Source organism: Actinomadura sp. NPDC048955, from assembly GCF_040649435.1.
Taxonomy (GTDB): Bacteria; Actinomycetota; Actinomycetes; order Streptosporangiales; family Streptosporangiaceae; genus Spirillospora; species Spirillospora luteofluorescens.
In genome coordinates, this window is sequence record NZ_JBEZJI010000028.1 from 1 (window position 1) to 55,238 (window position 55,238).

Genomic DNA, 55,238 nt, shown 5'->3' on the forward strand with positions numbered 1-55,238 from the left:
ATCTGGCACAACTGGCTCATCGACGCACCCGTCAAACGCTCCCTGATCGCCTACGACCACTGACCAACACCGATATTTCCCATCAACGATCTAGCTGACCGCGCCCGCGATCAGCAGGGCGACGATCACCACCAGTGGGACGGCCAGTGAGGCCACGGCCGGAACGGACCAGCGGACCGTCCCCCTGGCGGGCCCCTCCTCCTCCGCCTCGGCCTTGGCCGCCTTGTCCGGCGCGCCCGACCGGGCCTTGGGGCGCTGCCGCTCCCTCATCTCGTTCAGCTGCTGCGCCGCGTACGCGGTCGGCGTCCGCCCCCGCAGGTCGAAGCCCTGGGCCTGGCCCTTGCCCTTGCGGGCCTCCTTCTCGGCGCGGGCCTCCGCCTTGGCCTGCGCCCGGGGCGAGGTCTGGAGCACCCACGCCCGGGTCTCCAGCTCCGTCCCGTCCGGGCCGGCGAACGCCACCGTCAGCGCGTTCCTGCCCTCGATCCGGCGGATCGCGCCCCACGGCGCCCGGACGTCCCGCAGCGGGTTGCGGATCGTCACCCCGGCCTCGTCGCCGACGATCACCGGCCGCAGCCCGACCGTGTAGGCGATCCCGCAGCCGAGCAGCAGCAGGAACGCGATCGTCACCGTCGTCAGCGAGTAGTCGGGGTCGCCGGTGATGCCGACGAACAGGTCGACGAGGTTGAGGGCGGCGAACACCAGCCACGCGTACGCGGCGACGCGCCCGCCGGTGGAGCGAATGGTCATGGCTCGATCATGCCAGGGGCCGGGCGCCGCTCCACTTGAGCTGCGCGAAACCGGGCTTGATCACGCCGTTGATCAGTTCGAGCCGCTCGTTGAACGGCGCGAACGCCGACTTCATCGCGTTCACCGTGAACCACTGCAGGTCGTCCCATCCGTAGCCGAACGCGTCGGCGAGCTTGGCGAACTCCTCCGACAGCGTCGTGCCGCTCATCAGCCGGTTGTCGGTGTTGACCGTGACGCGAAAGCTCAGCCGCCGCAGCAGCCCGATCGGGTGCTCGGCGATCGACTTGGCCGCGCCCGTCTGGATGTTGGAGGTCGGGCACATCTCCAGCGGGATCCGCTTGTCGCGCACGTAGTCGGCGAGCCGGCCGAGTCGCGCCTCGCCGTCCTCCACCTCGATGTCGTCGATGATCCGCACGCCGTGCCCGAGCCGGTCGGCGCCGCACCACTGGATCGCCTGCCAGATCGACGGCAGCCCGAACCCCTCGCCCGCGTGGATCGTGAAGTGGGCGTTCTCGCGCTGCAGGTACTCGAACGCGTCCAGGTGGCGGGTCGGCGGGTACCCGGCCTCGGCGCCCGCGATGTCGAACCCGACGACGCCCGCGTCCCGGTACCGGACGGCCAGCTCCGCGATCTCCATGCTGCGCGCCTGGTGCCGCATCGCGGTGACGAGCGTCCCGACGCGGATCCCGAAGTCCTCGCGGCCGCGCGCGAATCCGTCCAGGACGGCCTCGACGACCTGCTCCAGCGACAGCCCGTTCCGCAGGTGCTGCTCGGGCGCGTACCGGACCTCCGCGTAGACGATCCCGTCGCGGGCGAGGTCCTCGGCGCACTCGTAGGCCACCCGGGTGAGCGACTCGACGGTCTGCATCACGCCGACCGTGTGGGAGAACGTCTCCAGGTACCGTTCGAGCGATCCGGAGTTGGACGCCTCCTCGAACCACGTCCGCAGGGCGTCCGCGTCGGTGGTGGGCAGGTCCTCGTACCCGGTCTCCCGCGCCAGGTCCACGATGGTGGCGGGCCGCAGCCCGCCGTCCAGGTGGTCGTGCAGCAGCACCTTCGGCGCGCGGCGGATGTCCTCAAGAGTCGGGCGAACGTTCATCCCCCGAACCTACCCGTACCGGCCTGCCGGGGGCGTCGTCATTTGTCGCCGACCTCGCCGCCCCCGCCCCCGCGACCTGCGGACCTTCCGGCCCGCTACGCCCCGAGACGGTCGAGGAACGCGGCGACGAGGGGCGCGATCTCGCGGAGGTGGGTTTCGAGGGCGAAGTGGCCGGTGTCGAGAAGGTGGAGTTCCGCGTCCGGGACGTCCCGCAGGTAGGCGCGGGCGCCGGACGCGGTGAAGAACGGGTCCCCGGCTCCCCAGACGATGAGGGTGGGCGGCGTGCACCGGCGCAGCCAGGCCTGCCAGCGGCCGTAGCGCTCGACGTTGGAGTGGTAGTCGAAGGCCAGCGCGACCTGGGCTTCTCTGCGTCCCGGCAGGTCGAGGAAGTGCTGGTCGAGGGTCCAGCCATCGGGTGCGAGCGCCTCGGGGTCGGCGACGCCCGTCTCGTACTGGCTCCGGGTCCCGTCCAGGGTCAGCAGGCTCCGGACGGCCTCCTGCGCCCCCGGCGCACCGGGACGCAGGGCGATGAAGTCGCGGGCGGCGTCCGACAGGCCCTCGGCGTAGGCGTTGCCGTTCTGGACGACCAGGCCCGCGATGCGCTCGGGCCGCCGCTCGGCCAGCCGGAACCCGACCGGCGCTCCGAAGTCGAACACGTACATGGCGAAACGGGTGAGCCCGAGCCGCTCGACGAAGCCTTCCATGACGTCGGCGAGCCCGTCGAAGGAGTAGGTGAAGTCGTCCGGGGCCCGCGTGTGGCCGAAGCCCGGGTAGTCCGGGGCGATCAGCCGGTGGCGGGCCCCGAGGACGTCGACGAGCCGGCGGAACTGGTGCGAGGCGGACGGAAAACCGTGCAGGAGCAGCAGGACGGGCGCGTCCTCCCTCTCCGGCAGGGACTCGCGGTAGAAGACGCGGACACCGTTCACGTCGACGTGCCGGTGGGCGGTGCGGGCGATCGAGAGCATGCCTAATGCCTATCTGTCGAGATGATGCATTAGGTATAGCGGTCGCCCACCTAACGGGTCAATCGGTCGATGTACCGTTAGGGCATGAGCGACCCGACCCCGTTGACCGGCGAGCCCCCGGCCCTGGACCTGGTCAACACGCGACCGGCGGGCGCCGACCTGCTGTCCACGCCCGACGACCTCCGGGCCTGGCTGCGCCTGGAGGCCGACCGGTCCGACGAGGCCGCGGCGTTCGCCGCCGCGGAGACGGGGGCCGCGTCGCTGGCCGCCGTCCGGGACGTCCGGGAGCACACGGCCCGGGCCCTCGACCGCGTCCGCCGCGGCGAACCGCCCTCGGCCGCCGACCTGGAGGCCCTCACCCGGGCCCAGTGCGCGGCGCCCGCGGTCACCGAGCCGGTCTGGGACGGGCGGTCCCTGCTCGCGGCCCGCCGCCGCACCGGCCCGCCGGAACTGCGCCCGGCGTCGTGGCTCGCCGAGGCCGCCGCCGAACTCCTCGCCGACCCGGCGGTCACCAGCATCCGCAAGTGCGAGGCCGACGACTGCGTGCTGCTCTTCCTGCCCGCCCACCCGCGCCGTCGCTGGTGCTCGGCGGCGCGCTGCGGCAACCGCGTCCGCGTCGCGCGGCACTACCGGCGGCACAGGCCCGCGGTACCGGGCCCGGAGTCCTCCTGACACGCGCAAGCGGGGGCATGTGACGGCGCCCCCGCTTCACGGAACCGAACGCTCAGTGACTGGCCTTGGCGTAGTCGCCTATGCCGCCGGCGAAGTCGAACATGACGCAGGCCTCGTCACCGACGACCCAGGCGTCATGGCCGGGCGTGGCGACGAACACGTCACCCGGACCGACCTCCTGCTCCGCGCCGTCGCGCATGCGGATGTGCATACGCCCCTGGACGACGTAGCCGTTGTGGTGGACCTCGCAAAGGTCGGTGCCCGCGATGTCCTTCACCGACTCCGTCCAGCGCCATCCGGGCTCGAACGTCGCCTTCCCGAAGACGAGGCCGCTGAGGTTGGCGATCTCCACGTGGCCCCTGGGGAAGTCCCGCCGGTCGTCCGGCTTCTCGATGCTCTTGATCTCAATCATGATGGGTCCCCCTTCCCCCTCATTTTTCACGCTTGCACTGGTGCCGACCTGCGTCAAGGCGTCCGGGCCCGACAGTGCGCGACGGTTGCTGAGCAGCAGCGCCGGGGTCGCCAGGGACAGGACGCCGGCGACCGCGATGGCGGTGCGGGGGCCGGTGAGGCCGGCCAGCAGCCCCCACAGTCCGGTCATGGCCGCGATCGTGAGCTTGCTCGACACCGACCACGCCGACAGGACGCGGGCGACGCGGTCGGGCGGCGTCCATTCCAGCCGGCAGGTGGCCTGCAGCGGGTTGAACACCCCCATGCAGGTGATCAGCCCGAGTTCGACGGCGATGACGAGCAGCAGCCCGGCGGCGCCCGGACGGACGAAGGCCAGCCCGAGGAGCCAGCACGCGCGCAGCGTGCCGAAGACGAGCATGGTCCTCGGGCGCCCGAACCGCGCGGCGAGCCGCCCGGACGCGCGGGAACCGGCGAGGCCTCCCACGCACGGGGCGGCGAACGCCAGCGCGTACTGCCAGGGCGCGAACCCGAGGCGGCCGAGCATCAGGACGGCCAGCACCGGCGCCGTCGCCATGATCAGCCCGCTGACCAGGATCTGGTTGAGGAACAGCGGCCGCAGCGCCCGGCCGGTGAGGATGTGGCGCCAGCCTTCGAGCAGGTCCCCGGCGCGGAGCCGGGCGCCCCCGCTCCGGGCCGGGCGCGGCTCCGTCCCGCCCATCGCGCGGATCCCGGCCGCCGACAGCAGGAAGCCGACCGCGTTGGCCGCCACGGTGACCAGCGGCCCGAACAGCCCGATCGCGGCCCCGCCGAGCGGCGGCCCGAGCATGGTGGCGGTCCAGGTCGTGGACTCCAGCCGCCCGTTCGCGGCGAGCAGGTCGCCCGGCCGGACGAGCGCCCTCAGGCAGGCGCCGCTCGCGGAGGTGAAGGCGATGTCGGCCGCCGCGACGACGACCGACACGACCAGCAGCTGGGCGAAGCCGAGCCCGCCGAGGGCGAACGCGGCGGGCAGGCTCAGCAGCGCCGCGCACCGGACCAGGTCCATCGCGATCATCACGGGCCGCTTGCGGCGGAACTCCACCCAGGGGCCGAGCGGCACCGCCACCGCCGCCCCCACCAGCAGGCCCGCGGCGGCAAGCGCCGACACCCGGGCCGGTCCGGCGTGCAGCACAGTGATCGCGATCAGGGGGAGCGCGTCGAAGGCGAGCCACGTCCCGAACGCGCTGACCGCGTAGGCCGTCCAGAGCCACCCGAACCGCCGCCCGAGCGACCTGCCCCGCCCCCTGCGCACCCTCGCCACGCCCCTTCCACCGGCCGCGCCTCCGTCGGTCAGGGAGATCAAAGCGGGCGGGGGACCAGCGGATCAAACAACCGCCGGGCCCTGGACCACAACCATTGGGTGTCATCCCGGCGTGGGCGGGCCTCAGCGGGTTGCGTACTCGCAGGGTGGACGGACGTCTCTTGTCGAGGGGACCGGCGGCGCCGGTCCCCCAGACCTCATTCGACCAAGGAGAACCATGGCCAATTCCGTCAGCCTCAGTGTGTCCGGTGCCCTCGACCAGGTCCGCGCCGTCGTGGAGGCCGCCCTGCAGCCCGAGGGCTATCGCTTCACGTGGGAGCACGCCGGCCAGGGCATCGTCGAGAAGGGGACCCGCACCAAGGCGATGCTCCTCGGGGCGTTCGCCACGCACTACAAGTACCACGTGCTCCTGAGGCCGCAGCCCGACGGGACCGTGGTCGTCGAGCTCGGGCTCGCGACGACCGGCCTGTCCGGTGGCGCCACCGGCGCCGTCAAACTGCGGAGGAAGCTCGACGAGGTCGGCCGGATCCTGACCACCGCGTTCCAGTCCTCCGGCACCCTCGTCTCGCCGGCGCAGTGACCGGACGGGCCTTCGGCGGGGCTACCGGACCGCCGTCTCGGCCGCGTACACGATGACGTTGTCGCGGTAGCCGCGCTCGGCGCGGTCGAACGCGCCGCCGCAGGTGACGAGGCGGAGCCCGGGATGGCCGAGCGGACCGTAGACGCGCCCGGTGGGGAACCGCCCCTTCGGGACGCGCTCCACGGACTCGACGGCGAACACGGCCACCCTGCCGTCCGCGCGGCTCACCTCGATGCGATGCCCCGGCCTCAGCCGGCCCAGGTCGTAGAAGACCGCGGCGCCCTTCGCGGAGTCGACATGGCCCAGGATGACCGCCGCGCCCCGCTCGCCGGGGGCGGGCCCGCCCTCGTACCAGCCGGCCTCCCCCGGCCGGTCGGCCGGGGGGACCCGCACCTCTCCGCCGCTCCCGAGCCCCAGCCGGGCCAGCGGCGCCCGCACCCCGATGGACGGGATCGACACCCGGACGGGCAGGGACCGGTCCAGCGCCGGCCCGTGCCGGTCGACGGCCCGGGTCGTCGCGGCCCATGCGGGCGGGCTCGGCGGCCCGGCCGGGCCGCGCAGCCCGAGGACCACCAGGGCGAGGCCGGCGGCCGTCAGGACCGCTGCCAGCGCCCCCGGAACCCACCGGCCGCCCTTTCCTCTCATCGCCCTTCCCACCCGTCGAAATTGTCGGTGTCAGCACTCGCCAGAAAGGCTTGCCGTCACGCTTTCGCGCCATTCCGGCGGCGGATGGTAATGGCACCCGCGCCGATCCCGCCCAGCACCAGGACCCCTCCCCCGGCAAGAAGGACGGTGTTTCCGCCGCCCGCCCCGCCGCCGACGCCCGTCGCCGGCCCGCCGGTCGGCGTGGGCCGCGCCATCGGACGCGCCTTGCCGTCCACGACGTGGACCTCGCCGGTCCCCTTGTACGCGCCGCACCGCACCAGCACCGTGTAGGTGCCGGCGAAGGTGTCCTTCTTGACGGTCGCGATCCCGGCCCGGCCGTCGACCTCCTCCGCGCCGTTCAGCGGGACGGCCCCGCCCACGAAGGCCAGCGAGCCCGCCGTCCCGTCGACCTGGCACTTCTTCCCCACGACGGTGACCGTCTCGCCGGGACGGGCCTGCGCGGGCTTCACGATGACGTCGCCGGGGTCGGCCATCGCGGGCGCGGCCATGCCGAGCGTCCCCGCGCCGACCACGAGGCCGAGAACGGCCGCCTTACCGTGTCGCATGTTCTCTCCATATCGACACGGCGGCTTACTCGACTTTCAGCCCGCGAGACCGTGCCCCCTTATGCCCTCATCTGATGAGAGCGCCACCCGTTTGGTTCGGTGATCCTTTTTCTCAATGGCCGGCGGCCGGCCCGGCCGGGAATTCGAAAAGGCCGCCCGCACCGGTCAGGGGGCGCCGAGGAGCCGCAGGAGGCTGGCGCGGAGCGCGTCGTCGGCGACCGCACCGGGCATGCGGCCGGCCTGCCGCTCCTCGCTCGCTGCATGGGCCAGCGCGATGGCGGCCGCGACCAGCCAGCCGGCCGGGAGCCGGTCGTCGAACTCGCCGCCGCGCCGCCCCCGCTCGATCACCCGCCCGATCCGGTCGGCGACGGGCTCGTGCCGCTCGTGGTCGGCCCGCGGGCTCACGGGCACCGCACTGATCCGCCGCATCAGGGCCGGGTGGCGCCCGGCCGTCCGCGCGGCGGCGTCGAGCAGCCGCACCAGCGCGTCGGCGGCCGGTCCCGCGTCGGGATCGGCGGCGTCCATGGCGGCGACCGTCTCCCCGGTGAGCCGCTCGGCCAGCGCGAGGAGCAGCTTCTCCCGTGAGGGGAAGTGGGCGTAGACGGTCTGGCGGGTCACCCCGGCGGCGTCAGCGACCGCCGCCAGACCGGCGTCGGGATCGGCGTCGAGCACCCGCGTCGCCGCGTCCAGGATCGCGTCCCTGCTGCGGCGGGCGTCGGCGCGGCGGTTGCGGGCCGGAGAGGGCATTATTTCTTACACCTTGTCAGAGTTGGTTCTCGGTGCATATCTTACAGAGCGTCAAAGATCGTACCGAGCACCACGGGGGATCCATGCGTCCGCTCAACGAGACCGAACCCGGGCGGTTCATCGCCGACTTCTACACCTCCTTCACCGGCGACCTGCTGCGCGGCGACGAGGATCCGGCGCTGATCGTCGACCGCTACCACACCCCGGACATCGTCCAGTTCGCCGACGGGATCCGGATCGACCGCGACAAGCTCATCGCGCACACCCGGCCGGTCCGCAAGAACCGGCCCACGAGCAGGGTGGAGGTGCACGAGGCCGTCGCGGACGGCGACCGCCTCGCCGCCCGCTACACCCTGCACGTCCGCCAGCGCGGCAAGGACCTCTCCATCGAGGTCTACTTCTTCGGCCGGTTCGCCCCCGACGGTCGGATGCGCCAAGCCCACATGGCCACTCGCACCGCTTCCGCCGACGCCCGCTGAGCTCACGGCGCAGCGCCGCCCGTCTCAGCCGACGCGAAAACGAGAACGATCGAACGATCGGGTTCCGACAGGTACTGGCTGTAGACGCTGACTTCGCTGAACCTCGGGGCCCCACGGTTCAGGACCGTGAAATCGCAGCCGGGGTTCTCCTCGCATCTGGTCTTGGGCCGTCGAACCGGATGGACATCACCGAGGGCTGCACCCTCAGCCACCGGAGTCGACCATCGCGTCCACATCGCACTGAGCGGCTCTGGGCGAGCGAGGCGAGCCAGGCGTGCGGCTGTTCGGCGGTCGGCCTCTGCGACGGCTCGCGCTGCATCAGCGCCCTGAGCACCGGCTCCAGAGGGCCGGCGTGCACGCACGGGCCGGGGTCCCGGGTGGCGATGGCGATGAACACCGCCCCCGTGCTCGCGCCCTCGAAAGCCGGGCGGCGGCGCGGGCCTCCCGCTCCAGCCGCGCGATCCAGGTCCGCCGCCCGGCGTCGTCCAGGTGCTCGGGCAGGCGCAGCTCCTTGACCGCCACCTCACGGTCGAGGTGCGCGTCACGGGCGCGCCAGACCGCTCCCATTCCGCCGCGGCCGAGCAGGGAGACCAGCCGGTACCGGCCCGCCAGCACCTGCTCGTCCGCGCCCGTCGCCTGCCGCGACCCCTCCCGTCCCGACGGCTCCACCGGCGGCACCCCTCACAGGAACACTCGTGTCTGACCGACCCTGGCCGGGATCATCTCAGACGCCGGGACCTCGACCGTGATCACGCCTTCCTTGCCGACCTTGTCCATCGCCTCGGCGATCATCTCGCCGATCTGCGGGTCGCCCGCGGAGATGGAGGCCGTGGAGGCGATCTGCTCCTTGGTCTCCACGTCCTTGGCGAGCTTGGACAGCTCCTCGCTCACCCGCTCGACGGCGGCCTCGATGCCGCGCTTGAGCGACATCGGGTTCGCACCGGCGGCCACGTTGCGCAGACCCTCGCGCACCAGCGCCTGGGCCAGCACGGTGGCGGTGGTGGTGCCGTCACCCGCGACGTCGTCGGTCTTCTTGGCTACTTCCTTGACGAGCTCCGCGCCGATCTTCTCCCACGGGTCCTCGAGCTCGATCTCCTTGGCGATCGACACACCGTCGTTGGTGATCGTGGGAGCGCCCCACTTCTTCTCCAGCACGACGTTGCGGCCCTTGGGACCAAGGGTCACCTTCACGGCGTCGGCGAGCTGGTTCATGCCGCGCTCGAGACCGCGACGGGCCTCCTCGTCGAACGCGATCATCTTTGCAGCCATAGGCTCCAGTCCTCCCGGAACAAGGTGGCTTAGACGGATCGAGCCGACGCCCGCGACGGACGGCCCCGCCGACGACTTCCATTCCGCCGCCGGCCTGAGGCCTCATCGCCCCGACCCATGACTGTGTGAAGTTGTCACTCTCCACAGCAGAGTGCCAATGTTTGTTTAGCACTCTACCCCGTCGAGTGCAAGCGCCACACATCCTCGCCCACGGGTGTCTCCCCCAGCCGCCCTGCCCCGCCCTGACCAGCGGCGGAACGTCCAGGAAGTCCTCTCGCGGCGGGCCGGTGGGCGCGCCTCACGTGGCACGGGCCGACCCGAAATTCGCCGGTGGCGTAGCGGGCCGGTCGCCCGTCGGGGGTGTTCACGAGGCCGTCATCCGGCCGACGCCGGGCCGGGGAAGCGGTGGGCTGACGGGGGTCAGGGGGCTACCGAGGTCTCACCACCCGGTGAGGGCCGGTGCCGGCACGCCGTCCATGTCGGCTGCCCTTGCACCGGCAACCGCCCGTCGCCGCCGCTTTCGCGGCGCATATTCGACACGGATCGTTGGTGTCGGTTCGGTCGATGCTTTGACGTTTGCGGCGGCCCGATGCACCGGGGTCACCACGGCCCGTTGGGCCGCTTCTGCGGAGTATGGCGAATGGTGAGGATGTTCTTTCGTTCCCGGGCAAAGGGCCGCCGCAAACGGGTCCGGACATTGGGCGGCCGCTCCGGCTTCGATGCGTGACCGGGCCGGAGCGGCCGTGGTGCTGCGGTGCTCTGCTATGAGCCGCGGTTCACTTCTTGGTGGACTCCTGCTCGGGGCCCGCGACCGCGTTGATCACGGTGTTGTGCTTGCCGCCGTGGAGCTTGGTGCTGATCGGGCCGGTCATCGTCGCGCTGTTGCCGGCGTAGACGTTCGAGCGGGGCGAACCGCTGAGGTTCGTGAAGATCGCGTCGCCCGAGCCGTTCTCGCTGTTGGCGACGGGGCCGTTCTGGCCGACGATCGACTTCTCGACCGCGTGGATGTGCACCGGCTTGGGGTGGTCCCCCGTGGTGGCCAGCCGCTGCCCGGCCTGCGGGGCGTTGGCGTCGGCCTGCTGCTGCTCCGGCGCGGCCTGCTGGGCCTCCTGCTGCGGGGCGGCCTGCTCGGCACCCTGCTCCGGCGCGGCCTGCTGCGCGTCCTGCTGAGGAGCGGCCTGCTCGGCACCCTGCTCCGGCGCGGCCTGCTGCGCGTCCTGCTGAGGAGCCGCCTGCTCCGCGTCCTGCTGCGGGGCGTTCGGCTGGGCCTCCTGCTGGGGAGCAGCCTGCTGCTCGCCCTGCTGAGGAGCGGCCTGCTCGGCACCCTGCTCCGGCGCGGCCTGCTGGGCGCCCTGCTCCGGGGCGGCCTGCAGAGACTCCTGCTGAGGAGCAGCAGCCTGCTGAGGAGCGGCCTGCTGCTCGGCGGCCTCGTGCTCGGCGGCCTTGGCGAGGGCGACCTTGGTGGCCTCCTGCTCGGAGCCCTCGACGCCGGTCACGGCCGTGTTGTGCTTCCCGCCGTGGAGTTTCGTGGTGATGTCACCGGTCTTCACCGGCTTGTTCCCGATCACCGGCGCCGCCTTGGGCGACTTGGTGATGTCGGTGTAGATCAGGTCGCCCGGACCCTTCTCACTGATGTACGTGGGGCCGTTGTGCCCCACGTACGCCTTCTCCACCGCGTAGAAGTTGATGTCGGCCATGGCCGAGGGAGCCGCGAGGACGGCCGCTCCCATCGTTATCCCGGTCACGGCCATCGTGCGCAAAATGCGCTTCATGCCTTTCCTCACTCTCGTATGCCGATCGGCGCTCCAGGGAACGCCACTCCGGGATCAATCTTCCAGGGCGCGGCCAGCGAGAAACCCAAGTGACGGAGTGGCGGTGATCAAGATCGAAGCCGCGAAACGGGCGCTCGCTAAAGCTTTCTCCATGCCCGTTGAGCCGGACGGGAAGAACAGTCACCCAATCCGGTATCCACCGGGCCATTGACGTTCCAGAGAATGGGGAATCGGCCAGTTCTGAAAGGAAAAGCCCCGGCACGGTGGACGTGCCGGGGCTTGCGGGACGAGACGGGCGTCAGCCGCCCGCCACCGCGGGGATGATCGAGATCTGGGCGCCTTCGGGCGTCGGGGTGTCGAGGCCCTCGGCGAACCGGACGTCCTCGTCACCGACATAGACGTTCACGAAACGGCGGATCTTGCCGGCGTCGTCCAGGATGCGGCCGGAGATGCCGGAGTAGCTGGCCTCGAGGTCGGCGACGACCGCGCGCAGGGTCGCGCCCTCGGCCTTCACCTCGGACTCGCCACCGGTGTAGGTCCGCAGGATCGTCGGGATACGGACGGACACGCTGCTCATGCTGCTCCTTCGTTCTCAGGCGAGGCCCGCGGCGCGGAACGCCTCCAGGGACGGGGCGATGTTCGCCGACGGCGCGACGACCGGGGCGACGGCGTCCAGGGTCTTCAGGCCGTCCCCGGAGTTGATGATCACGGTCTCGGCGCCCGGGTCGAGGGTGCCGGCCTCGACGAGCTTGCGGAGGGTCGCGACGGTGACGCCGCCGGCCGTCTCGCCGAAGATGCCCTCGGTGCGGGCCAGGAGCCGGATGCCCTCGACGACCTGCTCGTCGGTGACGTCCTCGACGGCGCCGCCGGTGCGGCGGGCGACGTCCAGGACGTAGGGGCCGTCGGCGGGGTTGCCGATGGCGAGGGACTTGGCGATCGTGTCGGGCTTCACCGGGCGGACGACGTCGTGGCCCGCCTTGAACGCGGCGGCGACCGGGTCGCACCCGGCGGCCTGCGCGCCGAAGACGCGGTACGGCCGGTCCTCGACCAGCCCCAGCTTGATCAGCTCCTGGAACGCCTTGTCGATCTTGGTGAGCTGGGAGCCGGACGCGACCGGCACGACGATCTGGTCCGGCAGCCGCCAGCCGAGCTGCTCGGCGATCTCGTAGCCGAGCGTCTTGGAGCCCTCGGCGTAGTAGGGGCGGACGTTGACGTTGACGAACGCCCAGTCCTCCCGCTCACCGGCGATCTCGGACGCGAGCCGGTTCACGTCGTCGTAGTTCCCGTCGACCGTCACGAACGTCCCGCCGTACACGGCCGTCGTGATGATCTTCTGGGACTCCAGGTTCGACGGGACGAACACCGCGCTGCGTATCCCGGCGCGGGCCGCCGCGGCGGCGACGGCGTTGGCGAGGTTCCCGGTGGACGGGCAGGCCAGCACCTTGAACCCCAGCTCGCGGGCGGCGGCGAGCGCGACGGCGACGACGCGGTCCTTGAACGAGTGGGTCGGATTGCCGCTGTCGTCCTTCACCCACAGGCTCTGCAGGCCGAGGCTCTCCGCGAGGTTGTCGGCGCGGACGAGGCGGGTCAGGCCCGGCTCGGTGTTCGGGGTGTCGGCGACGTTCGGCGGGACGGGCAGCAGCCCGCGGTAGCGCCAGATGTTGCGCGGCCCGGACTCGATCGCCTCCCGGGTGACGCCGTCGAAGTCGTAGGCGATCTCCAGTGGGCCGAAACACTCCTCGCAGGCGTAGTGGGGCCCGAGGTCGCGGGACGAGCCGCATTCGCGGCAGACGAGAGCGGTAGCCGGTCCGAGGTCTGTGGCAGGCGTGAGTGCCATGAGGGCGAGGCCTTTCTCCCCATCTTCCCTGCGCCACCTTGGTCGCAGGCCGGAGTTGGCACCATCTCCCGGCCGGCCTCGCAGGATCGCGACGCGCCACAGCCAGGTGGTTGCCGGGGCTTCGCAGGGCCGGTCCCTCCACCCCTCTGGATGAGCGTTATGAAGTTGTCGATCAACGAGCGCTTTGAGCTCGTATGCGTGACTTTACATCAACTGACCGGATGCCAGACAGGTGGGTCCAGCGAGTGAGACGTTACCCGGCGGTGGTCTTGATCACCCGCTGGGTCGGGTCGAGGAACACGTGGCGGACGGTCGGGACGCTCTCGCGGAGCCGCCGGTCGATCTCGCCGGCGACGTCCTCGGCCTCGTCGGCGCTGATGTCGTCGGAGAAGTGCACCTTCGCCGCGACGAGGATCTGCTCGGGGCCGAAGTGCATGGTGAGCAGCTCGTCCACGCCGGTCACGCCGGGCGCGGAGCAGATCTCGGCGCGGATCCTGCGCTGCTCGGCGGGGTCGGCCGCCTGGCCGATGAGCAGGCGCATGCTCTCCCGGCCGATCGAGAAGGCGAGCACGACCAGGAGCACTCCGATGAGGGCGGACGCGAGCCCGTCCCAGAACTCCGAGCCGGTGATCTGGCGCATCGCGAGCCCGCCGGCGGCGAGGGCGAGGCCGATCATCGCCGCGGTGTCCTCGAACAGCGCGGTCTTGAACGTCACGTCGGGCGACTTGCGGACGTGCTCGACGAGGTCGCGGTCGCTGTCGCGCGTCTCCTTCTTCGCCTGGTAGAAGGCACGGATCCAGGACGCCCCCTCCAGCACCGCGCCGAGGCCGAGGACGGCGTAGGCGAGCCACACCGTCGTCCCGCCGCCGCCGTGGCCGGTCATGGTCAGGACGCCCTCGAAGATCGAGAACCCGGCGCCGGCCACGAAGATGCCGAACGCGGCGAGCAGCGACCACACGTACCGCTCGTTGCCGTATCCGAAGGGGTGGCGCCGGTCGGGGGGCCGCTCGCTGCGCCGGATCGAGGTGTAGAGAAAGCCCTGGTTGAGGGTGTCCGCCACCGAGTGCGCGCTCTCCGCGAGCATGGCGCTGGACCCGGCCAGCAGGCCGGCGAACAGCTTCGTGATCGCGAGGATGAGGTTCGCTGCACCGGCGACGAGCACCGTTTTCGTCGTCTCGGACTTGCTCATTGCCGCCGGATACCCCCAGGGCGGATGACTAATCGGGCGGAACGGGCAGAAGCGCGGGCGATGCCGGTCACCTCGCGGGTCACTGTGATGCGCCCGCGCCGCAACTGAGACCCTTCCCCTATGAGCCAAGTGCTGGTGGCCTCGAACCGGGGGCCGGTGTCGTTCTCGCTGTCGGAGGACGGCGAGCTCACCATGCGGCGCGGCGGCGGCGGACTCGTGTCGGGCCTCGCCGCCGTCACGGGCGCCCCGCGCGACCCGGGCCCGCCGCGCCCGGCCGGGACGGAGCGGGCACCGACCGGCGGCGACGCGGACGTTCTCTGGGTGTGCGCGAGCCTCGGCGAGGCCGACCGCACGGCCGCGCGCCGTTCCCCGGACGGACGTCTCGACCTCGCCGGATACGAGACCGGCGGGGCCGCGGTGCGGATGCTCGACATCCCGGCGGCCACGTTCGACCGCGCCTACAACGGCGTCGCCAACTCGACGCTGTGGTTCGTCCACCACCTGTTGTACGACACACCGCGCAGCCCGCACTTCGACGCCCGCTCCCGGCGCGACTGGCAGTCCTACGAGGCGTACAACGCGGCCTTCGCGGACGCGCTCGCGCGGGACGCCGCCCAGGGCGCGAAGGCGGCGGTCCAGGACTACCACCTGTCGCTGGCCCCCCGGATGCTGCGCGACCGGCGTCCCGACCTGAAGATCGTGCACTTCTCCCATACCCCCTGGGCCCCGCCGGAGTACTTCAGGCTGCTCCCGGACGACATCGGCGCGCAGGTCCTTCTCGGCATCCTCGGCGCCGACCACGCCGGCTTCCTCACCGAGCGGTGGGCGTCGGCCTTCCTGGACTGCTGCGAGCTGCTGCCGGGCGCCCGCGTCGACCGCGCGGCCCGCACCGTCTCCTGCTCGGGTCACACCACGCGCGTGGGCGTGCACGGTCTCGGGGTGGACGGGACGGCGCTGCGCCGGCGGGCCGCCGAGCAGGACGTCGTCGAACGGGCCCGGGCGCTGCGCGAGCAGGTGGGCGACCGCCAGCTCATCGTGCGGATCGACCGGACGGAGCTGTCCAAGAACATCGTGCGCGGGCTCGCCGCGTACCGGGAGCTGCTCGTCAACCATCCCGAGCTGCGCGGCCGCGTCGTGCACCTGGCGTTCGCCTACCCGTCCCGCTACGACCTGCCCGAGTACCGGGAGTACACCGAGGCCGTCCGCCGCATGGCCGAGCAGATCACCGACGAGTTCGGCACGGCCGACTGGGACCCGCTGATCCTCCAGGTGAACGACGACTACCCGCGCTCCCTCGCCGCCTACGGCCTGGCCGACGTCCTGCTCGTCAACCCGATCCGGGACGGGATGAACCTGGTCGCGAAGGAGGGGCCCGTCCTGTCGCGGCACGGCTGCGCGCTCGTGCTGTCGCGAGAGGCGGGCGCGGCCGCGGAACTGTCCGAGGACGCGCTGATGGTCAACCCCTACGACGTGTCGCAGACGGCCGAGGCCCTGCGCCAGGCCCTGCTGATGCCGCGCGCCCGGCGGGCCGAGCGCTGCGCCCGCCTCGCCGACGCCGCGACCGCTCTGCCCCCGCAGCGCTGGTTCGCCGACCAGCTCGCCGCGCTGGACTAGGTCGTATTTTCACAGTCCCGGCCCACGTAGCTCGCCTGGCGGCTGTGTTTCCACGTCCCGGCCCACTTCGCTCGCCTGGCGGCTCGCTACGTGACCTGGCCTGGGCGAACGCGGCATCGCTTCGCGATCTGCCCGGCTCCGCTCGCCTCCGGCTTCGCTCCACCGGCCAGGTCACGCGTTCGCGTGCGTGGCTGAGGCGACTTCGAGACAGGCCCTAAATCCTCGCGATGAGGGAGCGGTGTGTTGCTCTGCGGGCGTCGCCGCGGGTCCGGTCAGGGGGCGGTGCTGGCGGACCGCTCGGTGGCGAGCAGGCACTCGACGGGGTTCGGCTCGTGGTGCTGCCTCCAGCGTTCGCGCAGTGCGGCCTTGCTCTGCGCCATGCGGCGGTGGGCGGCGGTGCGGGTGAAGCGGGCGAGCTGGGCCGCGGACGGCTTCGGCAGGCCGCTCGGCTCGTAGCCGTACTCGGCGAGCCGCTCGCCGAACGCGGCCTCGGCGAGGCTGATCTCCCAGGCGTCGAGGCGCTCGGCCCACGAGCCGACGCGGTTGGTGGTGACGGCGTCGCGCGTGCGTCCGTGCCACTTCTTGCTCATCGGGACGATCCGCTTCGCGAGGCCCTCCGGGTGGATCATCTCGGGGTCGAAGTCCTCCCCGAGGAAGCCGCAGAGCCGGGTCAGCTCGTCGGTGGGGTCGACGACGAGCCGCTCGTACTGCAGCTCGTAGTAGGAGTCGGGGCCGAGGCGCTCGGCGAGCCGGCGGCCGCGGTCGATCGTCTCCCGCCAGGCGGACACGGCGTGGTGGATGTCGGCGTCGAACCAGGGCATCTCCATCAGCGACGCGACGCAGTCGCGGCCGTCCCGGACGAGATGCACGAACTGGGCGTCGGGAAACATCCGCAACAGCGCGCCGACGTGCTGGGAGTAGCTCGGGCGCTTGTCGCCCCAGCGCGGCTTGCCGTGCAGGCGGGCATAGGCGCGGAAGACGATGCCGATCGCCGAGCCGAGCGTCGGCGGGCCGTCGGCGATCTCCTCGATGAGCCCGTCGGCGTCCATGCCGAGCGCCCGCACCTTGGTGGACCGCTCCCCGACGATCCACTCCGCGAGCATCCGCCTGTTCTTGCTGTCGTTGAGGTCACCGTAGTCGCACCTCGCCGTATAGGCGGGCAGCACGAACCGGGTCTCCGCCGGAATCGCGATGCGGGCGTGCGAGTGGAGCATCAGCCGCAGCAGCGTCGTGCCCGAACGGGGGCAGCCGAAAATGAAGATCGGACGATCGTGGCGGAGGGCCGGTCCTGGTGGCATGCACCGCATGCTGGTGCAGAAGCCCAGTTCAGGACCCGGGTTCTGCACCCACTGTTACCGTCCGATTACTCACCCTTGGCCGGCGGGTCAGGTGTAGGACTCCCCGAGCGTCTGCCTCACCTGCTTGCGCGCCTCGTGGATGCGGGACTTGACCGTGCCGAGCGGGAGCTTGAGCTGCTCGGCGATCTCCGCGTACTCCAGCTGCGAGACGTCCCGCAGCACGAGGGCCTGGATGAGGTCGGGCTTGCGGGCCTCCAGATCCTCCATGGCGTCCAGGATGTCGACCCGGGAGCCGGCGATGACGCTCGTCCGGCGCGGGTCGGGGCGCTGCTGCGGAAGCTCGCCCGCCTGCTCGACCGAGCGGCGCTTCAGCGACCGGTAGGTGGAGCGGGCGGAGTTGGCGACCACGACGTGCAGCCAGGTGCTGAACCGCGACCGGCCCTCGAACCGGTGGATGTTCCGCGCGACCTGGAGCAACGCGTCCTGGCACGCCTCCTCGGCGTCCTGCCGGCAGGGCAGGAACCGGGAACTGTGCCGCAGCACGTCCGGCTCGATCTTGCGGAGGAGCTCGTTCAGGGCGCCCTGGTCACCCTGTGCGGCCTTGACCGCCAGCTCCTCGGTCCTCTCGTCGAATGCCATGCCGCCTCAATGCTCGTTCGCGCGCTCACCCCGTTGTTGGGATGATACGGGAGTGTCTTTCCCACCATCAGTAGGCCGTTACCGGATCGATCGCGTCCTGGGTTCGGGGGCGTTCGCCTCTGTATGGCTGGGTCACGACGACGCCCTCGAGTCCCAGGTCGCGATAAAAGTCCTGAACGGCAGCCTGATCGACGATCTGGACGTGCGCAACAGGTTCCTCGAGGAAGCCCGGATTCTGCGCCGTGCCGACTCCGAGCGCCTCGTCCGCGTGCACGACATCGGCGAGCTCCCCGACGGGCGCCCCTACTTCGTGATGTCGTACGCGGACCGCGGGACGCTCGGCGATCGCATGCGTGAGCGGCCACTTCCGGTCAGTGAGGCGGTGGCGCTCGCCGAGCAGATCGCCTACGGCGTCGAGGTGATCAACACGCTGGGCGTCATCCACCGCGACCTGAAGCCGTCCAACGTGCTCTTCCAGTCGACGCCGGACGGCGGCGAGAAGCTGCTCATCGCCGACCTCGGCCTCGCCAAGGCGCTCGCGCACGCGTCGGGCGCGTTCACCCTCCCAGTCGGCACGCCCGGATACATGTCGCCCGAGCAGGCGCGGTTCGGCGGCGGCCTCGACATCCGCGCCGACGTGTACGGGCTCGGCGCGCTGACGTACCACATGCTCGCCGGACGGGCACCGGGCCCGGCTCCGGTCAAGAAGGCGCCGAGCGAGCTGCGCGAGGGCCTGCCCCCGGCGTTCGACCAGGTGGTCCTTCGGGCGCTGGAGGTCGAGCGGGAGAAGCGGTGGCCGACCGCCGAGGCGTTCGCCGAGGCGCTGTCCACGCTGCGCCCGACGTCCGCGCAGGCGGCGCCGCCACAGGCCGCATCGCCGCAGGCAGCGCCGCCGCAAGCCACGCCGGCGCCCGTCCAGGCGGTGCCCGCGCCGCCCGAGCCGCAGATCGACGCGGACGCGACCGTCCAGGACTTCTACCGCGAGGGCGCCCAGGTCAAGCGGCAGTCCCCTCCCGCGCAGCAGTCCCCTCCGGTGCAGCAGCCCGGCCCTGCCCCGGCGGCCGCGGCGGCGGGCCAGGGCGCCCCGCCGGACATGCGCACGCGTTTCGACCAGCCCGGCGAGGACGACCTCCACACGTCCGAGATGCGCGTCCCGCCCGGTCCGTCGTCCGAGGAGGTGACGGTCGTCGACCGTCCCGGCGGGCGCTCCGCCCCGTTCAGCCAGGTGGAGAGCCCCACGACCCCGGACAACGACAAAGACCGGACGATCGCCTACCAGCCCCCGCCGCAGGCCCAGCCGCAAGCGCAGCCGCAGGACGACAAGACGACCGTGTTCCCGACCCAGCAGCCGCAGAACAGCGCTCCGCAGGGCGCTCCGATGCAGCAGCAGATGGGCCCCGGCGGTCAGCAGCCCTACGGGCCCTCGCCGACCGGTTTCCAGCCTCCTCCGCCCGGGCCGGTCCAGGGCGGCGGGCAGGGCGGGCCGCGGGGCGGCGGCGCGCCGAAGAAGTTCGTCACGCCGCTGATCATCACGGCGGTCGTGCTGGCGGTCGCGGTGGTCGGCGGGCTGACGCTCGGCATGATGTTCTCCGGCGACGACGGCAAGGGCGGGAAGGACGGCAAGGACAAGAAGGCGGCGGTCCCCAAGGACTTCGTCGCGGTCGCCGACGCCTCGGGCAAGATCAAGGCCGCGGTGCCGAAGGCGTGGCCGAAGCAGGAGCAGCAGCAGACGTGGACGCCGTCCACCGTCGGCCTCACCGACGGGCAGCCCCGGCCGGTGCTGCGCGCGACGCCCGACAAGGCCGCGTTCCTCGGCAACGGCAAGGCCCCCGGAGTGTTCGTCGGCGTGACCACCGACCTGCGCGCCGGGCAGCTCCCGCCGCCGGGCGCCGCCGTCCACCCGCAGTGCACGAAGGCCGCCCCGGAGAACTACACCACGCCGGACGGCGCCCTCAGCGGGACGATCACGCGCTTCACCGCGTGCAAGAACGGAACGCCGTCGGTCACCGAGGTCGGCCTCAAGGACAAGTCCGGCAAGTTCGGGCTGTGGATCCGCGTCAAGGAGACCGACGCCCGCGACGCCACCAAGGACATCCTGGACAACCTGAAGGTCACCGGCCCCTGATCCCGACCGGTACCACGAAGACCGCGCGTCGAGGCGCGGAGCGGCCACCCGCTCCGCGCCTCGTTCCGTTCCGGGCGGGCATGCCTCCAGTGATGTGCGTCACAGTTGTTGCATCGCGACATGTTAGCGATATATCGTCGAAGCATCGCAACCGATCAACATGAAAGGGAGACCGCGATGCACGAGCACACGATGAGAAGGCGCGGCGGCTTCATGGGCCCCAAGGAGCGGGGGCGCCGCGGCGACCCGTTCGGCCCGTGGGGTCCCGGCGGACCCGGCGGACCCGGCTTCGGCCCCGGCCATCGCGGACGCGGTGGACGCGGGCGGCGCACCCGGCGCGGCAACGTCCGCGCGGCGCTGCTCGCCCTGCTCGCCGAGCGGGCGATGCACGGCTACGAGATGATCCAGGAGCTGGACGGCCGCACCGGCGGCGTCTGGCGGCCGAGCCCCGGCTCGGTCTACCCGACGCTCCAGATGCTGGAGGACGAAGGCCTGGTCAGCAGCGAGGAGCAGGGCGGCAAGAGGCTGTTCTCCCTCACCGACACCGGCCGCGAGGAGGCGTCGGCGCAGACCACCGCCCCCTGGGACGAGGTCACCGAAGCTGCCGGCGAGAACGTCCTGCGCGGGCGCGAGGCCGTCGGCCAGCTGATGGGGGCCCTGCAGCAGGTGATGGCCGTGGGCAGCGAGGCGCAGAAGGCGCGCGCGCTGGACGTGGTCAACGACGCCCGCCGCCGCCTCTACGGGATCCTCGCCGATGACCCCGAAGCCGAGTGAGCCTAGCGAAGCACGACCGGAACCGCCGTGACCGACCGGGTCACGGCGGTTTCATTGTCCCTTCGGAAAGGGCGCCTGCCTGGCGAGCCGGTCGGCCATGTAGAGCTGCTTCCACACGTACAGGGCCATGTCCGAGCGCTTGACGCCGCGGTCGACCGGGACGTCCACCGTCGCGCGGACCAGGTAGGACGCGCCCGGCGGCAGGTACTTGTCGCCGCCCTCACCCGCGACGAGCGCGCCGCCCGCGAGCCGCCGCACGACCTGGCTGTCGGTCGGCGGCGTGCACAGGGCCTCGGGGACGCCCGCCTGGGGCATGCAGCGTCCCCGCGCCGCCGGCGTGACGAGGGCGCGCCGGACGAACACGTCCCCGGGGAAGTCGAGCAGGACCTTCCCGCCGCCCGGGTTGCTGAGGATGTACTCGATGTAGGGGAACGCCGTCCCGGACGGTGGCGTGGACTGGAACGTCGTCACCACGCCGTCGCTGATCCCGGACGTCACCGCGGCGATCCGGTACCTGGAGCCGTCGGCGGTGCCGACCGTGATGGGCGAGCCCGCGGGGGGCAGCTTGACGGCGCCGCCCGGCGCCCGCTCGCCCGCGGCGGGGGCCGCCTGCGTCTCGCCCTTGTCCCCGGAGCCGGGCGTCAGGACGAGCCCGGCCGTGACCAGCCCAGCCAGGACGAGCACGCCCGCCGCGACCAGACCGCTACGGCGTCCCTTGCGCCGCCGCTCCCGGCGCTCACGCTCGCTCTCCCGCGACCCCAGCCGCACCTGGACGCCGCTGGTCTCGCGAACACCCATCGGCCCCGTAGTCGACGACCGCTCCTCGATTTCGGAGTAGGCGCCCTGCGCCTCAGGCACAGCAGCCCACTCGGCCCCGCCAAGCGGCGACCGCCGCGGCTCAGGATGCGACCGCGACGGCTGAGGGCGCGACTGCGGCGGCGAACCCCAAACGCTCGGCGGCGCAGTCGCGGCCGACGCGGGCGCGGCAGATACGGGCGCGGGCGGTACAGGTGCGCCATGTACGGGTGCGCCATGTACGGCTGTCGCAGGTACAGGCGCAGCCGGTGCAGGCGCGGGCGTTGCGGGCGCGGCCGGTACAGGTGCGGCCGGTACGGGCGCGCCATTTAGGGGCGCGGTTGGTGCGGGCGCGGGTGCGGGTGGGGTGGTGTGGACTATCGGGCGTGTTGGGGCGTCCGGCGGGATGGGTGGGCCTGGCGGTACGGGGGGGCCGGGCGGTCGGACCGGCGTTCCCTCCCTGGGCGTGGCCCTCGGGATGCCCTGGGAGGGCGTGTGCCTGATCTCGTCCGGACGGCGCGGAAGTCCCGGCTCCGTGTCCACCGTCTCGCCTCCCGATGTCCCCTCGTGCGACTCCCCCGCGGACCGCACTCACCACAATTCACCATATTTTGGCCTAATTAACCCCCCGTTCCACACCGGCCCCCGGAGTCTCGCGAGATACGACAAGTCGAGCCGTGACTCTTATCACCTGGCGAACAACTCCTCGGCCCCCAGCGCCCCGAGACGGCGCCGGGTCCGGGAGGCGGGGGGTCAGGAGAGGGACTCGGCGAGCGAGCCGAGGAGGTCGACCACGCCGGCGGGCCCGTCGACCACGAGGTCCGCCCGACCGGCGAGCGCGGTGACCTCGGTCGAGCCGCTGCACACCAGCACGCCGGGCACGCCCTCGGCCCGCAGCGCGTCAACGGCGTCGAACGCGGCCAGGTCGCCGAGGTCGTCCCCGGCGAACAGCACGGCGGAGGGACGGGTCCCGCGGTCGTCGATGAACGAGCGCAGCGCCTTGCCCTTGTCCATGCCGGGCGGCCGCAGTTCGAGGACGTACCGTCCGGGCTCCACGGACAGCCCCGTCCGCTCGGCGAGCGCGGCGAGGATGCTGCGCAGCCGGTCGAGCGCGACCTGCGGTTCGGCGCACCTGCGGGTGTGGACGGCGAGCGCCTGGCCCTTGTCCTCGACGAACGTCTCGGGCGGGGCGCCGGCGGCGGCGAGGACTCCGGGCAGCTTCGCGCGGGCCTCGGCGACGCCCGGCGGAGGCTCCGGCACGGTCAGGGTGCCGGACTCCCAGCGTTCGAGCCCGTACTGCCCGAGCACGATGAGCCCGTCGATGCCCTCGAATCCGCCGTACTCGACGGCCACGGCGGCGGGACGTCCGGTCACGATCAGCAGCGAGCCGACCAGCGGCGCCACCCGGGCCAGGGCCGGGGCGGCGTCCGGGTGGGCCCTCGCCGAGGCCGGGTCTGCGACGATCGGCGCCAGGGTGCCGTCGAAGTCGAAGCCGAGCACGGCCCCGGCCGGGTCGTCGCGGAGGGCGTCGAGGCCTTCGGTGCCTGCGTCGGTCATTGAGCGGGGAGAGTTCACGTGCCCCATGGTGGGCCAGGTCAGGGCCGGATGCCGAGCCGCCGCGCGGCACGGCTGCGTTGCCGCTGTGTCCGCATCCGGCGCAGGCGCTTGACGAGCATCGGGTCGCACTCCAGCGCCTCGGCCCGGTCGATCAGGATGTTCAGGAGCTGGTAGTACCGCGTCGCCGACATGTCGAACGTCTCGCGGATGGCCTGCTCCTTGGCGCCGGCGTACTTCCACCACTGCCGTTCGAAGGCGAGGATCCGGCGGTCGCGCTCGGAGAGCCCGCCGGCGCTGAACGCGGCGTCGTCCGCCCCGCCCTCCGCGTCGTCGGCGCCGGGTTCGGCCGGGGGTCGGTCGTCGTCGGCTCGGTCCTGCGGGGGGAGCTCACCGCGGGGGTCACCGGGGGCGTTCGCCGCTCGCATCAGGTCCCCTCTGTGGTTACTGATCCCGGGTCGTCCGGGTTCGGGCGGGAGCCATGCTACGCGTCCGGGCGGACAAGTTCCGGCGGATCCCGGTGAACGGATGCCGGTGGTTCAGTGCATCACATCCCCGTTCACCTGGGGCTCTTCCGCTCCGTGTGTCTCATGGGGAACGGCGTTCCCACGGGCCCGCAACATATGTATTTTGCATACGTTAGAGTGGATGATCCGCAGCGTCCGCGTCCGGAACGGAGACCTTGCATGGCGACGGAGACCTCCGCCACGGGACGGCCCGCCGAGCGGGACGCGCCCCGGGACGGGAGCCCTTCCGCATCCGCCGCGGACGGCGTCCTCACCGACATCGCGACCGCGCTGTTCCACCTCCGCCGCGTGTGGGCCAAGCCCGACCTCGTCAAGCGCGTCCGCGCCCAGACCGCCACGGACGGGCGCCCGCTGCAGCTGTCGAACCTGATGGTGGTGAACGCGGTCGCCGCCCTCACCGCCTGCGCGCGCCCGGACGAGCCGTCCTGCGAGATCACCGTCGGCGCGGTCGCGGAACGGCTGGAGATCGACCCGTCCACGGCGAGCCGCCTCGTCGGGCACGCCATCGACGCCGGCCTGGTGTCCCGGCGTCCCTCCCCCGTCGACGCGCGCCGCGCCAACCTCGGCCTGACCGAGTCCGGCCGGCGCGTCAAGCAGGTCTCCGACCGGTTCCGCCGCGCCTACCTCGACGACCTGATGGCCGACTGGTCGGAGCGGGAGCGCACCGAGTTCGCCCGCCTGCTCACCCGCTTCGCCGACGCCGCCGTCCAGGCACCGATGTACCCGGACGGCATCGACCGCATCTTCGAGGAAGCCGCCGCCGACTGACCAGTGGTCGGCCTCCGGGGTGGGGGCCCTGCCCCGCGAGCGCGCCGTCAGTCGCTGTTGCGGAGGGCGGACATGCGGACGTGGTACTCGTCCTCGTCGATCTCGCCTCGGGCGAACCTCTCGGCGAGCATCGAGCGCGCCTTGGTCATCGGGTCGGCCGCCGCCCTGGCCGCCGCGGCGCCGTCGTGCACGCGGCGGCGGATGAAGTAGAAGGCGGTGCCGAGCACGGCCAGCCAGAACAGGCCGAACGTGATCGGGAAGACCGGCCAGAACGCGGGGGCGTCCCCGTCGTGCCAGCCGCCCGGGTGCATCGCGGCCGCCTGCGTCGCCAACGTCGTCAACATGGTTCATCGACCTTCCTGTGTTCGGATAAGTCGATGCTCGGCGAGGGGTACGGGGGGACGCATCGTCTGGCCGGAGGCACTCGCGCTACGCCCGCCGGAGTACCGCGCTCACCACCAGGGCGGCCGGTAGTCCTCGTCCTCGCCGGGACGCGGCCTCCGCGAGTGGCGTCCGCGCGGCTCGCCGTCGGCCGGGTCCGGCGGTGGGAAGGGGCCTTCCGGGGGCTCGGCGCCGCCGAAGCCGGGCGGCGGGACGTCGGGGAACGCGTCGGCCGGTCCCTCGTCCGGGCGGGGTACGGGCGGGGGCGACGGCTCGTCCTGCGGTTCCGGGGGTACCGCGGAGAGCGGAGCCGTGCCCGGCTCGGGCTGGTCAGGTACCTCCAGGGCGCCGCGGCGGAAGGCGTCCCACTCGTCGTCATCGAGGACGGGCGGCTCGTCGCGCGCCGACCCGTTGAGGGGGGCGCCGCTGTGCCCGTCCCCGTTCAGGGGCCCGTTCCCGTTCAGGGGGTCATGCCCGTTGAGGGGCCCGTTCCCGTTCAGGGGGTCGTGCCCGTTCACGGGCCCGTTCAGGGGGTCGTGCCCGTTCACGGGCCCGTTCAGGGGGTCGTGCCCGTTGCGCGTCCCGTGCCCGCCCGCGTTGAACTCGTCGGGGACGAACGGGCGCAACTCGCCCGGCATGATCGGGGGCCCCTTCGGCTCGACGGGGCGCGGCGGCCCCCCGTCCCAGCCGGACGGCGGTGCGGGGTCGGCGAAACCGGACTCCGGCGGCGCGAAGGCGACGGGCCCGGGTTCGGGCTGCGGGACGTCCCAGAGCGGGCCGTTCTGCGGCAGGGCGCCCGGCGGGGGCGGCTCCTGGACGTTCGCCGGCCCCGGGAAGACCTCGTTGTTCTGGAAGAGGGGCGCGTTGACCGGCGCGACCACGGGCGCCGCGTACGTCTCGGCAGGAGCCGCGGGCACGGCGGCGGGTTCGCGCGGGGCCGCCGGGGCGGACGGCAGGCCGTAGTCGGCGACGGCGTCGGTGTCGGCGGGGTTCTCCTCGGGGCGCCGCCGCTGCCGCCACCCGAGCACGAGCCCGAGGACGACCAGCAGCCCTCCGCCGCCGAGGACGAGCGGGAACAGCACCCCGGAGTCGCGGCCGGACGGCTGCGCGGCCGGCCGCGGCGTCGAGGCAGGGGGCGGCGGCGTCTCCACCGGCCCGCTGGAGGTCTTGTTGATCTGGTTGGCGGCGACGAGGGTGCGGACCGCGTCGACCGGACCGCGGCACTCGGGCGAGCCGGTGGGATGGCCGGGGCGGGCGGGCGAGCCCTGGATGAGCGCCCGCCTGACCTCCTCGGGGCTCAGCCTCGGGTAGCGGGAGCGAACGAGCGCGGCGACCCCGGCGACCATCGCGGACGAGGCGCTGGTGCCCGTCCCGACGACGTAGCCGTTGCTGGCGTCGGCGCTGACGATCTCGACGCCGGGCGCGCAGACGGCGGCGCCCGAGCGCCTGTTGCTGTCCTTCCAGAGGCGCAGGTGGCGGTCGAGCGCGCCGACGGCGATCACGCCCGGGTAGGCGGCGGGGAAGTTCCTGCGGTTCGCTCCGGAGCCGTCGTTGCCGGCGGAGGCGATGAGCACGACGCCCTTGGAGAGCGCGTAGCGGATCGCCCTCTCCTGCGAGGGCGTGCCGTTGTAGGACTGGCGGCCGCCGCCGAGCGACATGTTGATGATCCCGGCGCCGTGGTCGACGGCGTACCGGATGCCCTGGGCCACCGCGTCGCGGTCGCCGCCGGCGCCGGACTGCTGCCCGTTGTCGCGGCGCAGCGGGTCGTCGTTCTCCAGCGTGACGCGGACGGACAGGACGCCGCTGAGCGGCGCGACGCCCATCATGCCCTGCGACAGTTCGGGCCCATGGCCGTGACCTGCGATGATGCTGGCCATGGACGTCCCGTGCAGGCCCCAGTAGCGGCTGCCCGGACGGCGTACGCCGCCGGTCAGGTCCGGTCCGGTGACGACGCGCCCGGTGAGGTCGGGGTGCCGCCGGTCCACGCCGGTGTCGAGGACGGCGACCGTGACGCCGCGTCCCCGGGAGTACCGCCACGCCTTCTGGGCGCGCAGGACGTCGAGGTGCCACTCGCGGGAGCGGATCTGGTCGGTCGGGGCGTTCAGCAGCGACCCGGCCACGGCGCCGGCGGACGCGCCGCGAACGGTGCGGCCCCGCGCCGGGGTGCCGGAGACGATCGCCGCGGGCACCGCCACGGCGGCGCCGAGCGTGAGGGCGGCGAGGGCCGCGGTCGTCCGGGCGCCGAGCCGGAGCCACGGCACGGCCGGTCGGGCTTGCGCCGGACGGCGCCGACCGGCTTCGGACACGCCGCCCCTCCCTCTGGCTGACCACCGTGCTCCACGGCGGGTGACATTCTGCCACGCGAACCGCCCCTGGCCCGGGCACTCGGCACATTAGGGCACGGTCCCGGACAGCGCGGATCTTCCCGGATCAGCCCTCCGTACTCACGGGTAATCAAACCGGGCACGGCATGCTAACCCGTGCGCGGCGTCCCGGTCACTGTGATCCTGCACCCGTCAGGGCCCTGACCGACAGGTCGTCGTAGCGGTCCCGGTCGGCCTTCTCCCGTCCGGCGAAGGTCCCGGCGACCGCGCACGCGAACCCGATCGGGATCGAGACGAGGCCCGGGTTCTCCAGCGGGAACAGGTGGAAGTCGACGCCCGCCGGGAACAGCGACAGGCTCTCCCCCGTCACCGGATCGACCTTGCCGGACACCACGGGCGAGAAGACGACCAGCACCAGCGACGCGACCAGGCCGCCGTAGATGCCCGCGACGACCCCGGCCGCGTTGAACCGGCGCCAGAACAGCGACAGCACGATCGCCGGGACGTTCGCCGAGGCGGCCATCGCGAACGCCAGCGCCACCAGGAACGCCACGTTCAGGTCACGGGCCACCACCGCCAGGACGATCGCCAGCGAGCCGACGAGGAACGAGGCGAACCGCGCGACCGCGACCTCCTGCGACTCGCGCGGGCGGCCGAGCATCAGCACCTGGCCGAAGTAGTCGTGCGCCAGCGACGTCGACGACGCCAGCACCAGCCCCGACACGACCGCGAGGATCGTCGCGAACGCCACCGCCCCGATGAACGCCAGCAGGACGTCGCCGCCGGCCCGTCCGCCGACGTGCTCCCCGACGGCCTGCGCGAGCTGCGGCACCGCGGTGTTGCCCGACGGGTCCTGCGCGACGATCGCCGACCGGCCCACCAGGGCCGCCGCGCCGAAGCCGAGCGCGAGCGTCATCAGGTAGAAGACGCCGACGAGGCCGATCGCCCACGACACCGACGTGCGCGCGGCCCGCCCGTCCGGGACGGCGAAGAACCGCGCGACGACGTGCGGCAGGCCCGCCGTGCCGAGCACGAGGGCGAGCGCGAGGCTGATGAAGTCGAGCTTGTTGACCACGGTTCGGTAGGCGTCGCCCGGGACGTCCTGCCCGTACTGGAGCCCGGGGCGCAGGAACGCCTCGCCCTTCCCGCTCGCGTCGGCGGCCGACCCGAGCATCGCGCCGGCGTCGAACCCGAACCTGCCGAGCACCAGCGCCGTGAGCACCACCGCCCCGGCCATCAGCAGCCCGGTCTTGATGATCTGCACCCAGGTCGTGGCCTTCATCCCGCCGAACGCCACGTAGAGGATCATCAGCGCGCCCACCGCCACGATCGTGACGGTCTTCGCGGTGGCCGCGCCCATCCCGAGGAACCGCTCGCCGCGATGGATGCCGAGCAGCAGCGACACCAGCGCCCCGGCCCCGACCATCTGCGCGAGCAGGTAGAACACCGACACGGTCACGGTGGACACGGCCGCGGCCCGCCGCACCGGCGCCTGCCGCCGCACCCGGCGCACCAGCACGTCCCCCATCGTGAACCGGCCCGCGTTGCGGACCAGCTCGACCAGCAGCAGCGCGAGCAGCCACGCCACCAGGAACCCGATCGAGTACAGGAACCCGTCGTAGCCGTTCAGCGCGATGATCCCGGCGATGCCGAGGAACGAGGCCGCCGACATGTAGTCGCCGGCGAGCGCGATCCCGTTCTGCGGGCCGGTGAACGTCCGCCCGCCCGCGTAGAAGTCGTCGGCGCCGCGCGTGGTCGCCCGCGCCCGCACCGTGATGGCCAGCGTGATCAGGATGAACGCCAGGAACAGCCCGAACGTCAGCGCTCGCCCCGTCACCGCAGCTCACCGGCCAGCGGGTCCAGCCGGCGGCGCGCGTACGCCAGGTACCCCAGGGTCAGCGCGAACGTCGAGACGAACTGGAGCAGCCCGAGCAGCAGCGCGACGTTGACGTTGCCGGCGATCGTCCGCGCCATGAACCCGCGCGCGAACGCGGCCAGCCCGACGAAGACGAGATACCAGCCGAGGAATCCGGCGGTGACCACGACCGCCGCCCGCCGGAACCGTCTCCGCAACAGCAGGAACCTCTGATGTCCCGCAACGGGCGCAAGTCCCCCCGCCATCGGTCTCCCCCGCCCTTCGTCACTCTCCGCGTCCTTTCGGTCGCCCTATGAGAGCAAAGATTCGCCGACCGCAAGCACGGTTTGACGAGATCCGCATGACGGCGGCCGGAGGCGGCCACATGGCCGGCGCATGGGAGAGGTGACCACTACCCCCCAGGTCAGGCGGGCGACAGGTGATTGAAGCCTTGTGGACGGGGCCTGCGGGCCGTCAGCGTTCGTAGCGGCGATGGCCGCGCCTGGCCCGGAGGCCGGCGACGATCGCGACGCCGATCACCGCCAGGCCGATCTGGAAGACCAGTTCGATCCAGTCGATCCCCCTCGTCGTGGCCACGCCGACCGACTGCGCGATGGCCGTCCCGATGATCGCGGCCACGATGCCGACGATCACGGTCAGGAGGACGCCGATGGGCTGGCGGCCGGGCAGCAGCAGCCGGCCGAGCGCTCCGATGATCGCACCGATGACGATCGCGGAGATGATGCCTGAGATGTTCATGTCCTGGCCTGTGCCCGTTACTGCCCGAACGTCACCTTTCCGGGCCGTCCCCCAGGGACCGCAGGTCGTCGAAGGTCAGCGCCGGTCCGCCGAGCTCACCGGGACGTCCACCGCGCAGGCCGTCGATGAGCAGGTCGAGGTGCCGGTGCGCCAACTCCTCGCCCGTCTCCTTCGGCAGCGGGCCCGGCAGCGGGCGCGACAGCCGCACGAGCAGCATCCCGACATCGCCGTGGGTGACGTCCGGACGCAGGTCCCCGTCCTTCTGGGCGGCGGCGACGATCTCCTGCATGACGGCGACGCCCTCCTCGCGGGTGGCGGCGATCTCCTCGTCGTCGAACGGGATCTGGTCCAGCAGGACGGGGAAGACGGCGCCGATGCGGATGTCCAGCACGCGATGCATGTAGCGGACGAGGGCGGCGAAAGCGGTCTCCTCCTCGTCCCGCGCGCGCTTGACCTCGTCCCTGGTGCGCTCCAGGGCGTCGAGGGCGACGGCCCTCGTCAGCGTCCGCCGGTCTGGAAAGCGCCGGTAGAGCGTGGCGATGCCGGTGCCCGCGCGGCGCGAGATCTCCTCCAGCGGCGCGCCCGGCCCCTGCTCGACGAACACCTCACGGGCGGCGGCGAGGATCCGGTCGCGGTTGTCCCGCGCGTCGGCCCGCAGCGGCCGCTGCTTCGTACCCATGAGCCCAGCGTAGTGGAGGCCCGTCCTCCGATTCTATGCCACGTCCCGCGCTAACTGGAGACAAAACCTCCGACTAGTGCTACGGTGCGAATAAGTGGAGAAAAATCCTCCGAAAGGAAGAGGTCATGGACACCGCAACCCGGACACCGATCCGCACCGCCGAGCCGCTGACCGTCGACGCCACCCGCCCCGCGGACGTCCGCGCCGCGATCCTCGCGTCCCGCGAGCGCGGGCTGCCCCTGACCGTCCAGGCCACCGGGCACGGCACCGTCGTCCCGCCGGACGAGGGGCTGCTGCTGAGGACGTCCCGCATGTCCCGCGTGCTCGTCGACCCGTCCCGCCGCATCGCCCGCGCCGAGGCCGGCGCCCGCTGGAGCGAAGTGATCGCCGCGGCCGCTCCGCTCGGCCTGTCGCCGCTGTCGGGCTCGCACGCCTCCGTCGGCGTCACCGGCTACACCCTCGGCGGCGGCGTCGGCTGGCTGTCCCGCCGGTTCGGCTACGCCGCCGACCACCTGCTGCGCGCCGAACTCGTCACCGCCGACGGCCGCCACCTCACCGCGGACGCCGACCGCCACCCCGACCTCTTCTGGGCCCTGCGCGGCGGCAGCGGCAACTTCGGCGTCGTCACGTCCCTGGAGTTCCGGCTCCAGCCCGTCTCGACGGTCTACGCGGGGATCGCGCTGTTCCCGGCCGAACGGGCCGCCGACGTGCTCTCGCGCTTCCGGGACGAGGCTCCCACGCGCCCCGACGCGCTCACCGTCTCTGTGGCACTGGCGAACCACGCTGGATACGGCCGGGTCGTCGCCGTCCGCGCCGTCTATGCGGGAACCGCCACGGAAGGCGCTCGCGCGTTGCGTTCCCTACTAGAGGTCGCGGGTCCGCCGCTGCACGACGATTTCCGGACCATGCCTTACGCCGAGACCGAGTCGCTGGGCGGTACCCCGCCTCTTCACTTCCACCTCTACACCGACCTACCCGACGCACTCATCTCAGCGATCGCCCAGAGTGACGCGTCCGGGATCGAGGTCCGGCACTGGGGCGGCGCTATGACACGTCCCGCCCTGGACGCAGGCCCGGTCGGGCACCGGGACGTCCCGTTCTCCCTCACCATCGACGGCTCCGCCGGCGACGCCGCACCACTCGCAGCCTTCGCGACCGGTGGCTCTTTCCTGAACTTCCTGCACGACACGTCCAGGACGGCCACCGCCTACACCTCGGAGGACTTCCGGCGGCTACGCGAGGTGAAGCGAGCCTACGACCCGCAGAACGTGTTCCACCGCAACCACAACATCCGGCCCGCCTGAGCGGCCTATCTCCGCACGACCCGCATCGGAAGGGCCCCGGCGGGACGGAACGTGATCTCCGCCCGGACGGGCACGGTCACACCCGGCACCAGGTCGAGCCGGTGCGTCCGGGCGATGGTGGCGAGCACCAGTGTCGCCTCCAGCATCGCGAAACCGGCGCCCACACAGATGCGGCGCCCACCGCCGAACGGCAGATACGCGTACCGGAGATGTTTCTGCTCCCCCATGAACCGCTCGGGTTGGAAACCCTCCGGATTGGGCCAGACCTCGGCGTTCCGATGGATCAGATACGGCGGCACGGCGACCGTCGAACCCGCCGGCACCCGCACTCCGGCGACCTCGTCGTCTTCAAGGGCGTCACGCTCGATGGTCCAGGCAGGCGGATAGAGCCGCATCGCCTCCGACAGGACCGCCTTCGTCCACGGGAGCCGGTCGACGTCTTCTGCCTTCGGCTCCCTGCCCTGGAGGACCTCGTCCACCTCGTCCTCCAGGCGGTCCCTGGCCGCCGGGTACTTCGACAGGAGCATGAACGTCCACGCAAGCGAGGCCGCGGTGGTCTCGTGCCCGGCCAGCAGCAGGGTCAGAACCTCGTCCCGCAGCTCCGCCTCGCTGAACCGACCACTCTCCTTGAGGAGATTCAACAGTTCGCCACCCGACGAGCCCTTCACGACCCGCTGGACCATGCCGTCAAGGTGCACCAGTGCGCCCCCAAGCCCCGGCACCCGCTGATACACACCGCGCTTTGCGGTAGCCCCGGGCAAGAAGGTCCCGACCACGGCAGCCCTCTGGAGCGCCTCAAGCGCTCGCCCCGTTTTCTCGGCTTCCCCTTCAAGTTCGCTGCCGAACAACGCCCGCCCCACGATGCCCAGCGTGAGCCGCCGCAGTTCCGCTGCCGCATCTAGCGCGACCCCGTCAGGCCACCGTCCGGCGGCTTGCGCGGCCGTGTCGACCATCTGCGACGCGAACCCGACGACATGCCGCTGCGCGAACACCGGCTGCACCACCCGCCGGTGCTGCCGCCACGTCCCGCCTTCACTCGTCAGGAGCCCGTCCCCGAGGACGGCCCGGAGCGGCCGATACGTGAACGCCTTCACGTAGTTGTCCTGGTTGGCGACGAGGATCCGCTCGGCGTGCTCGGGACGCGACAGCAGGAAGAAGGCCCGGTTCGGTCCGAACGGCACCCGCACGGCGTCCCCGTAGCGTCTGGCAAGCGCCCCGTAGGTGTCGAGCGGGCTCCGGGCCATCCGCCCCCACCACCGGACAGCCTCGACCGCCCCCGGCCCCCGCACACCCCGTTCGTCCATGCCTCAACCGTAGGAACCGTCCGAACCCACGACAAGCCATCACTTCCCCCTAGCGGATGAGGGCACGGATGGCTCACACGCTGGATGTGCGCTCGTACAGCCGCTTCCTATCGTCCCGATGCATGCTCACAAGAAACCTGTTGCCCCGCAGCGCGGTAGCCGTCGTCCTGGCCCTGGCGGTGGGGGCCTCGACCACCCCGGCGAACGCGTCCACGCCCGGCCCCGCCGACCTGCGGCGGGTGGTGGAGAGCCTGAGCGGTCCGGACGGCGCTCCGGGGGCGCTCGTGCGAGTCCACGACCGGCACGGCAGCCTGACGGCGACCGGCGGAGTCGCGGACATCCGCACGAACACCCCGGTCGACCCCCGCAGCCGCTTCCGGATCGGCAGCCTGACGAAGCCGTTCGTCGCCACCGTCGTCCTCCAACTCGTCGGCGAGGGCCGCATCGAGCTGGACGCTCCCGTGGAGCGGTACCTGCCAGGCGTGGTGCGCGGCGCGGACAACGACGGGCGGCAGATCACCGTCCGCCAACTGCTCCAGCACACCAGCGGGCTGCCGGACGTCCTGGACTACCTGTCGCCGCTGGACGTGCTCAAGGACCCGCTCCGGCACTGGGAGGCCCGCGAACTGGTGGACATCGCCCTGCCGCACCCGCGGGAGTTCGAACCCGGTAAGGGCTGGGGCTACTCCAACACCAACTACCTCCTGGCCGGGATGATCATCGAGAGCGTGACGGGGCGCCCCTGGGGCGAGGAGATCCGCGAGCGCGTGATCCGCCCGCTCGGACTGCACGACACCTTCGCACCGACGGACGCTCCGGGCATCCCGGGCCCGCACCCCCGCGGCTACGTCCGGCCGCAGTCCGACCTGGTGGACGTCACCCGCCTCAACCCGACCGTCGGCGGGGCCGCGGGCGGCATGATCTCCAGCGCCGCCGACCTGAACCGCTTCCTGGCGGCCGTCCTCCGAGGACGCCTGCTGGAGCCGGCGCAGTTGCGGGAGATGCTGACCACCCGCCCCACGGGCCGCACCTCAGGCTCCGAATACGGTCTGGGGCTGGAGTGGATCCCCGTCGAGAACTCGTCCACCTGCAAGGACGGCTTCTGGAGCCATGACGGCGACATGCTCGGCTTCAGCGTCCGCACAGGCGCCACCACGCGCGGCAGGCAGGCCACCGTCATGGTCAACCTCAACCCGGGCGGCGGCCCCGCCTTGGACGAAGCCATGAAGGCCGCCCTCCCGGACGCCCTGTGCGGACGCTGACAGCGTGTAGCGTTACGACCACATAAGGCCATCCCCACTCACTGACACGTCATTACTCTCCGTGTAAATCTTGTCGCACGACGTAATCGTCGCAGCAAATCAAGTGACACGAAACGGAGAGCCCCCCATGGCCAATTGGAAAGCACGCCTCCTGGTGACCACCACCGCCCTGGCCGCATGCTCCACCGCGTTCGGCCCCGCGATCTCGACCGCCGCCCAGGCCGCCACCGTCACGACCCGGCCGGCCCTGGCGGACCTACCGCCCGGCGTCGTCAAGCTCAACGACGCCGAGGGCTGCCCCCCGGCCACCCTCTGCCTCTACCAGCACTACAACCGGCGAGGACCGGCCTACGGCATCGGCGCCGGATACAGGGTCGACCTCAACTACCTGCCCATGGGCGACGGCACCGCCGCCGACAACGTCTCCTCCTGGGTCAACAACACCCACAGCATGGCCGTGCTGATCGACGCGAACGAGGGCAAGGCCCGCCCCCTGTACGCCGGCCAGCCCCTGGAGGAGCCGCCGTCCGACAACGACACCGTCGACCTGGTCGACTGGGCCTAACGCACCCCCCACGCTTTCCCTGCCGTCCGGCCGGCACCTCCCCCCCGGCCGGACGGCCCGGCCCGGCCCCTCACACGATCATGCGACGGCCCTGATCCGGCGCGCTTGCACGCCGATACGAGAACAGCACGGTAAGGAAATCTGAGCGCCTCCGAACCGCGTCCCAGAGCAGGCCAATTCCTTTACTGTCGCCGTTCACGAACGCAGCCCCGAGGATTCCCCCCGGGGCTGCAACGCGGCGGGCACCCCACCTAAAGGCGCCCGTTCACCTCCTGGCTCGGCGAATACGCCTGCCGGAGGCCTGGATTTCCCGCGCCGGAGAATGCCGGTCCTGAACCCGGGAACACCATTGGCGTTCCCTCAGTACCGGACCTTCCGGCGAAGGCCTGTCAGTTGTACTTCGCGATCTCCGCGGCCTCCTCGTCCTTCGAACCGGTCAGTGCGGCGTTGAGCACCGACGCGACCAGGATCGTGGCGATCCCGACCATGGTGATCATGACGACCTCCTGGCCGAGAAGGGCGAGCCCCACCACACTGGTCAGCGCCGGCCCGTTGGCCGACAGCGCACCGGCCAGCCTCGTCGGGAGGTGGAGCGGCGACTGCGCGAGCCAGTACAGGGCACTTCCGGCGACCGCGAGGACGCCGGCGATGGACCCGCGGATGACGATCTCCCCGATGCCCCCGCTCCAAGGGAGCCAGAGCAGGGAAGGCGCTCCGAGGAGCAGACCCGCCACCATGGACAGGCCCGTTCCCTTGAGCAGGATTCCCGCATGGGCCATCGCCTTTCCGCCCGAGACCATGACGGCGGAGGACACCGCGCCGGCCAGGGCGGCCAGCACACCGAGAAGGTCGATGCGCTGTCCCCAGGGGATCATCAGCGCGGCCCCGACCGCCGACATCAGCGGCAGGAGCAGCGGAAGCCCCTTCCTGTCGGCCCTCCACGCGATCACCATGGCCATGGTGATCGGACCGAGGGTCGTGATGGCGTTGCCCGCCGAGAACGGCAGCCTCGTCACGTAGAACTGCGCCAGGAGGTTGGCGCTGACGAACCCGACCAGGAAGGGCAGGACCGTCAGCACCCACCGGTGCTTCTTCTCCTTCTCGATGAACCGGGAGAGGAGCCTTTGCGCCGGGGGGCACCTCCGGAGCGCGTGCGAGAGACCGGAGAGAATCCGATCGCGCCTTTCGGTGTGCGGCACGGCGTCGAGGAGACGGTTCTCCTGCAGTCGCCGCCGTCCCGCCATGAGCAGCACCCAGTAGAGCGGGGCGCTGAACAGATAGGTGACGGTGGTGGCCTGGACTGCCACCAGCGTGTGGTCGGCCGTCAGCGGCTGCATGACGGCCGTCGTCGTCCGCTGGAAGATCGCTCCTGCGATGTGCGCCGACGTGGCCGCGAGCAGCCAGAGCGAACCGACCACGGTCGTGACGATCCACACCCTGGCGCGCCGGGGGTGTCCGGCGAGCCAACGCGCGGCGCGGCGGGGGTTACGGACCACCCACCCGTAGAAGTGACCGAGGCGGCGATAGAGCCGCTCCGGCGATTTGTTACGCCTTATTCTTCCAAGGTTCACTTTCGTGACCTTCCTTTTGTTCGTGGTGAGCTGCGCATGCCAAGCAATGCGCAGGGTCTGACGCCTTTGGAAGTGATACTCCCGACGGCGGCAGCGCCACCATCCACCGTCCGGGATTCCGCCTCGTGGCAAGCATCCGCTTCGAGACATAGGTCTCAAGAAAAATTGGCGCAGAGTATTACCCGAAGCCCGACATTTCGGGTCAGTCTCAGGCGTGTGGATCGAACCGACCCGGTGCACCCACGGTCGGCGGCCGGAGCCGTAGGGGGCGGCATCCGAACTCTGGCCGCACGCTCGAACGGCGGGCGCCGGCGTCTCCGCCCGGTCTCCTGAGGCCGGGGTGGCGGTACGGCCCGAGAGAGGTCAGCGACCTCTGCGAAGCAATACGTCCCAGACGCTTGCGCAGTGAGCGCCCTTTGGGACGGTCAGTACCGCAGGCGTGCTCAGCGCGAACTTACCCCGACAAACCTGACTTCTCACGGCCGTGCTCAGCACGGCCCCTCATGGAGGAATACAAACCATGCGTAACGACATCATCTCGATCATCAAGCGCAACCGTGGCGTTCTCACCGTCGCGGCCTTCATCGCCCTCATCGTCTACGTACTCGGCGACGGGGCCCACTTCATCTGCACCGCTCTGGGGATCGGCCTGGTCCTCGGCGGCTACAGGATCATCAAGCGCCTCGGGAACCACCCCGAGGAGGCCACGAAGCACCTCGTCACCGGCACCGCCGTCCTCACGGCGGTCGTCGTCATCGCCATCAACGCCGGCAACGGCGCGGGCGGACTGTCCGACATCGTCACCGGCGTCGGCGGCGGCGGCCTCATGCTGGTGATGTACCTGCTCTTCAAGCACTACGGGCCCGAGGAATTCCGCGGCTCGAAGTGAAGCCACCAGGGCTCGGCAGGGCCCTGGCACACGAAACAAGGCGGCCCCCGGTGGGCCGCTTTTTCGTTCCCGGGCGTCCTTGTGGCAACGGTCAGACCGGGGCGGAGCCGCGGACCCTGCGGACCACCCCGGCCTGGGAGTCGGACAAGTCGCCGGTGGGCTTTCTGGTCAGCGGCCGATGGCCGCGAGGACGTCGTTGGCGATGGCCTCGTCGATCCGGCCGTCGGGTGCGCCGCCGACGCCGATGCCGGCGATGGGGAAGCCCTTGTACTTGACGGGGACGCCGCCGGGCAGGACGAGGGTGCCGGGGATCTGTTTGATCGTTTCGTTTCCGGTCAGGGCGCTGGTCGGCTGGCCGAAGGCCACGGCGGTGTAGGCCTTGCGCTTGGCGGACTCGTAGGTCTGCGGGCCCGCCTTCCGGGTGCGGACCACGAGGCGGATGGTGCCGGCCCGTTCCATGATGACCATCGTCACGTGCTGGTTCCCGTGCCGCCGCGCCGAGTGCACCAGAGCCTTGGACGCCCGGACGAGCGCGCTGTTGGACAGCACCCGTTCCGGTGCCGTGGCACTACCGTGCCCGCCGTGCCCGCCGTGCCCGCCGTGCCCGCCGTGGACCGTGACGGCGGCGGCCGGCGCTGCCGCGTAGGCCGTCCCCGCGCCGCCGAACGTCCCGGCTGCGACGGCGCCCAGTGCGATGGCGCCGCCGATGAAATGCCTGATCGACATGACTCTCCCCGATTCCGACATGCAACTACATAGAGTAATCGTTCAGATATGGACCGTAATAGAGTCGAGATCAGGGAACAACCCGCCGTGCGCCCGCTGCCGAGCAACTCTCGCCCAACGAATCACCATGGGTTCCACAAGGCGGCGCGGCCGGCGGTCCTCAGCCGAGTGCCAGGGCGAGCACGAGGACGAGGAGCAGGGAATCGAGCCTGTCGAGCAGGCCGCCGGCGCCCGCCAGCCACGAGGCGGAGTCCTTGGCCTCGACACCCCGCTTGACCATCGACTCCAGCAGGTCCCCCAGCGGGGCGCCGACCGCCACCGCGACGGCCCAGGCGGGTGTGAACGCCCCGAGCACGGCCAGCGTGCCGAGGCCCGTGACGGTCCCGGCCAGCAGGCCGCTCCAGTGCTTGGACGGCGACAGCCGGGAAAGGGCCGGCCCGCCGAGCGACCGGCCGCCGACAGAGGCGGTGATGTCGGCGATCGACACCGCGGCGAACAACGCCAGGACCTGGGGGCCGAGCAGGACCACACCGGCCAGCGGCGCGAACCAGATCACTCCCAGCACACCGGAACACAGCCTGGAGAGCCCGCCGGCCGCGTCACCGGCCAGCACCGGCATCATGGCGATGGCCACGAGGGTCAGGGCGAGAACCTGGGGCAGATGAGCGGGCGCCACCCAAGCCGTCACAGGCGCCACGGGCACGGCGATGGCGAGCGCCGCACGGTCCAGCCGGGAAAGGCCGGCCAAACCGCCGTATTCGAGGGCGCAGGCCACCCCCGCCGAAGCGGCGAGGGCGGCCGCACCACCGGGGCCCACGTACAGGGCGGCGACCACGACGGGCACGCCCACCGCCCAGGCGCACCACCGGAGCATGTACTCCCGGCGCCTGGACAGCCCGACCGCGATGCCTCCCACGAACAGCGCGCCGGCGAGGTAAGGGACCAGGTCCGCGACCCCGGTCACGCCTCACCGAGCGGGACGCGCAGGGCCTCGGCGACGGCGATCGCCACGCGGGCGTTCGCCGCGGCGTCCCGTACCGCGATGCGCACCGTCCTGCCCTCGAACGCCGGGGACATAGGCGTCAGGTCCCGCAGGAACACGCCCTGCCGCCGGCACCGGTCGACGAGCCGGGACGCCGTGAGCCCACCCCTGGGCAGCGTGAGCAGGACGAAGTTCGCCACCGACTCGCTGACGCGCAGGTTCTCGTCCGCCTCGGCGAGCGCGGCGGCGAGTTCGCCGCGCAGCACCGCGGTCTGGGCCCACCGGGCGGTGTAGTACGCCGGATCGCGCAGCGCGTTCACCGCGGCGATCTGGGCGGGAAGGCTCACCGCCCACGGCGGGGTCCAGCGGAGCACATCCTCCACGATCGGCGGAGGCGCGGTGAGATAGGCCGCCCGCAGCCCCGACAGGGCATACATCTTGGACAGCGACGTACAGACGACGGCGTTGCCGGCCTCCGCCGCGTAGGGCTCCAGCGTCTCCCCGGCGCCGACGTAACCGGCATACGTCTCATCGATCCAGAACCTGGTCCCGTCCGGCGCGTTCTCCAGCACCTTCCGCAGCCGGGCCGTGTCGAGATGGACCCCGGTCGGGTTGTTGGGATTGACGATGACCACGAGGTCATAGCGTTTCCGCAGGGCACGTTCGAGACGTTCCGGGTCGATCCGCCAGCCCTCCGAGCGGCGCACCGGGAACCGGTCCGCGCGGCAGCCGACCACCCGCTCGACGACATGCGCGTACTCGCCGTAGCAGGGGTCGACCAGGAGCACCCGGCTGGAGGCGTCCAGCCACCCGCGGAACGCGCGGAAGATCAGGTCGGAGGAGCCCGCACCGACGGCGACGGCGTCCCCGGGCAGGCCGCGGCGCCGCGCGATCTCCTCGACGAGCCCCTCCGCCCGGACCGGCGGAGACGTGCGCGCGATCCAGTCCAGCCCGCGGGTCAGGGCGGCGACCGCGCCGGGAGCCGGCGGAAACCAGGCGTCGAGCACGTCGGCGGGGACGACGTCGCGGTTCGCATCCAGGGTGTCGAACCCCCGTCCGAGCGCCTCGATGGACGCGCCCCCGTGTGCGCAGGACTCGTCCCCGGGCAGGAAGGCGACCTCCAGCCGCCAGCGCACCGTCCGTCCCAGAGCGCGCAGCAGCGGGCCGTGCCGCCGCAGGGTCCGGCCGGTCAGGTCGGCGACGTCGCCGGTCAGGAGCTGGAAGTCGACGGCACCCGAGCGCACCGCCGTGCCGGTGGACGCGAGCCCCAGCTCCAGGTACATCGGCAGCAGCTCGACCCGGCCCAGCGCCACGATGCTCCGGCCTCCGTGCCCCTCCACCCAGCGCAGCGCCGCGTACATCAGCAGCCTGCCGATCATCTCGCCCCGCTGCCCCGGATCGACGGCCAGGATCCGGATCTCGAACAGACCGTCCTCTCCCAGCGCCGGATGCCCGTCCCCCCGCAGATGCCTGTCGATCGAGTAGCGGCCCGCCCACGGAGGCGTCACGCTGATGAACCCGGCCGGTTCGCCCCGGCGGACCGCCACGATGTAGACGTTGCTCCCGTCGAGATCATCGGTGAGCAGGCCGGCCGCGTTGGGGGCGTGCTGGCCGAGTTCCCGCGCGTAGACCTCGTGCCGGAGACGGCGGATCCACTCCTGGTCCGCCTCGGACGACATACGGAGTTCCAGCTCGTCGACCACCGGCGCGACAGCCGAACCGGCGGCGGGTCCCGGAGATTGCTGGTCCATTTTCATTGACATCACCTCGGGCGCCACTTTGCCGAGGTCATCGCGCCACCGCCTGAGTACCCGTACTCAGCCGCCCGGCCGCCGCACACTCAACTCCACCGCCGGGCCGCGTTCAGCGGGTTCGTGCTGGCGGCACGGTCTCGGACACGGCACCCGAGGTCTCCAGGCGGACAACGGTGGGGCCACGCTCGCATTCCCACGTGGTGACGTTGGCGAAAGTCGTCTCCCCGTGGCGCCAGAGCCCCCCGTCCTGGTGGATGTGGCCGAACAGGTGCAGCCTGGGGCGGATCTGCCGCACGCGGGCCAGCAGGTCCGCACAACCGTGGCGTCCGGGATAGGCGTTCGCGTCACCGATTCCGAGCGGAGGCCCGTGCGTGACCAGGACGTCGACGCCGTCCGGAATCATGGCCCATTTCTCCGCGAGGGGACGGCCCCGAGGAAGATTGAACGCCCACTCGTTGAACTCCGGCTGCCAGGGACTGCCCCAAAACGTGACGCCGTGAATCTCCGTTCCGCTGTCTTCCAGATAGCGGATGCCACGGTCGGCCAGGACGGCGCGAGCTCGCCCGGGCTCGTTCTGGAACATCCAATCGTGGTTGCCCGCGACGACCACCTTCGTTCGATGCGGAAGGGCGTGCATCCAGTCGGCGGCGTCCTCCAGTTCTTTGAGGTCCCTGCCGTGCCGGCACAGGTCACCGGCGTGCACGAAGACATCGCCCTCGGGGACGGCGAGCTCGCGATGAAAGGTGTGCGTATCGGCGACCGCGACAATCCGCATAACGCAAGCGTACTTAGCAGGACCGAGCGCCCTGGGCAGTCCTGCCTTGGCGGCGGGAGATGACGCAAGGGCCCGGCGAAGTGCCGGGCCCCGCGTGTTCGGAAGGTGCCGGCCGGTGCCGGAACCCAGGTCGTGCGGGTGGCGGATGGATCACCCCCTGTCGAGGATCACCTCCCCGCACCCTTCGCGGATGACCAGGGCGTCCTCGTCCCACCGGCCGGAGACCTCGACGTCCCCGCCCCTCGTATTGATCACGAGTTCGGTGGGACGGTCGGCCCGGACGCCGACCTTCCCGCCACGGGTGTGCAGGTGGACCTTGCCGGCGGCCCTGCCCACGTCGATCGGGCCGGACGTGGAGGTGAGGGCGCCGAGCGTCAGTTCTTCGATCGTGATGCCCTTGCGGCCGTGCAGGAACACCCACTCCGCGGGCCCCGCGACGTTGATCGTGCCTCTGCTGGTCGCGTCCAACTGGCGGACGCTGAGCGGCAGGCGGACGGTGACCGTCTGGATCCGTGACAGGCCGCGCCAATGACGGCCGTTCACTTTGTCGTCGTAGGTGTCGGAGAACAGGATGGCCTGGCCGGGCACCTTCGTGAGGCCGCGTCCGCGGTAGTCGAGGACGACCTCGATTTCTTCGCGGTCCTCGATGACGATGACCACGTCAGCGGGTCCGCCGTAGATGATGACGGGCCTGCGTGTGTGCTTCATGGCGAGACGACGTTCCATGTCGAGTCTCCCTAGGTGAGGCGTTTGAGTTGTTTGCTCGACGGTGTGCGAGCGCTGAACAGAACCGTCCTGGAAATAAGCCCGGCTGCCAGTCGCCCAACAAGGGACACCGCCGCCGTCGCCTCACGGAACGGCCCCGTCGTCCCGAGCGCGCACCGCCGATTCATCAGCAGGAGCGCCGACCCGGGCCTGGATTCGGCCAGCTAAAGTGCGCGCGTGGGATCAGTGATCGGGTTCGACTGGCAGGCAATGGTCCACCGGGACTTCGACGTCGACCTGGACGAACCCGGCCGGCGCAGTGGTGCGGCACTGGACGCGCTGCTGGCCGACCTGAACGTGGAGGCCGAAGCCCCGTTCATCTTCGGCGAGTGGGCCGGCCGGCTGGGCGCCACCGCGAACGCGGGGCCGGCCGCGTTGCTGGAGCGGCTCACCCATCCGGACGCGCGGATCCGCCGGATCCTGGCCGTCGTCTTCGCCTACCTGGACCTGCCCGACGATGCGGTTCCCAGCCTCCGTGCCAGGAGCGCGAGCGAACCGGACGCGCCGACCAGGCTCGCGCTGCTCCTCGCCCTCGGCCGGTACCCCCTGACCCATGACTACCTGCGCCGCCACCTGGACAGCGAACCGTCCGACGCGCTGGGCGCCGCGCTCGGCCTGCTGCTGCACAGCCCTCAGACGGTGGACGACGCCGTCCTTGACGCGCTCGCCCTCTGCGACGGCGAGGCCGGATCGGCGCTTGCCGAACTGGCCTGGGGCGATCCCGAATGGACCGGCCTCCCGCCGCACGGTTCCGTCGAGGCGGTCGACGGCTGGCTTCACCCTACGCCCGACCTGCACTCGCGCTGGCTGGGCCGGATGCTGGCGCGGTTGAAGACCGGCCAGTTGGACGCGGCGGCCGCCCGAGTGCTGATCAACACCGCAGACCGCCTGTTCCAGCGATTCCCCGAACACGCCCCCGCCGTCGCGTCCCTACTCCGGCACGCAGAGCCCGCCGTAAGGCGAGCGGCCGCGGCCACGAACTATCTGCCGTCCCATGACGCGTACGCCGACGCTCTGGCGGCCTCCCTGGACGACTCCGAAGTGTCGGAGAAAGCGCTCATCGCACTCACCCGGCGCGGTGACCTTCGATGCCTGCCCCCGCTCCAGCAGCTGATCAGCCACGGCGAGCTGGACCTCCAACTCCAGCACCGGTTCCGCGCGGCATCGGCGCTGGCCGAGCACCTCTGGCCGTCGGTCCGCGCACGGCTCGCCGGATCTCCCACTGCCGCCGACGCCGGGGCCCTGCTGTCGTGGATCAAGGAATGGCGCGGCGGAGAACAGGCCGTCCCCGAGGTCACCGCCGTCCTGGAAGGGATGGTCCCACGCCTCGACGTCCCCGCCCCCGAGAGCGGTGACCTCGAGACCGCCGGCGCGTGCTGCATGTTCCTACGCAGATGGGGGCTGGGCGACGAACACGCGCTGGCCGTCCTCCGGCGGGTCGCGTCGGGCCCGGACCCCGAGACGGGCCTCGCCGCCATCCGCGCACTGATGGGCCTCGGCGAACAGTCCGACGCGGAGGTCGTCGACCTGCTGCTGAACGTCCTGGAGCGTCGCCGCCAGTTCGGCCGGCAGGCAGGACGCCGCGGCTGGCGCTTCGACACCAACGCCTGCGACTGGCTCGGCGAACTCGGCCCCCGGGCCCAGACGGCCGTCCCCGCCCTGCGCGCCCTACGCGACGCCCCCGCCGAACCCGCCCGCGCGGCCGCGGCCTTCGCACTCTGGAAGACCACCCGCGACGCCGGCGAAGCGCTACCCGTACTGATCGAGCAGATCCCCGACGACCCGGTGCGCACGCTGTACGACATCAGCCTGATGGGCGACGCGGCCCGCCCCGCCCTCCCCGTCCTCCGCGACTACGCCGCAGGCGAGGGCGACGTAGCGGAACGCGCCAGGCAGGCCCTGAGACGCATCGAGCCCGAGGCGTGACCCGGGCGGAGGGCAAGCGGTAGTGGCCCCCGGATGTCCGGGGGCCACTAGGTGGGGGCGACGGCCCCGCAGTCGGATCGACTACGGAGCCGGCGCTATCAGACGGATGCGCCCCCCAACGCTCGGATGAACAGAAGAACGCCCCGCGGCGGGCCGGGCACGAACAGGTCGACCCCGTCCCGCAGGTTGCGGACGCCCACCTTCAGCGTCGGCGTGCCGTCCTCGCGACGCCTCCGGTCGAGCTCGTCCATGATCACCCTGTCGGGCATATCGCCCGCGTTCATGATCACGGAGGGCTCGAACGGAACGCACTCGTCGAGGATCCGCTGGAGCGCGACCTTCTTGTCGAGTCCCGCGGGTGCGAGCTTGACGAAGCCGCGGTCCTGCAGCAGCGTCAGGTCCCCGGCGGCCTCGGCGATTTCTCCGAGTTCGCCGAGCAGCTGCTCGACCACCCCCCGGTCGGTGTCGACCGGGTACAGGAAGGCGAGCGAGTGGGACTTGGCGTAGATGCACTCGGTGTCCAGGCGCAGGGCCTTGACCACCTCGTGCAGCTTCGCGTGGGCCATGCTCAGCCCGGACGAAGGCGCCACCAGCTCGTGGCGGGTCTGCGTCCTCCAGTCCCAGTGCTCGCTGGCGAGCTGCCCCCAGACGTGACAGTTGGGGACGGCCAGGCCGATCTCGCTGACCTGGCTGTGCGCCCATCCCGTCAGGATCCCGTTGACGGCGTACCGCGCCCCCATACGGGGGAGCTCCCGACGGACGTCGGGGTCGAGCTGCGGGAATCCCCCGGGAGGAGCGAGTTCGAGCGTCGCTCCGTTGAGGTCCCACAGCAGGACTGCACGCTCGGGGCACCCCATAAGAGCGTCCCAGCCTTTTCGCCCCTCATCCGTCTGGATGACGGAACGAACGTCTCCCCCCAGGTAGAGAGGAGCGTCGTCTCGACCGGACTTTTCACATGCCGAACTCATGGAGTCTCTCCATTTTGGTTTGCTTCGTGGCGCCCCTACTTTTCTCCGCCACTGGTGAAAACCGTCCGCCACCCGAGAGCGAACGCAAGACACCGCACCGGCCGGCCCCTGAAGGGCGGGAATCGCGCTTGAGGCCCCCGAAAACGACCGATCTTTTAACCAGGACCTGGTTCGGAGGCTGGAAATGAAGCCCTGTTCGGCGCGCGAGTGGCGGCCCGCAACGCGGGCAGGCGGCGCGACCACCAATTCGTGTCAGCCCGCGGCGTAGGGCAGCCCAAACAAGATCGCCGAGCATGCGGCCGCCTGCGCTCAAGGTACTCAGCCCAGCGTTTGCCGATGTCGCGGAAGGGTCAGGAGGCGAACAGACCGGATCCGGCCAGATTCACGCTCTCACTACAGCCGCCAAAGCCCGGCGCCTCGACCAGGCGCCCCGGAAGTCTCCGAGATCTTCGAGAACGGCTCGATGGTCGCTCGATCCAGCAGAGCTCTAAGCCGCCGGACGGAAGTCAGCGCCTGTCAGAGAACCGCCGGCCTCGCTGCACCCACACGGCCGATCGCCGACGCGTCCTGAGCCGGCTCCATGAGGACGACGGCCCCAGTGCGCAACGCTCACCCCGATGAAGCCCGAGCATCGCCGCCCGAACAGCAGGAACCGTCAGCCGATGCGGCACCAACGGGACGCGGTCTGCTCCTCCGATGCATGCCGGACGCGGTGCCGATGGTTGCGCCTGCACACGGATGGAGCCGCTCCAGAGCCCAGCTGCCCAAATGACGTTCTGCCCGGAACGCTCTAACCGGAACAGCGTTCTCCCCATCATCGATCCCGCTTTCGCTGGGCAATACCGAGGTCGACACCCCCATTGCCACCCCCAAACTGATTCCATCCTCATCAGTCCTGGTGATGGAACGCGAGGACGGCTTGCACGGCGACAGATAGGCGTCTGGGTAAGCAGCAAACCTTCCACAAGATGCGCCACCCCATGCGCATAGCGGTGCCTCACTCGCCCAGCGCACGACCCCCAGCCTGTTGCCGATGATTGACGCTTCGCGTTTCACCAGCTCGCAATGCTCTTTCGCGTCCAGGAAGTACCGTCGCCACCGCCTGCTCCAACATCCCTGGGCGGCCCGACAGAGCAGTCGCCCGAGCCACGAGGCCGCTGATGATGCCGCGCTCGCCGACCGCAATCTGATCAAGGGTGGACCACCGACAACGCCCAGATCAGCTCATCACGCGGGTCAGCCGGAAACTAGACACTCACGCCGTGACGCCGATGTTCGCCTGAGGGTGCAACCAGTTGGTGATGCCCGACAGCAGGTCGGCAGCCTCCATGGCTCGCCGCAAGTCGGAATCGAGTTCAGCAGGTCTCGTCGCTGCACAAATGCACAACGACGACAGTGCCCAACGTTTCGACGGCAACAACCCCCAGCGTGATCCCATCCGAGGCCGACACATACGAACCAGCAACGTGCAGGCCAGCGAGAGTCGCCGGATCACCAGACCAGCACGCAACACGCCCCATGCCGAAAGGTGCTCCTCGCGCGAACGACGCGAGTCTGACCAAGGCAGCAGTCGCCCTCCTGGACGACAGAGGAGACGCGTCAATTCCGGTCGTCCACGCGTGGGCAACGACCCACTAGCGGCCGCGTGCACCCTGATCCGGCTCGTGAGCATGTACAAGGGCGAGAGGTGTCTGGCCTGCGCTGGCCGACGCCAACTTCGAACCAGCGGATCTCATCGCCGGCGAGCAACTGGGCCGCCACGCCCTCAGCCGCTGAGGTCCGGAGAGCCACCCACCTTCCAGCCAAACTCCTGCCGCCTGTCGGCGGTGCCTGCTGAGATGCGGGGATGAGCGAATCCCCTCAACTGGTCACCCAGCTACTCAGCGCCGTGATCGCGTACACCTGGTTCTTCGAGACCTGCGGCGAGACGGTGCTGGACGACGACACGGCGCTCAAGCAGCAGGAATACGTCGCTCACCTCCTCAACCAACTCTCCAACGCGGACAAGCAGCGAGTTGCCGACGAGCTGGCCACCCTTGCAGCAAGCGAGACGGACCCGACCTACCGGGAGTTCGTGGAGACGTTCGCCTTCACCATGGGCCTCACGGAGCCGGCGGACGGTTGAGGCGGCGGGCGGAACCTCGCAGTGGGCAGTCGGGCCAGCGCCGGCGGACGCACCGCGATGCGCGGCCCGAGCCCACCCCGCACGCTCAGGCCAACCAAGCGCGCCCACGCCAGCAACAGAACGCCGCCCCCTTTGGCGATCTCAACCGGTAGACAGCAACTCTGCGGCTCACGCACCGGTGAAGCGAATCAAGGATCGCGACGAAGCAGCAGTCGAAAGACGCGCATAGTGCCCAGCGAGTCGAAGACGGTAAGCCACGACGGCCCCTCGTCCTCACAACGGACATCATGAGCAAGCCCCACACGCTGCACGCGGACCTGGCGAAGGCACTCCTCGCCCTCGGCAGATCGAGCCGAGATCACGGGCTGGCTGCGAACCGAGATCACTCGTCGGCAGCCAGCACCCGGTCAACTACAACCTGGCCGGATTCCGCCTGACCGCCCGCATCGACGGTTCCGCGCTGCATCTGATCGACGGGCATCCCTGCCCTGGCGGGCCCTGCCCAACCCGCTCACTGCCACCGATATCGCGCGCATCCATGAGGCCCGGGGCCCGCCGGCCTCACCCTCACCCCTCGGCAGAGCCAGCCCGGGTGCAGCGCCACGTCAGCAGCCGCGATCAAGTCGTCATCGCCGACCAGAAGATCTAGGCCGGGATCAGGTCGGGATCGGCCTTGCCGGAGCGACCGTGACCATCGAAGACATCGACGGCACCTTCCGCATCAGTCTCGCCGACCAGATCATCACCGAGTCACCTGAACTACCACCAAACCGATCGCCCGGTTCAGGGGCGCGGCGTGGCGCGGCGGCGGGCTCGACGGTCAGCTGATACGGCGGTAGCGGATGTGGGTGGCCAGCGGGGAGTGAAGCACCTCGACGGGCTCGAAGTCGAAGTCGACCCCGTCGAAGATCCGCTCGCCCGAACCGAGTAGAACGGGCGCGATGTCGAGGGTGAGCTCGTCGATCACCCCGGCCGCCAGTGCCTGCCGGACGGTCGAGGCGCCGCCGGCGATGTCCACGCCCTTGTCGCCTGCGGCCTGGCACGCCGCGGAGTAAGCCGCGTCGAAGCCGTCGGTGACGAAGTAGAACGTCGTTCCCCCGGCCATCGGGATCGGATCATGGCGGTGGTGGGTCAGTACGAACACCGGCGCGTGGTAGGGCGGTTCGGGGCCCCACCAGCCCGACCAGTCCTCATCCCAGTCCCCGCGGATGGGGCCGAACATGTTGCGGCCCATGACGTATGCGCCCCTCGGGCGCATCAGCCACCCGTTCGCGATCCTGTCCGCATCGTTGGCCCGAGGGTCGCCGATGTGCCAGCCGTGCAGCTCTCGTCCCCGGTTTCCCAGGGGGCTTTCTCGGCTCTGGTCAGGTCCGGCGACGAAGCCGTCCAGTGAGATCGACATATGGCAGGTGGTATCCGACACCATGAACTCCATCTAGTGATTGCGATTGTGAAACCGATCGTGTGGACGCCGGTCAGGTTCGACCGCCACTTCACCCGGTCATCGTTGGCTACCAGCCGGGCTCGACCCAGGCTGAGGTCGCACGCGTCGCCCCCGAAGCAGGATCGTTCTCACTCCTGACTTTCCTCGCCCTCAAGCACCTTCCCGGCCGTCAGCCTTCCGTTCCCTTCCGAAGGGTCTCGGTGACGTATCCGGCCAGGTTGCTCAGGGTCTGCTGGCCGCCCTCGACCGCGTGGTACTTCTCGGCCGCCTCGTCGCGCAGTTCCTTGGTGGGGAACACCGTGCGCATCTCGATCCGGGTCGCGGCGCCGTCCGGCTCGAACGTCAGGACCGACTCGAAGGCATTCGGGTCGTTGCGGGACTCACCGTGCAGCAGCGCGATCCGCTCCGGTGGGGCGATCTCGGTCCAGGAGATCCACTCCTGGTAGTCCGTCCCGTCCGGTCCGTGCATGACGAACTCCCACTCACCGCCGACTCGGAATTCGAACGCTCGCGTGGTGGTGGTGAACCCTTCCGGTCCCCACCATTGCGACAGGTGCCGCACCTCGGTGAACGCCTCGAACACCAGCTCCGGTCGGGCGTCGATGACGCGGGTGATGACGATTTCGCGGTCGGCCGTTACGGACCGCGCCGGCGATCCCCGTCCCGTGGCGCTCATCAGCTACTCCTCTTCCTGCCTTGTCTGCTTCAGGTCCTGCACGTACGCGTCCAACCGGCCGAAGCTCTCGTTCCAGAACCGCTCGAACCCGCCGGCCCACTCATGGATCGGCCGCAGCCCCCGGGCGTCCAGGCCGTAGAGACGCTGCTTGCCCGCCTTGCGGTCACGCACCAGCCCGACCTCCCGGAGCACCCGCAGGTGCTTGGACGCCCCCGGCTGGGTCGTCCCCAACTCCCGGGCCAGCTCGGTCACCGACCGCTCCCCCTCCCGCAACAGCACCAGGATCTCCCGGCGCTGCGGCTCGGCGATCGCGTTGAACACGTCCGACGTCGTCGCTGCCCGTGCCATGACCTCATCATATGCCGATATCGGCATGCATCAACCCCGGAGGATTCAGACGGCCTCCTCAGATGACGATCGCCACCCTCGCCACCGACATCCCCAAGCCAGCCGCCGAACCGCCGAAGCCCGCATTCGAGTCGCCGATGACACCCCCGGTCAGCGCTCCAAAGCCGACCGATAGTTCGAACACCGCCACCCACAGGGACCGAGGCGGCCACCACGACGTGCGACACCGTTTCGATCATCCAAGTCCACAGGCCACCGACACCCCGCCAAAGGCCAGCCCAGACGATCAACAGTGCCGCTCCGGCGACGGGGACCCACCCCAGCATCAGGTAGAACGGCATCGCAGCGGCCACCCCGGGTCCACGATGCCCCTGGGATCAGGCAGCCGCGACCCCGGGGGCGTTGGCGACTCTGACAGACAGGTGAAGGCAGGACAGAGGGCAGTCCTCCGTCCGGTAGTGCTGCCGGGATTCGTCAGGTTTGGAGATGTCAGGCACGGCTGTGTGGGCGGCTGTGCCGAGGAGGCCGACCGGGACTCCGACTGTGTAGACGCCGAGACAGGTTGCCGGGCATCGCGTGGCGATGCCCGGGTGGTGTGAGGAGCAGGCGCTCCGCAGCAAGCAGCAAGCAGCAAGCGGAAGCGTCCGCAGTTTTCGCGGCAGGGCCGGTGGCGTGGCGTAAACCGTCGCTTCCAAAAGCCCCTTCCAAGGCATGAAAGGGGGCTTGGAACTGGGAGCCGACGAGGAGACTCGAGCCCTAACCATCTATTTACAAGAGACCGGCCGCTCTTCGATTACTGTCATCACCACAGGTCAACCTGTGTGCGCCTGGTCGTTGGTGCCAGCAGTCGTAAGCCTCTGTTGCAGTACTTCCGTGCTGTACTCCTCGCCAGCTCACGGCCCCGCCGGCCTCTGAGGACTGGGCTCACCAGTGTTGCCGGGCGGGTCTGCCCGACTGGGCAGACGATCTTCCAGCCCCACCGCAAAACTCCCCTGACCTGCACCTACGCCACTCCACCCGCGGACTTCGGCACGCATAGAGCCGAGCTTTACATCGGCCTGGAACGCCAACGGCTTCAGCCGAGTCCGATATGGACAGCACCCTGCGGCTCCGGTTGAGCGGAGAGACCCTCATGCTCCAGTCCCTTGCACTAACCGGGCTCGGCGGGCTGCTGGCGATCGTAGGGACATTACTCGGTCATCGCTGGCAGGCGGTCGAAGCTCGGCACAGCCGGTTGGAAAACTATCAACGTGAAGATCGCTATCGCCTGCACCAAGAGCGCCGCGCAGCATATGCCGACTTTCACCTGGCCGTAGGTCACGCTCGTTCCACGACCTGGCTTGGCTCAAGATCGCTGATCTTGGGTAGGGTGCTGGCTGTTGAGCTGCGGTTTCGTCGTGTGAACGGCGAAAATCTGCGCACTAAGCGGCCGCGGTTCTAGGGGTCTGCCCATCGCTTCCCGGTTACGGCTTCAGCGACAAGCCGGCCGCGCCGGGGTGGGGGATCGAGCGGATATCCGACGCGTGGTGCGAGCTGATGGCCCGGCTCGGCTACCGGCGGTTCGGCGCCCAGGGCAGCGACTGGGGCACCAGCATCGCCACGAGCATCGGTCAACGGCAACCCGATCGGGTCGCCGGCATCCATCTCATGCCGCCGCTCGCACCGCCCGATCCGGCCACGTTGGACGACCTCACCGGTGCCGAGCGGGCGGCGCTCGCGACACTGCGGGAGGCGGACGAATGGGGCTCCGGATACTCGGGCAGCAGTCGACCCGGCCGCAGACGGTCGGCTACGGGCTGGTCGACTCGCCGGCCGCCCTCTGCGCCTGGATCGTCGAGAAGTTCTGGTCGTGGACCGACTCCGGTGGCGACCTGCATCGGGTTATTACCCGGGATGAGCTGCTCGACAACCTGATGCTCTACTGGCTGCCCGGCACCGGTGCCTCATCCGCCCGGCTGTACTGGGAAAGCCTCCGGCAGGTCAACGAATAGATCTCCGGGTCGGCCGGCGCGCCGGTGACCGTACCCACCGGCTGTTCGGTCTTCCCCAAGGAGCTGCAGCGCCCGTCTCGGCGGTGGGCGGAGCGCCGGTTCCCGAACATCCGGTACTGGAACGAGCCCGGCAAGGGCGGCCACTTCGCGGCGTTCGAGCAGCCGGCGTTGTTCGTCGACGAGGTCCGGTCATTCTTCCGGCTGGTCCGCTGATGGTCACCCGTACTCGGTAAGCGGCTGGCTAAAGATCAACAAGTGCCCATCGGGTGTCCGTACGTTGAAGTCGCGCATCCCGTAGGGCCGGTCAGCCAGTGGCTCGACGATGTCGGCGCCGCGGGCGCGCAGCTCGTCGTGGCAGGAATCGACGTCGTCGACGACAACCGTCACCCTGGCCGGGCCGACGCTGCTTTCGGCGTACAGGTGGAACTCGGCGGTGTCGCGGATCACGGCCGCGTAGCTAGGTGGGGTCTCCCAGGTGAATATGGTGTCGAATCCGAGCACGTCCGTGAAGTACGACCGTGCTGCCTGCACATCTCGGCACGGCAGCACGGGAACCGCCACCCGCATGACCATTCCGTCACCTTACCTGACTTTTGGCTCAAGATCGCTGATCTTGGTTAGGTTGCTGGCTGTTGAGCTGAGGTTTCGTCGTGTGAACGGCGAAAATCTGCGCACTAAGCGGCCGGTTCTAGGCTGTCTCTCGTGGCGTATGTGCGCACGGTGAAGACGGCGTCGGGGGCCAGGGCGGTGCAGATCGTGCACTCCTCGCGTCGCGGGTCGCGGGACATCGAGCACATCGGCTCGGCGCATGACGATGCGGCGTTGGAGGCGCTCAAGGCGGTGGCGAGGCAGCGTCTGGCTGTGGGGCAGCCCGAGCTCGACTTTGGCCCGGACTTCGCGGCGTTGCAGGCCGGCAGTGGTGCTGGTGGTGGGCCCCTTGCGATCACGTCGTCGCGGATGGGGTACCTGTGGGACGCGCTCGGCCACGCCTACCAGCTGTTGGGGTTCGAGGAGGCCGCTGGTGGTGACGAGGTGTTCCGATTACTGGTGCTGGCACGGATCGTCGAGCCGACCAGCAAGCTGGACAGTCTGCGGGTGGTCGAGGAGGCAGGTTTCGACCCGCTGGCGTACGCGACCCTCAAGCGGCATCTGCCCGCGTTCGCGAAAGAGTCCTGGCGGCAGAAGTTGGCCGCGGCGTGCGCCCGCACCGCTGATCTGGGGCCGGCGTCACTGGTTCTCTACGATGTGTCCACCTTGTACTTCGAGACCGATGCCGGGGACGGGTTCCGTGAGCCCGGGTTCTCCAAAGAACGCCGCCTGGAGCCGCAGATCACGATCGGGCTGCTCACCGACGCAAGCGGGTTTCCGTTGATGGCTAACGCGTTCGAGGGCAACCGGGGCGAGACCACTACGATGCTGCCGACCATCCGTGCGTTCATGGATGCCCACCAGCTGGCTGATGTCACGGTCGTGGCCGACGCTGGCATGATCTCTGCGGCCAACCAGCAGGCCATCGAGGCCGCGGGGTTGTCGTTCATCCTCGGCGCGCGGATACCCGACGTGCCGTACGTGGTCCAGGCGTGGCGCCACGAGCACCCGGATGAGCAGATCCCCGACGGGCACATCTTCACCCAGCCCTGGCCTGCCGGCCCCAAGGACCAGCCCCGCGACCAGATCATCTACTACCAGTACCGGGCGGACCGGGCTCGGCGCACCCTGCACGGCATCGACGAACAGGTCGCCAAGGCCGAGCAGGCCGTCGCCGGCAAGACCGCGGTCAAACGCAACCGGTTCATCCAGCTCACCGGCGCCACCAAGAGTGTCAACCGGACCCTGGAAGCCAAGGCACGCGCCCTTGCCGGCCTCAAAGGCTACGTCACCAACCTCCCGGACGTCACCGCCGAGTTCGTGATCGACGCCTACCACCGACTGTTCCACATCGAAAAGTCGTTCCGAATGTCTAAACACGACCTACGTGCGCGGCCGATTTACCACCACAAGCGCGAGTCGATCGACGCGCACCTGACGGTCGTGTTCGCCGCCCTGGCCGTCAGCAGGTGGATCGAGCAGACCACCGGCTGGTCGATCAAGAAGTTCGTGCGCACCACCCGCCGCTACCGCACCATCAACATCCAGGCCGGTGAGCACACCCTCACCGCCGTCGACCCGCTACCCGACGACCTCCGCGATGCCCTCACCCGCATCCACGACCGCGGTGCGCACTAATTTGAGCCAAGTCAGGTTACTCGGTCATCGCTGGCAGGCGGTCGAAGCTCGGCACAGCCGGTTGGAAAACTATCAACGTGAAGATCGCTATCGCCTGCACCAAGAGCGCCGCGCAGCATATGCCGACTTTCACCTGGCCGTAGGTCACGCTCGTTCCACGATCAGGAGGGGCGAGAGAACCGATAGCGATAACGAGGACGGAACCACGCAGATCAGGGAGAGAAGGAACGAAGTCTGGGCTGCACTCGTGCCTCTGTGGCATGTCGGCTCAGAGGAGGTGGTCAGTATCGCGGGAAGGCTACTGCGTCTAATTGATACCGTCATGGACGAGGGTGAACGACTGGACCTGGACCAGTGGAAAGCACTTATCCAGGAGTACACGTCCGCAGTGCGGCGTGACCTTCTGGAAGGCGCGTCAGAATCCAGGGCACGGCTACCTTCCTAACAATCTTGATGCCAGAGACGAGGAACGAGGCGCTGACCTTCCGCTTTTCAGCTATAGCAACACTCCTGGCGCGCGAGCATCGCCCGAGGCTGACCGGCTGCCAGCGTGCGCCTGTGGCTGGCGCTGGTGCCTGCTGTTGCTGTCACTGTCACCCGTGGCGATCCTGCCTTCGGCTTCGCAGTCGCCGGACATGCCGCTCGTGCTGGCCTGCCCGGCGGCGTTGGGCGCGGTCGATGAAAACGACCTGTGGGTCGGAAGCGGTCTCGTACAACTCCACTTCGAACGGATCGGCGTCGTACTCGATGAGAGGAGCTAAGGCCGCCTGGTCCTGCTCAGTGGTGATCCGCCGGCGCACACCATCGCGCCAGGCATGGCCGCTCACCTCAGCCTCGTCCACGCCCTGAAGATAGCTCAGGCGAAGCATGATGTGGGCTCCGACCCAAGGGAGCCAGGTTGGCGCAGGCCCCTGGTTCAGGCTCGCCTGGCCCATCTGTTTACAAGCGAGATCAGACCCGTCCAGGCATGTCCCCACGTGCCCGTTGACCAGCGCCGCAACCGCCCGGACGTCCACACCCGTCCAAGATCATCCGACCCTGTTGTTAGCACAACCGTTAGCACCCACCCCCGTCCCGGAGGGTGCGCTCGCGCGAGCGACGAGACGGTGTGACAGACCGCTTCGCGCGGGCGTGCCCTCCGGCCCGCGGGGGGCTGGGGGCCGCGAGGCCCCCGCTTCGCGCACGTTCAACCGGTCTGGGGCTCGGGCCGTTGACCGTCTGCCTCTCAGAAATCGCCACCACCCTGCGGTGGCGTCTACCGAGGTAGGAC

54 protein-coding genes, 2 pseudogenes and 1 riboswitch are annotated in these 55,238 nt (G+C 70.7%); of the genes and pseudogenes, 19 read left to right on the forward strand and 37 right to left on the reverse strand.

The genetic code is table 11. The features are described 5' to 3' along the window. Positions 1-90: 90 nt before the first annotated feature. The 3 genes from AB0C84_RS24990 to AB0C84_RS25000 form a co-directional block, all read right to left on the reverse strand. Positions 91-747 carry a PH domain-containing protein gene (locus tag AB0C84_RS24990; protein ID WP_361070623.1) on the reverse strand — a complete coding sequence of 219 codons (657 nt, stop codon included), beginning with the start codon at positions 745-747 and terminating at the stop codon, positions 91-93. 7 nt (positions 748-754) lie between these two features. Beyond that, entirely contained in the window at positions 755-1,846 is a 1,092-nt protein-coding gene (locus AB0C84_RS24995) for an adenosine deaminase (protein ID WP_179846074.1), read from the reverse strand. Between the two features lie 95 nt (positions 1,847-1,941). Then, complete coding sequence (locus tag AB0C84_RS25000; RefSeq protein ID WP_361070627.1) at positions 1,942-2,811, reverse strand: alpha/beta hydrolase; 870 nt, start codon at positions 2,809-2,811, stop codon at positions 1,942-1,944. A gap of 84 nt (positions 2,812-2,895) precedes the next feature. Here AB0C84_RS25000 and AB0C84_RS25005 point away from each other — a divergent pair, with 84 nt between their 5' ends. Next, entirely contained in the window at positions 2,896-3,483 is a 588-nt protein-coding gene (locus AB0C84_RS25005) for a CGNR zinc finger domain-containing protein (RefSeq protein ID WP_361070630.1), read from the forward strand. 52 nt (positions 3,484-3,535) lie between these two features. Here the strand turns inward: AB0C84_RS25005 and AB0C84_RS25010 are convergent, their stop codons facing one another. Then, complete coding sequence (locus AB0C84_RS25010) at positions 3,536-5,191, reverse strand: MFS transporter (protein WP_361070633.1); 1,656 nt, start codon at positions 5,189-5,191, stop codon at positions 3,536-3,538. Positions 5,192-5,408: 217 nt separating this feature from the next. Between AB0C84_RS25010 and AB0C84_RS25015 the strand changes: the two genes are divergently transcribed. Next, positions 5,409-5,771 (forward strand): hypothetical protein, encoded by a 363-nt coding sequence (locus AB0C84_RS25015; RefSeq protein ID WP_361070636.1) that lies wholly within the window; start codon positions 5,409-5,411, stop codon positions 5,769-5,771. Between the two features lie 21 nt (positions 5,772-5,792). Here the strand turns inward: AB0C84_RS25015 and AB0C84_RS25020 are convergent, their stop codons facing one another. From AB0C84_RS25020 to AB0C84_RS25030, 3 genes are all read right to left on the reverse strand, one after another. Continuing rightward, complete coding sequence (locus AB0C84_RS25020; protein ID WP_361070639.1) at positions 5,793-6,416, reverse strand: class F sortase; 624 nt, start codon at positions 6,414-6,416, stop codon at positions 5,793-5,795. 56 nt (positions 6,417-6,472) lie between these two features. Beyond that, a complete protein-coding gene (locus AB0C84_RS25025) occupies positions 6,473-6,982 on the reverse strand; it encodes a hypothetical protein (RefSeq protein ID WP_361070642.1) in 510 nt (169 codons plus the stop codon). 165 nt (positions 6,983-7,147) lie between these two features. Next, on the reverse strand, positions 7,148-7,729 hold the full coding sequence (locus AB0C84_RS25030) for a TetR family transcriptional regulator (RefSeq protein WP_361070645.1): 582 nt from the start codon (positions 7,727-7,729) through the stop codon (positions 7,148-7,150). Positions 7,730-7,812: 83 nt separating this feature from the next. Between AB0C84_RS25030 and AB0C84_RS25035 the strand changes: the two genes are divergently transcribed. Continuing rightward, positions 7,813-8,208, forward strand: a complete 396-nt coding sequence (locus AB0C84_RS25035; RefSeq protein ID WP_361070648.1) for a nuclear transport factor 2 family protein — start codon at positions 7,813-7,815, stop codon at positions 8,206-8,208. 318 nt (positions 8,209-8,526) lie between these two features. On the opposite strand, the gene AB0C84_RS25040 is transcribed toward AB0C84_RS25035, so the two are convergent. The 6 genes and pseudogenes from AB0C84_RS25040 to AB0C84_RS25065 form a co-directional block, all read right to left on the reverse strand. After that, positions 8,527-8,877, reverse strand: a complete 351-nt coding sequence (locus AB0C84_RS25040) for a hypothetical protein (RefSeq protein ID WP_361070651.1) — start codon at positions 8,875-8,877, stop codon at positions 8,527-8,529. A gap of 69 nt (positions 8,878-8,946) precedes the next feature. Then, a pseudogene (locus tag AB0C84_RS25045) lies at positions 8,947-9,477 on the reverse strand (TCP-1/cpn60 chaperonin family protein); the annotation flags it as partial. 776 nt (positions 9,478-10,253) lie between these two features. After that, entirely contained in the window at positions 10,254-11,249 is a 996-nt protein-coding gene (locus AB0C84_RS25050) for a hypothetical protein (protein WP_361070654.1), read from the reverse strand. A 298-nt stretch (positions 11,250-11,547) separates the two neighbouring features. Next, entirely contained in the window at positions 11,548-11,826 is a 279-nt protein-coding gene (locus AB0C84_RS25055; RefSeq protein WP_179844250.1) for a MoaD/ThiS family protein, read from the reverse strand. A 15-nt stretch (positions 11,827-11,841) separates the two neighbouring features. Further along, on the reverse strand, positions 11,842-13,086 hold the full coding sequence (gene thrC / locus AB0C84_RS25060) for a threonine synthase (RefSeq protein ID WP_361070659.1): 1,245 nt from the start codon (positions 13,084-13,086) through the stop codon (positions 11,842-11,844). Positions 13,087-13,102: 16 nt separating this feature from the next. After that, positions 13,103-13,243, reverse strand: a riboswitch (SAM riboswitch). Between the two features lie 96 nt (positions 13,244-13,339). Next, a complete protein-coding gene (locus tag AB0C84_RS25065) occupies positions 13,340-14,275 on the reverse strand; it encodes a cation diffusion facilitator family transporter (RefSeq protein ID WP_258940609.1) in 936 nt (311 codons plus the stop codon). A gap of 120 nt (positions 14,276-14,395) precedes the next feature. Here AB0C84_RS25065 and AB0C84_RS25070 point away from each other — a divergent pair, with 120 nt between their 5' ends. Next, on the forward strand, positions 14,396-15,889 hold the full coding sequence (locus tag AB0C84_RS25070) for a trehalose-6-phosphate synthase (RefSeq protein WP_361070664.1): 1,494 nt from the start codon (positions 14,396-14,398) through the stop codon (positions 15,887-15,889). 272 nt (positions 15,890-16,161) lie between these two features. Here the strand turns inward: AB0C84_RS25070 and AB0C84_RS25075 are convergent, their stop codons facing one another. Then, positions 16,162-17,187, reverse strand: coding sequence for a sulfotransferase (locus AB0C84_RS25075; protein ID WP_339156595.1), 1,026 nt, complete (start codon positions 17,185-17,187; stop codon positions 16,162-16,164). An 87-nt stretch (positions 17,188-17,274) separates the two neighbouring features. Then, positions 17,275-17,826 (reverse strand): RNA polymerase sigma factor, encoded by a 552-nt coding sequence (locus tag AB0C84_RS25080; protein WP_089313869.1) that lies wholly within the window; start codon positions 17,824-17,826, stop codon positions 17,275-17,277. 52 nt (positions 17,827-17,878) lie between these two features. Between AB0C84_RS25080 and AB0C84_RS25085 the strand changes: the two genes are divergently transcribed. Together AB0C84_RS25085 and AB0C84_RS25090 are read left to right on the forward strand one after the other, a co-directional pair. Further along, on the forward strand, positions 17,879-19,951 hold the full coding sequence (locus AB0C84_RS25085) for a serine/threonine-protein kinase (protein WP_361070668.1): 2,073 nt from the start codon (positions 17,879-17,881) through the stop codon (positions 19,949-19,951). 177 nt (positions 19,952-20,128) lie between these two features. Beyond that, positions 20,129-20,725, forward strand: coding sequence for a PadR family transcriptional regulator (locus tag AB0C84_RS25090; protein ID WP_179844255.1), 597 nt, complete (start codon positions 20,129-20,131; stop codon positions 20,723-20,725). A 51-nt stretch (positions 20,726-20,776) separates the two neighbouring features. Here AB0C84_RS25090 and AB0C84_RS25095 read toward each other — a convergent pair whose 3' ends face one another. The 3 genes from AB0C84_RS25095 to AB0C84_RS25105 form a co-directional block, all read right to left on the reverse strand. Further along, on the reverse strand, positions 20,777-21,523 hold the full coding sequence (locus AB0C84_RS25095; RefSeq protein ID WP_361070672.1) for a hypothetical protein: 747 nt from the start codon (positions 21,521-21,523) through the stop codon (positions 20,777-20,779). Between the two features lie 750 nt (positions 21,524-22,273). Continuing rightward, the gene (otsB, locus tag AB0C84_RS25100; RefSeq protein ID WP_361070675.1) at positions 22,274-23,077 is read right to left on the reverse strand and encodes a trehalose-phosphatase; all 804 of its coding nucleotides are present in this window, start codon (positions 23,075-23,077) and stop codon (positions 22,274-22,276) included. Between the two features lie 38 nt (positions 23,078-23,115). Then, positions 23,116-23,502 carry a DUF3263 domain-containing protein gene (locus AB0C84_RS25105; RefSeq protein ID WP_258940615.1) on the reverse strand — a complete coding sequence of 129 codons (387 nt, stop codon included), beginning with the start codon at positions 23,500-23,502 and terminating at the stop codon, positions 23,116-23,118. 258 nt (positions 23,503-23,760) lie between these two features. On the opposite strand from AB0C84_RS25105, the gene AB0C84_RS25110 reads away from it, so the two are divergent. Next, on the forward strand, positions 23,761-24,369 hold the full coding sequence (locus tag AB0C84_RS25110) for a MarR family transcriptional regulator (protein ID WP_361070679.1): 609 nt from the start codon (positions 23,761-23,763) through the stop codon (positions 24,367-24,369). A gap of 47 nt (positions 24,370-24,416) precedes the next feature. Here AB0C84_RS25110 and AB0C84_RS25115 read toward each other — a convergent pair whose 3' ends face one another. From AB0C84_RS25115 to AB0C84_RS25140, 6 genes are all read right to left on the reverse strand, one after another. Beyond that, positions 24,417-24,713, reverse strand: coding sequence for a hypothetical protein (locus AB0C84_RS25115; protein ID WP_361070682.1), 297 nt, complete (start codon positions 24,711-24,713; stop codon positions 24,417-24,419). Between the two features lie 108 nt (positions 24,714-24,821). Then, a complete protein-coding gene (locus AB0C84_RS25120) occupies positions 24,822-27,056 on the reverse strand; it encodes a S8 family serine peptidase (protein ID WP_361070685.1) in 2,235 nt (744 codons plus the stop codon). Between the two features lie 190 nt (positions 27,057-27,246). Beyond that, positions 27,247-28,911 (reverse strand): cation acetate symporter, encoded by a 1,665-nt coding sequence (locus tag AB0C84_RS25125; RefSeq protein WP_179844261.1) that lies wholly within the window; start codon positions 28,909-28,911, stop codon positions 27,247-27,249. Beyond that, positions 28,908-29,147, reverse strand: coding sequence for a DUF485 domain-containing protein (locus AB0C84_RS25130; RefSeq protein WP_246395926.1), 240 nt, complete (start codon positions 29,145-29,147; stop codon positions 28,908-28,910). Before AB0C84_RS25130 ends, AB0C84_RS25125 begins: the two co-directional genes overlap by 4 nt. Before the next feature lie 256 nt (positions 29,148-29,403). Beyond that, entirely contained in the window at positions 29,404-29,688 is a 285-nt protein-coding gene (locus AB0C84_RS25135) for a GlsB/YeaQ/YmgE family stress response membrane protein (RefSeq protein ID WP_361070690.1), read from the reverse strand. A 31-nt stretch (positions 29,689-29,719) separates the two neighbouring features. Beyond that, positions 29,720-30,367 carry a TetR/AcrR family transcriptional regulator gene (locus AB0C84_RS25140; protein WP_361070693.1) on the reverse strand — a complete coding sequence of 216 codons (648 nt, stop codon included), beginning with the start codon at positions 30,365-30,367 and terminating at the stop codon, positions 29,720-29,722. 125 nt (positions 30,368-30,492) lie between these two features. Between AB0C84_RS25140 and AB0C84_RS25145 the strand changes: the two genes are divergently transcribed. Further along, complete coding sequence (locus AB0C84_RS25145; RefSeq protein ID WP_361070696.1) at positions 30,493-31,671, forward strand: FAD-binding oxidoreductase; 1,179 nt, start codon at positions 30,493-30,495, stop codon at positions 31,669-31,671. A gap of 5 nt (positions 31,672-31,676) precedes the next feature. Here the strand turns inward: AB0C84_RS25145 and AB0C84_RS25150 are convergent, their stop codons facing one another. Continuing rightward, positions 31,677-32,975, reverse strand: a complete 1,299-nt coding sequence (locus AB0C84_RS25150; protein ID WP_361070699.1) for a cytochrome P450 — start codon at positions 32,973-32,975, stop codon at positions 31,677-31,679. 122 nt (positions 32,976-33,097) lie between these two features. Between AB0C84_RS25150 and AB0C84_RS25155 the strand changes: the two genes are divergently transcribed. Continuing rightward, positions 33,098-34,237 (forward strand): serine hydrolase domain-containing protein, encoded by a 1,140-nt coding sequence (locus AB0C84_RS25155; RefSeq protein WP_361070702.1) that lies wholly within the window; start codon positions 33,098-33,100, stop codon positions 34,235-34,237. A gap of 127 nt (positions 34,238-34,364) precedes the next feature. Beyond that, positions 34,365-34,802, forward strand: coding sequence for a peptidase inhibitor family I36 protein (locus AB0C84_RS25160; protein WP_361070705.1), 438 nt, complete (start codon positions 34,365-34,367; stop codon positions 34,800-34,802). Between the two features lie 389 nt (positions 34,803-35,191). On the opposite strand, the gene AB0C84_RS25165 is transcribed toward AB0C84_RS25160, so the two are convergent. Next, positions 35,192-36,220 carry a hypothetical protein gene (locus AB0C84_RS25165; RefSeq protein WP_361070708.1) on the reverse strand — a complete coding sequence of 343 codons (1,029 nt, stop codon included), beginning with the start codon at positions 36,218-36,220 and terminating at the stop codon, positions 35,192-35,194. Positions 36,221-36,893: 673 nt separating this feature from the next. On the opposite strand from AB0C84_RS25165, the gene AB0C84_RS25170 reads away from it, so the two are divergent. After that, positions 36,894-37,262: a hypothetical protein gene (locus tag AB0C84_RS25170; RefSeq protein ID WP_361070711.1), complete on the forward strand. Its 369-nt coding sequence runs from the start codon at positions 36,894-36,896 to the stop codon at positions 37,260-37,262. Between the two features lie 168 nt (positions 37,263-37,430). Here the strand turns inward: AB0C84_RS25170 and AB0C84_RS25175 are convergent, their stop codons facing one another. The 5 genes from AB0C84_RS25175 to AB0C84_RS25195 all read right to left on the reverse strand — a co-directional run bounded on the left by AB0C84_RS25175 (position 37,431) and on the right by AB0C84_RS25195 (position 42,225). Next, on the reverse strand, positions 37,431-37,988 hold the full coding sequence (locus AB0C84_RS25175) for a heme-binding protein (protein WP_361070714.1): 558 nt from the start codon (positions 37,986-37,988) through the stop codon (positions 37,431-37,433). A 160-nt stretch (positions 37,989-38,148) separates the two neighbouring features. After that, positions 38,149-38,952: a phosphatidate cytidylyltransferase gene (locus AB0C84_RS25180; RefSeq protein ID WP_361070717.1), complete on the reverse strand. Its 804-nt coding sequence runs from the start codon at positions 38,950-38,952 to the stop codon at positions 38,149-38,151. Beyond that, positions 38,949-40,721, reverse strand: a complete 1,773-nt coding sequence (locus tag AB0C84_RS25185) for an aminotransferase class I/II-fold pyridoxal phosphate-dependent enzyme (protein WP_361070720.1) — start codon at positions 40,719-40,721, stop codon at positions 38,949-38,951. The genes AB0C84_RS25180 and AB0C84_RS25185 overlap by 4 nt, the downstream gene beginning before the upstream one ends. Before the next feature lie 112 nt (positions 40,722-40,833). After that, a complete protein-coding gene (locus AB0C84_RS25190) occupies positions 40,834-41,499 on the reverse strand; it encodes a metallophosphatase domain-containing protein (protein ID WP_361070723.1) in 666 nt (221 codons plus the stop codon). A 150-nt stretch (positions 41,500-41,649) separates the two neighbouring features. Then, the gene (locus tag AB0C84_RS25195) at positions 41,650-42,225 is read right to left on the reverse strand and encodes a hypothetical protein (protein ID WP_361070726.1); all 576 of its coding nucleotides are present in this window, start codon (positions 42,223-42,225) and stop codon (positions 41,650-41,652) included. A gap of 216 nt (positions 42,226-42,441) precedes the next feature. Here AB0C84_RS25195 and AB0C84_RS25200 point away from each other — a divergent pair, with 216 nt between their 5' ends. After that, on the forward strand, positions 42,442-44,190 hold the full coding sequence (locus tag AB0C84_RS25200; RefSeq protein WP_361070729.1) for a hypothetical protein: 1,749 nt from the start codon (positions 42,442-42,444) through the stop codon (positions 44,188-44,190). A gap of 98 nt (positions 44,191-44,288) precedes the next feature. Here the strand turns inward: AB0C84_RS25200 and AB0C84_RS25205 are convergent, their stop codons facing one another. Beyond that, positions 44,289-45,047, reverse strand: a complete 759-nt coding sequence (locus AB0C84_RS25205) for a hypothetical protein (RefSeq protein ID WP_361070732.1) — start codon at positions 45,045-45,047, stop codon at positions 44,289-44,291. Between the two features lie 1,957 nt (positions 45,048-47,004). On the opposite strand from AB0C84_RS25205, the gene AB0C84_RS25210 reads away from it, so the two are divergent. Then, entirely contained in the window at positions 47,005-47,283 is a 279-nt protein-coding gene (locus tag AB0C84_RS25210; RefSeq protein WP_361070735.1) for a hypothetical protein, read from the forward strand. Between the two features lie 687 nt (positions 47,284-47,970). After that, positions 47,971-48,111: a hypothetical protein gene (locus AB0C84_RS25215; protein ID WP_361070738.1), complete on the forward strand. Its 141-nt coding sequence runs from the start codon at positions 47,971-47,973 to the stop codon at positions 48,109-48,111. On the opposite strand, the gene AB0C84_RS25220 is transcribed toward AB0C84_RS25215, so the two are convergent. From AB0C84_RS25220 to AB0C84_RS25230, 3 genes are all read right to left on the reverse strand, one after another. Then, positions 48,104-48,685, reverse strand: coding sequence for a dihydrofolate reductase family protein (locus AB0C84_RS25220; protein ID WP_361070741.1), 582 nt, complete (start codon positions 48,683-48,685; stop codon positions 48,104-48,106). The two genes, AB0C84_RS25215 and AB0C84_RS25220, sit on opposite strands and share 8 nt — an antisense overlap. A gap of 211 nt (positions 48,686-48,896) precedes the next feature. Beyond that, a complete protein-coding gene (locus tag AB0C84_RS25225; RefSeq protein ID WP_361070744.1) occupies positions 48,897-49,403 on the reverse strand; it encodes an SRPBCC family protein in 507 nt (168 codons plus the stop codon). 3 nt (positions 49,404-49,406) lie between these two features. Next, positions 49,407-49,751, reverse strand: a complete 345-nt coding sequence (locus AB0C84_RS25230; RefSeq protein WP_361070747.1) for a metalloregulator ArsR/SmtB family transcription factor — start codon at positions 49,749-49,751, stop codon at positions 49,407-49,409. Positions 49,752-50,841: 1,090 nt separating this feature from the next. Here AB0C84_RS25230 and AB0C84_RS25235 point away from each other — a divergent pair. The 4 genes and pseudogenes from AB0C84_RS25235 to AB0C84_RS25250 all read left to right on the forward strand — a co-directional run bounded on the left by AB0C84_RS25235 (position 50,842) and on the right by AB0C84_RS25250 (position 51,955). Further along, positions 50,842-51,192, forward strand: a complete 351-nt coding sequence (locus AB0C84_RS25235) for a hypothetical protein (protein ID WP_361070750.1) — start codon at positions 50,842-50,844, stop codon at positions 51,190-51,192. Between the two features lie 14 nt (positions 51,193-51,206). Beyond that, positions 51,207-51,440: pseudogene (locus tag AB0C84_RS25240) on the forward strand (alpha/beta fold hydrolase); the annotation flags it as partial. A gap of 50 nt (positions 51,441-51,490) precedes the next feature. Beyond that, on the forward strand, positions 51,491-51,742 hold the full coding sequence (locus tag AB0C84_RS25245; protein WP_361070753.1) for a hypothetical protein: 252 nt from the start codon (positions 51,491-51,493) through the stop codon (positions 51,740-51,742). A 24-nt stretch (positions 51,743-51,766) separates the two neighbouring features. Next, positions 51,767-51,955: a hypothetical protein gene (locus AB0C84_RS25250; RefSeq protein WP_207709950.1), complete on the forward strand. Its 189-nt coding sequence runs from the start codon at positions 51,767-51,769 to the stop codon at positions 51,953-51,955. 3 nt (positions 51,956-51,958) lie between these two features. Here AB0C84_RS25250 and AB0C84_RS25255 read toward each other — a convergent pair whose 3' ends face one another. Next, the gene (locus AB0C84_RS25255) at positions 51,959-52,315 is read right to left on the reverse strand and encodes a VOC family protein (RefSeq protein WP_053731577.1); all 357 of its coding nucleotides are present in this window, start codon (positions 52,313-52,315) and stop codon (positions 51,959-51,961) included. Positions 52,316-52,489: 174 nt separating this feature from the next. Between AB0C84_RS25255 and AB0C84_RS25260 the strand changes: the two genes are divergently transcribed. Beyond that, complete coding sequence (locus AB0C84_RS25260) at positions 52,490-53,968, forward strand: IS1634 family transposase (RefSeq protein WP_361070947.1); 1,479 nt, start codon at positions 52,490-52,492, stop codon at positions 53,966-53,968. Positions 53,969-54,561: 593 nt separating this feature from the next. On the opposite strand, the gene AB0C84_RS25265 is transcribed toward AB0C84_RS25260, so the two are convergent. Beyond that, positions 54,562-54,810, reverse strand: a complete 249-nt coding sequence (locus AB0C84_RS25265; RefSeq protein WP_361070756.1) for a hypothetical protein — start codon at positions 54,808-54,810, stop codon at positions 54,562-54,564. Positions 54,811-55,238: the final 428 nt, after the last annotated feature.

Bases quoted from the DNA above. Each gene is read 5' to 3' on its own strand.
- AB0C84_RS25220 (WP_361070741.1), bottom strand. From the start codon at position 48,685: ATGTCGATCTCACTGGACGGCTTCGTCGCCGGACCTGACCAGAGCCGA.
- AB0C84_RS25235 (WP_361070750.1), top strand. From the start codon at position 50,842: ATGGACAGCACCCTGCGGCTCCGGTTGAGCGGAGAGACCCTCATGCTC.
- AB0C84_RS25230 (WP_361070747.1), bottom strand. From the start codon at position 49,751: ATGGCACGGGCAGCGACGACGTCGGACGTGTTCAACGCGATCGCCGAG.
- AB0C84_RS25025 (WP_361070642.1), bottom strand. From the start codon at position 6,982: ATGCGACACGGTAAGGCGGCCGTTCTCGGCCTCGTGGTCGGCGCGGGG.
- AB0C84_RS25095 (WP_361070672.1), bottom strand. From the start codon at position 21,523: ATGGGTGTTCGCGAGACCAGCGGCGTCCAGGTGCGGCTGGGGTCGCGG.
- AB0C84_RS25115 (WP_361070682.1), bottom strand. From the start codon at position 24,713: ATGTTGACGACGTTGGCGACGCAGGCGGCCGCGATGCACCCGGGCGGC.
- AB0C84_RS25105 (WP_258940615.1), bottom strand. From the start codon at position 23,502: ATGCGAGCGGCGAACGCCCCCGGTGACCCCCGCGGTGAGCTCCCCCCG.
- AB0C84_RS25005 (WP_361070630.1), top strand. From the start codon at position 2,896: ATGAGCGACCCGACCCCGTTGACCGGCGAGCCCCCGGCCCTGGACCTG.
- AB0C84_RS25015 (WP_361070636.1), top strand. From the start codon at position 5,409: ATGGCCAATTCCGTCAGCCTCAGTGTGTCCGGTGCCCTCGACCAGGTC.
- AB0C84_RS25090 (WP_179844255.1), top strand. From the start codon at position 20,129: ATGCACGAGCACACGATGAGAAGGCGCGGCGGCTTCATGGGCCCCAAG.
- otsB (WP_361070675.1), bottom strand. From the start codon at position 23,077: ATGACCGACGCAGGCACCGAAGGCCTCGACGCCCTCCGCGACGACCCG.
- AB0C84_RS25050 (WP_361070654.1), bottom strand. From the start codon at position 11,249: ATGAAGCGCATTTTGCGCACGATGGCCGTGACCGGGATAACGATGGGA.
- AB0C84_RS25055 (WP_179844250.1), bottom strand. From the start codon at position 11,826: ATGAGCAGCGTGTCCGTCCGTATCCCGACGATCCTGCGGACCTACACC.
- AB0C84_RS25160 (WP_361070705.1), top strand. From the start codon at position 34,365: ATGGCCAATTGGAAAGCACGCCTCCTGGTGACCACCACCGCCCTGGCC.
- AB0C84_RS25000 (WP_361070627.1), bottom strand. From the start codon at position 2,811: ATGCTCTCGATCGCCCGCACCGCCCACCGGCACGTCGACGTGAACGGT.
- AB0C84_RS25070 (WP_361070664.1), top strand. From the start codon at position 14,396: ATGAGCCAAGTGCTGGTGGCCTCGAACCGGGGGCCGGTGTCGTTCTCG.
- AB0C84_RS25205 (WP_361070732.1), bottom strand. From the start codon at position 45,047: ATGGGGTGCCCCGAGCGTGCAGTCCTGCTGTGGGACCTCAACGGAGCG.
- AB0C84_RS25170 (WP_361070711.1), top strand. From the start codon at position 36,894: ATGCGTAACGACATCATCTCGATCATCAAGCGCAACCGTGGCGTTCTC.
- AB0C84_RS25020 (WP_361070639.1), bottom strand. From the start codon at position 6,416: ATGAGAGGAAAGGGCGGCCGGTGGGTTCCGGGGGCGCTGGCAGCGGTC.
- AB0C84_RS25110 (WP_361070679.1), top strand. From the start codon at position 23,761: ATGGCGACGGAGACCTCCGCCACGGGACGGCCCGCCGAGCGGGACGCG.
- AB0C84_RS25185 (WP_361070720.1), bottom strand. From the start codon at position 40,721: ATGGACCAGCAATCTCCGGGACCCGCCGCCGGTTCGGCTGTCGCGCCG.
- AB0C84_RS25245 (WP_361070753.1), top strand. From the start codon at position 51,491: ATGGGGCTCCGGATACTCGGGCAGCAGTCGACCCGGCCGCAGACGGTC.
- AB0C84_RS25175 (WP_361070714.1), bottom strand. From the start codon at position 37,988: ATGTCGATCAGGCATTTCATCGGCGGCGCCATCGCACTGGGCGCCGTC.
- AB0C84_RS24995 (WP_179846074.1), bottom strand. From the start codon at position 1,846: ATGAACGTTCGCCCGACTCTTGAGGACATCCGCCGCGCGCCGAAGGTG.
- AB0C84_RS25030 (WP_361070645.1), bottom strand. From the start codon at position 7,729: ATGCCCTCTCCGGCCCGCAACCGCCGCGCCGACGCCCGCCGCAGCAGG.
- AB0C84_RS25225 (WP_361070744.1), bottom strand. From the start codon at position 49,403: ATGAGCGCCACGGGACGGGGATCGCCGGCGCGGTCCGTAACGGCCGAC.
- AB0C84_RS25150 (WP_361070699.1), bottom strand. From the start codon at position 32,975: ATGGACGAACGGGGTGTGCGGGGGCCGGGGGCGGTCGAGGCTGTCCGG.
- AB0C84_RS24990 (WP_361070623.1), bottom strand. From the start codon at position 747: ATGACCATTCGCTCCACCGGCGGGCGCGTCGCCGCGTACGCGTGGCTG.
- AB0C84_RS25255 (WP_053731577.1), bottom strand. From the start codon at position 52,315: ATGGTCATGCGGGTGGCGGTTCCCGTGCTGCCGTGCCGAGATGTGCAG.
- AB0C84_RS25135 (WP_361070690.1), bottom strand. From the start codon at position 29,688: ATGAACATCTCAGGCATCATCTCCGCGATCGTCATCGGTGCGATCATC.
- AB0C84_RS25075 (WP_339156595.1), bottom strand. From the start codon at position 17,187: ATGCCACCAGGACCGGCCCTCCGCCACGATCGTCCGATCTTCATTTTC.
- AB0C84_RS25065 (WP_258940609.1), bottom strand. From the start codon at position 14,275: ATGAGCAAGTCCGAGACGACGAAAACGGTGCTCGTCGCCGGTGCAGCG.
- AB0C84_RS25190 (WP_361070723.1), bottom strand. From the start codon at position 41,499: ATGCGGATTGTCGCGGTCGCCGATACGCACACCTTTCATCGCGAGCTC.
- AB0C84_RS25080 (WP_089313869.1), bottom strand. From the start codon at position 17,826: ATGGCATTCGACGAGAGGACCGAGGAGCTGGCGGTCAAGGCCGCACAG.
- AB0C84_RS25155 (WP_361070702.1), top strand. From the start codon at position 33,098: ATGCTCACAAGAAACCTGTTGCCCCGCAGCGCGGTAGCCGTCGTCCTG.
- AB0C84_RS25145 (WP_361070696.1), top strand. From the start codon at position 30,493: ATGGACACCGCAACCCGGACACCGATCCGCACCGCCGAGCCGCTGACC.
- AB0C84_RS25210 (WP_361070735.1), top strand. From the start codon at position 47,005: ATGAGCGAATCCCCTCAACTGGTCACCCAGCTACTCAGCGCCGTGATC.
- thrC (WP_361070659.1), bottom strand. From the start codon at position 13,086: ATGGCACTCACGCCTGCCACAGACCTCGGACCGGCTACCGCTCTCGTC.
- AB0C84_RS25140 (WP_361070693.1), bottom strand. From the start codon at position 30,367: ATGGGTACGAAGCAGCGGCCGCTGCGGGCCGACGCGCGGGACAACCGC.
- AB0C84_RS25035 (WP_361070648.1), top strand. From the start codon at position 7,813: ATGCGTCCGCTCAACGAGACCGAACCCGGGCGGTTCATCGCCGACTTC.
- AB0C84_RS25195 (WP_361070726.1), bottom strand. From the start codon at position 42,225: ATGGAACGTCGTCTCGCCATGAAGCACACACGCAGGCCCGTCATCATC.